The organism is Sphingobium chlorophenolicum (genome assembly GCF_000722875.1).
Taxonomy (GTDB): domain Bacteria; phylum Pseudomonadota; class Alphaproteobacteria; order Sphingomonadales; family Sphingomonadaceae; genus Sphingobium; species Sphingobium chlorophenolicum.
Genome location: NZ_JFHR01000016.1, coordinates 1 through 57,671, shown reverse-complemented (window position 1 = coordinate 57,671; position 57,671 = coordinate 1). Strand labels below are relative to the sequence as shown.

Below are 57,671 nucleotides of genomic sequence, written 5' to 3'. Positions count from 1 at the left end.
GCGCGACCGTCGGCGCGGCAGGACTGGAGAGCAGGGCGGCCTCCACCTCCCGGTCGATTTCCGCGGTGATCGCCTGACTGACCGCTTCTTTCCAGTTGATGACGCCGAAGACGAAATCGATCGTCTCGTCATCGGATGAAAAGGGCATCAATATGCCGCGATACAGGATTTCCGCCCCGCGCTGATTGACGAAGCCCGCCTCGAACCCGATGGGCGCGGCATTGGCGATGATCTGGAGATAATGGTCGGTCAGCCGCGACAACAGCGACCGCGCAGGCACATCATTGATATAACGGATCGACCCGTCGATCTCGCACTCTTCCCGCAACGCGCTGCCGAGATAGACGATGGCGGGATTTTCCAGCCCGGTGCTGAAATCAAGCAGGACGCTGTTGGGTCCGAAATCCTCCAGATCCTGGGGGGTCAGATCCTCGATGGAGGGCAGGCTGCGCTCTCCCAGCAGCGACGCCCAATAATTATAGGCGCGCACCTGCATCCGCCGCTCTTCAGAGCCGACGAGCGGCGGCGTTTCGATCGCCGCGTCGTCCGCGGACTCGAAATCGTCCGCTTCACTGGCGATTCCATATCCCCGCAGAATGTCCATTCAGTCGGTCCCTGGCCCAGGCAAAAGCTTATTCGAGACTCGACAATGCCATGGGATGGTAAACATGCCGTAAAGACGCGGACGAAAGATGGTCCGATGCGGTTTGACGCCGGATGGGACGGATGAATCGCATTTGCCCGCTTGTCCTGCGGCCAAAGCGCTGTTATCTGCCCGCCCCAACGCCGCTTTAGCTCAGTTGGTAGAGCACATCATTCGTAATGATGGGGTCACGTGTTCGAGTCACGTAAGCGGCACCAGGAATGCCCTTTTCGAGGGGGCTAAAGCCTCGAAAAACCACGGAAAATCTGGTATAATCGGGCATCGGCTTTCCGGTGAGGCCCCACCTGTCCACCTCCATCCAGGTGATTTGGGGGCCCTAAATTGGGGGCCTTACGGACGTTCAAGAGTCGAGGCCCCCAAATGCTGACCGCGATCCAGATAAAAGCGCTAAAACCCAAGGAAAAAGCCTACAAAGTCGCTGACGGTAAGGGGCTCTACCTGCTGGTCAATCCGAATGGTTCCATGCTCTGGCGGGTGAAGTTCCGTTTTCATGGCATCGAGAAGAAAATGGCGCTTGGTCGCTATCCTGATCTGAGCCTCAAGGCGGCCCGTGAAAAGAGGGACGAGGCCCGTGCGCATTTGGGGGAGGGCGTCGATCCTGTGGCGCTGCGGTAGCAGGAGAAGGTCAAGGCCGAGATGGCGGCCCGCATGACCTTCCGGGTCGTGGCGGATGAATTCATCGAGCGAATGGAGTTGGAAGGCAAGGCGCTGGCCACGCTCAAGAAGATGCGCTGGTTCCGCGATGTGCTGGAGCCAACCATAGGAAATCGGCCGATCGCCGACATCACTGCGCATGAATTGTTGAAGGCGCTCAAGCGATTCGAGCGGAAGGAGCATTATGAATCCGCGATCCGGGCGAGGTCATTCTCGGGTCGCGTGTTTCGTTACGCGGTGGCCACCCTGCGCGCGCAGCACAACCCGGCCGATATTCTCCGGGGCGCTCTCATCACGCCAAAGGTGAAGCATCATGCGGCCCTGCTGGAACCGGCGAAGGTCGGCGAACTGCTGCGCGCCATCGACGGCTATGGCGGAAGGATCGAAACACGGATCGCGTTGCAATTGGCCCCGCATGTTTATCTGCGTCCCGGAGAACTGAGAAAGACGCAGTGGAGCGAGATCGACTTCGAGGCGGCCGTATGGCGCGTACCTGCCGAACGCACGAAGATGCGCAAGCCGCATACCGTTCCGCTCTCGACCCAGGCTCTCGATCTGCTCCGGCAATTGCGGGCGATGGGTAACGCAGGGGATTATCTGTTCCCGGCGAACTCGACCTTCCGCAAGCCGATCTGCGAAAACACGCTCAATATTGCCCTCCGGCGCCTGGGCTTCACGAGCGATGAAATGACCTCGCACGGATTCCGATCCATTGCCAGCACGCTGCTCAATGAAAGCGGGCTTTGGCATCCTGATGCCATTGAGCGCTCCCTTGCTCACCGGGAGCGCGACAGCGTCCGCGCGGCCTACCATCGTGGCGCGCATTGGGAAGAACGAGTCCGCATGGCGCAGTGGTGGTCGGATTACCTGTGCAAGCTGCGGGATGGCGCAGAGGTTATCCGCCCCAAGTTCGGCACCTGACAAGCCTTGGCAGCGTTCCTGCCTGCTGGTTGGTTGACGAAGTTTAGTTTCATGCGCATATTTATACGCATCGACAGGGGCATCCATGGGCAGGCATGACCGTGAATTCGTAGGGAAAGGGCGCAAGCCCACCAATGTGTCGCTCGACATGGCGTTAGTGGCAGAGGCCAAGGAGTTGGGCATCAACATTTCGCGTGCGTGCGAGGCGGGATTGATTGAGCAGATTGCCAAGGAGCGGGGACGACTGTGGCAGCGGGAAAATGCTTCTGCGTTGGCGAGCTCAAACGACTATGTTGAGCAGCATGGGCTGCCTTTGAGCAGACATCGGCAGTTTTGATGGCCAAATTCGATGTGTACTGCCAAAAGAATGGCGGCGCTTTTGTACTTGATTGTCAAGCAGACCTGCTTGGCGATCTCAACACCCGCTTGGTTGTTCCATTACTGCCGTTGGGTGACGCCCCCGAGCCGGCGGCCCGACTGAATCCCATATTTGAGGTGGAGGGGGCACACTTTGTCATGGTGACGCAATTTGCCGCGAGCGTACCGATGGGGGAGCTGGGGGAAATCGTGCAATCGCTTGGTTCAGAGCGGGATGCCATCGGCGCGGCTTTGGACATGCTCATTATCGGTTTCTGAGCAAAGACGGCGCGCAGAATGTCCGCAACTGGCCGATTGCGGAATGTCGGCTTACTGGCGGGCTGGAGGCGATAGCCGCCGGTCCTCTTTAGGCCAGGCAACACGATCGTGGACGGAAATAGCTGTCTGTCGCCCATCGACCAAAAACGGGCATTGACTGGTTAAAGCGGCCTGCTCAGAACCAGACATGATGACGATCAAGGCCCTAACAATCTGGTTTACCGTAACGGCGGCGACGTTCGGCGTATGTTGCCTGATAATGGTCTGGTTCGGCTCCAGGATGAACGAACCGGCATTTGTGTATCCATTCGTCGCTATCTGGGGATTAAGCGCGCTGTTATGGCCCTTGTTTTTCATCAAGGTCATACGGGCAACATTCACGAATGCGTGCAATCACACCAGATGAAGGTGTTCAGCAGAAAACGACCATTTTTTGCCGTCACGGCAGGGGCCGCGACTCCCTTAAAGCTGTCATTGATCGAAGCGCAAGATCGTGGAACATGGCGCAATGAGCGATACGCCCACGATCACCGCAGATGGTGTCACCTATTACCATGAGAACGACGAAGCGGCCTTCTTCGGGTGGCTTGACCGGATGGAGGTCATATCTGACTACGAGGGCAGAGGGACCGTTCTTCTCATTCGGCTTGCCCGAACTCCAACCGACGATGATCTTTGGGAACTACTCGCATTCCATCAGCGATATGGAATCGACATGCGGCAGCTAGCCGCCTTCGAAACCACCGCAAACGCTGAATGGTTCTGTGCGCCAGATGCTTATTGGCATCAGGCTGTATTTAGCCCAGCCGTGCCGTAACCGACCATTTGTAGCCGTTTGCTCCAAGCTAACGGGACGCTTATAGGCGACGTTGCTGCTGCGCAATAAGCACGGAAGAAGAGGCAACACTTGGAGTTTCCATGAGCGCGACGAGAGAGATTTGGATCGCAGTCCTGTTATGCGCGCTCGCGGGTGGGATTTTCTGTTTTTTGCTCATAATGGCTATTTACAAGTTCGGGCGGCAAAGCCGTGGCTCGGCTACCCTGATGGGCGCGATTGCATTTGCTGCTTTGTTCGGAGCGGGCGGCTATTTTGCTATGATGGCGCAGCCGGAGCCGGGAGCGGCCTTCGTAATGATGCTCGGGGCATTTCTCACACTATTCTCAGGCCTTGCTATCGGCCCTCTAACTTTCGTCGCCCTGACGCGGGAGACAGTATCTAGCCGTGACTGACCGCCGTGACGGTGTCAGCTATGTGCTTGTCTAGCATCCTAAGCCGCCTTTCCGCAAACCACCCGGCCCTGACATAGCCGAGCAGATTTTCGGACGGAAGCTATGGCGTTCTCCATGTGGCGCGGCGCTGTGAAACCGCGTTGTTCGCAGATGTCGCATATACTTTAGCGGTCATCTCATATGGCCGGTCAGGCGAGGAAGCTGCGCTCCGCGGCGCGAAAGGCGCGGCGGGTCGATCCGAACAACAGGATCGCGACGACGCCCGACAGGACCGACAGGATGCCGATGGCATGACCGATGCCGGCGCTCTCGTCGCCCAACCGCCCGGCGATCATTGGAACCAGCACCGGCGCCAGGCCGAAGCTCATCAGATAGATGGTGAAGAACACCGCCGCAGAGCAACGCCCGCGCATATGGGCGGGCACGTAGAGCTGCACCATCAGCGTCGGCATTGTACCCGTCGCGCCGACCAGGAACATGAAGCCGCCGAAGCCGAGCAGCGTCACCGGCAGGCTGATGCCCATGCCGGCGACCGCCGCGCAGACCATCGCTCCGGCCATCGTGCCGAGCACCAGGGTGACGACGGCGTCGATTTGCCCGTTGCGGATGCGTGCGCGGATCATCCACGGCAGCAGCATCGTGCCCATGATCCCACCGAACAGCGACGCGCCGCCGATCCAGTAACCTGAGGTGATCTGATCCAGTTCGAAGCGGCGGACCAGGAAGGTGGGCGCCCAGATCGCGATGCTGGCCATGTTCATCATCATCGCCGCCAGGCCGATAAGCGCGCGCAGATAGAAGTTGCCGCGCCGGCGCAGATGCGCGTCCAGCGTCTCCTGCCCGGTTGCGTCCCCGGATCCATTGCTGGCGCCGCGCGGCGGTTCGCGGCCGATGATCAGCAGCAGCGCGGCGAGGATCAGGCCGGGCAGGCCGACCCCGATCATGGTGAGGCGCCACGGCTCCGGGCTGTCGACAACGGGCAGGTGCGGGGCGATGGGCGCATACTCCCTCAGTGCCAGCCGTCCATCGGCGTAGCGGCGCCGCACGGGGCGCGAATAGCCGCGCGCCGTGCAGACTCGTCATTGTTCGGACTTGGCTTCGATCTTGGCGAGCAAGGTTTCCGCGGAGCCTCCCCAGCGCATGTCGACTTCTCGTGACGCCAGCTTCCAGATCCCTGACCGGCGCACGAATATATCACGATAGGAGCCGACGAGCGCTTGTCCAATTCCCTGATGGTTGTGACCAATGCAACAGACGTTGCTGAGCGATCGGGCGCTATCGGCGTCTCCATCCTCAAATTTTACGGTGCAGTTGGTGATGATATGCATTGACCACTGCCACGTGGGCCACAATTGCTGCTCTACCAGATGAGCCAGGGCGGTGGCGCCGTGGATTGTGCGCAATGGCTCGGCGGCAATCAATGTGCAGTCATCATCCCATATGGATAGGAAAAGGTCCATGTCTCTATTGTCGAAGGCATGGGCATAATTGGCTATCAACGCCTCGATCTCCCGATGGCTTTCCAGCCGATCAATGCGGATATTTTCCATTGGTGCTCCTATCAATATTGGAGGAATGAAAAGTGAAGCTCATATGCAGGATAGGTGGGTTGATCATCGAGCATATCGCTATTTGACCAACGATGCGGACACTCAAAATGACGCCAGGTCCGGGCATTTTTGACGAGATCAGAAAGCTCTCTTTCCGCAGTTTTTGCTGCCGGGCAGGTCATGCCGTTATGCCGCCGTCGACGCGGAGGTCGACGCCTGTAATATAGGCGCTCTCCTCGCTAGCCAGGAACAGCGCGGCGTTCGCCACCTCATCGGGCTTGCCAAATCGGCCAAGCAGCGTCCGGCCAAGCATGTAGTCGGCCCATTCGCTATCGTTGAGCTGATCGCGCGTCTGGTTGGTTTCGATGATTCCCGGCGAGATCGTATTGGCCCGAATGCCGTATTCCCGGCCCTCCATGGCCAGGTGCCGTGTCATCGCTACAATGCCTGCCTTGGCAGTGCTGTGCGCGAGTGCGCCAAGATTGCGAAAGGTCGCCCATGCAACGACGGAGGCGATGTTTACGATGGCGCCGCGGCTGGCCTTTAGATGGGGCCAGGCTGCGCGGGTGAGGAGGAAGACCAGATTGACCTCTTCATTAAGATTGCGATGCCATTCCGCGTCCTGGATGTCCTCGATCCAATTGAAATAGGCCATCGCAGCATTGTTGTAGAGTATGTCGATCCGGCCGAACTGATTGATCGTAAAGTCGATCAACTGTCGGCACTGTTCCGGGTCCGTTAGATCGCAGGGGTGGCGCGAGATCATCGTGCCGCCGGCCGCGCGCACCGCCTCCTGGGTCTCTGCGGCGCTCTGTGCGTTCGCGTCGCAGCCCATGATTATGGCGCCTTCCCTGGCGAAAAGCAGTGCAGCGGCCCGCCCCATGCTCCCACCCGTGCCGGTGATCAGGCACACCTTCCCATTGAGTCTGCGCGTCATAGCCTTCCTTTGAGATATGGTCGAAATGGGAGCTCGTCGACTTCAAGGGCCCGCAATCGGTTCGGCCGATCGCGGCCCCGTGGTTTCAATGGGCGACGGCAAATCCGCTGACGCTGTGATTGGCGTGCTCCTGTTCGGGCAGGATGGCGGTGTGCATCACGGTGAAGCAGGACGGGCAGAGCATCTGTTCGAAATGCACCGGAGCGTCGATGTAGAAGTCCGGTTGGACCCGTATATTGGGTCCGGCAAGCGTGGAGCCGCCGGTGATCCGTGCGAGGTGGAGCCGGTTGTCTTCGCCGCTCACAATCTGGCCGCAATGACGGCAGCCGATCTTCGCCATTTCGCCATCCACATGCGCGACGAGATTGTCGTCGATGAGCATGGCATGTTCCGTATCCAGATGCCCCTCAAGCTTGCCGGGGATGCGCGCCAGTGCGCGCCGCTCATCGACGATCTGATGTCTGCGCTCTGCCGTAGCCGCCTCGTCGAGCTGACCAGTCGGGGTGAGAACGACGCCGTAGATCATATGCGCCGACGCAGCGCTGACGATCCCGTCGCGGACATCCTGCCCGACGACCTGCGGGTCCCGGTACAGAGGATCCCCGTAGCCGCCCCCACCCTGACAGTTCAGGTAGATAAGGTCGCCCGGTTCGATCACGGTCTGGGCGAAGCACTGCACCGGCTGCGCGTCGCCTTCCAGTTCGTCAAGGCTGGCAGGTATTCTGCCAGCCGCGAGGCTGTCCTGGATGCGGGCGCCGTGCACCACGACGTCATAGCCCAGATTTCCGGGATAGCCGCCGGCAAGGCCCGGATTTTGCGCTGTCGCCTTGCCCGATGACGACATCACGACATGGGCGGGGAGCGATGTTCCGTGCGGCGTGATCGCAACCGCGCTGCTTGTGCCGCCGCGCTGACGGCCCGGCCCGCCCGAATCCCGTTCCTCCCGCCGCCAAAGCATCAGCAGCGGATAGAGCATTTCGGTCACCTCCACGTCGGGCACACGGCCCATGGGGATGCAGAAGTTGCCGCCGGTCCCGATGCCATCGCGCGCGGGGCGGGCGCCATAGCCCCCAGCCACCGACTCCATCACCGTGTTGATAAAGGGCACGGGTTGTTCGGAACGCTCGTCGATGCCCGCAATGACCGCAAGGTCGTATGTGCCGCAACAGCTGGCCTGAACATTGCCGCGCAGCTTGATCGTCCGATCCAGCATTTGCGACAGGCATTGCGCGACCAGATTGCCGATCAGCCAACCCGTGCCGAGCGGCGCGCGCCCCAGTGCTGCGGGGAAGGTGGCGTTTGCGAGCGATCCTTCCGGCGCGATGATGTCGAAACATCGCATCAAACCGCCGGCTGACCATGGAATGTCCCCCGCGAGCATTGGCAGAAAGGCGAGCATGATGCCCCCGCGACAGCCGCCATAAGTGCAACTGATGACGCCTGCCTGGGGATCGGTGCCCGTGAAATCGAAGGTCAGATGTCCGTCCATCTTGGTCATCCTAAGCGCGACCCGATGCGTTTTGCGGTCTCCGACATGGGCCTGGTCCTGATAGCCCGTCGCCGTCCACTCGCCGTCCGGCGCTGCACGCAGCTTGTCGCGCAAGCGGTACTCGGCATCGTTCATCATCCGCTTCATGACAGCCTTCACGGTGTCGGCGCCATATTGTTCGATTACGGCAAGCAGGCGGTTGCGTCCGATATTGTTCGCTCCGACCTTTGCGCGCAGATCGAGCCCGATGATCATCGGCACGCGCGAACGGCGGACCCAGGCGTCAGCCACATCGCGCTGTATCTCCCCCTTGCGGACGATCTTGATCGGCGGCGTAGGTAGGGATTCATGGAAAACGTCGATATCGCCGATAGGCATCGACCCGATGGCAGAGCCGCCAAGGTCGGGCTCGTGGCAAATGGCGCTGGTCCAGCCGAACAACTTGCCGTCATAGAAAACGGGCTGGAAGACCAGGACATCCGCCTGATGCAGTCCGCCGCCGACCCACGGATCGTTGCAGAGGAACATGTCCCCTTCCTCGATTCCGGGGCTGTCGACCCGGTTCCGCAGCGTCCAGGACAACGCCATGTCGATCGCCCCGACCAGCATCGTGTTATAGAGCCCCACCTGAACCAGCTGTCCCATTTCGTCATTGATGGTGAAGTCGAAATCGTTCGCGTCGGTGACGATCGGCGAGCCGGACATGCGCTTTAGCGTCTCGCCCATTTCGTCTGTCACCGACCACAGGCGGTGCCGCACGACTTCGTAGGTGAGGGGGTCGAGATTGTCGATTACCTCCTGACTGACGCTATGGATCAGGAGCTTGTGACCGATCGTGCGGCGCAGCGCTTCGGGATCGACCGGGCGGCTAGCGAAATTTTCTGATCCGGCGATCATCAGGCGACACTCCTCTGGGCAGACAGATTGATAATGTTGGCGCGCGTCTGGATGCGCAGGTTGCCAAAGCCGTCGATCAAGCCACGCATCCCGTCGGGCACGACCACGGAGGTTGTCGGCACCTGAACGATGGCGGGACCCTGGATGGCGTGGCCGCTGCGCAGCAGGCGATAGTCGTAGACAGGCGTATCGACATAGCCGTCGCGGCCGAGGCAGACCGGCCGGCGGGTGAGGATAGCGGATGCGGGGTCGTGGCTCGGCGCATCGTCGAGCGTTTCGAACTTCGGCTCGACATTGAGCACGCCGACCCCCCTGACGCGGAAGGTGATGCCGTAGATGCCCGCTTCGCGGAAGCCCGATCCCTCACCATAGAGCTTGGCGTAACGGCGCTCGAAATCGGCGACGCTTTCTTCGAGCAAGGGGCCGGTCAGCGCGCCTCGTGCGACAGGTGACGTCACTTCGCTGAGTTGGAGGCCATAACGCATGTCAATCTCGCGGTGGATTTCGACATGGTCCAGCGGTACGCCCTGGCGCTGCATAGCCTCCAGGACGTCGGCTTCTAGCCGTTCGAAATTTTGCTGCGATCGCTGCGGGTCGAAGGGCACGGTCATCGGATCGCTATGTTCGCGCACGAGCACGATGTCCGACACGGCAAGGCCAAAGGCCGAGAAGGCGGAGGCGACGGGACCGAGCGGCACCACGACTTCCGCCACGCCAACTTCGGCGGCATAGGCCGCGCAATGCGCCGGACCAGCCCCGCCGAAGGCGTAGACCGTGAAGTCGCGTGGATCATGGCCGGTCTCGACCACGATCTTGCGCAGGAGGTCGCCGGTCTGGGCATTCTGGACCGCGTAGATCGCGGCGGCCGCCTCCTCGACGCTGAGGCCGAGCGGTTCGGCGATGCGCGTGCGGATCGCTTCTATGGCCAGATTCTTGCGGATGGGACGGAGGCCCCCCAGCAGGCCTGTTTCCGGCAATATGCCGAGGACGAGATTGGCGTCCGTGTTGGTCGGCTCCGCGCCGCCTGCTCCATAGCAGGCCGGACCCGGCGCCGCCTGGGCCGAAGTCGGTCCCACGTGAAGGTTGCCGCCGCTGTCGATCCAGGCGATGGCGCCGCCGCCTGATCCGATCGCCTCCACCCGCAGGGTCGGCACGTTGACCGGATGCTGGTTAACGATGGTATCGGACGCCCGGACCGGCTCCCCGTCGACGATTAGCCCGGCAAGGAAAGTCGTGCCGCCGACGTCCGTCGCGATGATGTTGCGATCGCCAAGTTGCTCAGCCATGCGCACGCATCCCACGACGCCGCCGGTAAGAACGCCGCCGATAGTCGTGATTGCAGACGCGGCCGCTTCGGACGCAGCGATTGATCCGCCCGAACTCTGCATGACCAGGAGTGAGCCGCGCAGGCCCCGGTCGCGAAGCTTCCCTTCCAGTTGGGAGAGGTACAATTCCAGGCCCGGACCGATTTGCGTGCTCATGATCGTTGTCGAGTTGCGTGCGAACTCCCGAATGCGGGGGCTTACCTCGGAGGACAGGGCGACAAAGACTTCGGGATCCTGCTCATGGATCAGGTCGCGCAGGCGCCGTTCATGCTCGGGGTTGCGGAAGGACCAGAGCAGCGACACGGCGATTGCCCGGACGCCTTCCGACAGGATTTCACGGATGACTTGTCGGGCTTCGCCTTCGTCAAGTTTCACGATGACCGTGCCGTCGCGGTCGATACGTTCCGTTACCTCCCGGGCGAGTTTGCGAGGCACGATGGTGCGCGGCTTGTCCTGCTGGATGATATCCTGCAATTCATGCTGCGGCCGGCCGAGATAGCGACCCTCGACATTCATGATGTAGATCGAGTCCCGGTGGCCCTTTGTGGTGATGAAGCCCACGTCGGGCACCTTGCCCATGACCAGGGCGTTGAGTGATGATGTCGTCCCGTGGGCTATATAGTCGGTATCGGCCAGAAGCGCCTCGACCCCGAGGTCCATCTCCTTCGCAAGCAATTCGACCGCGTCGAGCACGCCCACGCCATAATCGGGCGGCGTGGATGGCGTTTTCGCGGAAAACATGCGGCCGTCCCCGGCGATCAGAACTGCGTCCGTGAAAGTGCCCCCCACGTCGATGCCTATCACATGACCCATCTCTTCCTCACTTTCTCTCGTTGTGCAGAATGGAATGCCAGCCCGACGCCGATCTTATTTGGGGTCGGTCTCATTCCTTCATCCATTGGCCGTCGCATATTCGGAGAATTTCGAACCGCCGAGCAGCTGGATGCTTCCCATATCTGGAGGCGAAACACAGTCGCGGGGTCCAAGCACCCCAGCGTGCATTTCGGACTTTTGAACTGAATAGGACGACTCGTTCCGGCTGGTCTGTCTAGGGCGCCGACGCCGGCAGCAGCCGAAGCGTGTCCAGTCGGCAGGGTGCTTGCGGCGGCGTAATGATCAGGCCGGGCATGTGGATCAGCCTGGCGCCCACAATTTAAGCCGATCATCCGCTATCTGACGGGACATCCTGGCTTAGGGCGCATTTGATGCGGAAGCCGCCCATATTCGCTGGTGACCAGATGTCCTGTATATCAATTCACTGATATATAGGTCGTTTACCGCCGCGGCAGATGCTTACGGAGCAAGCGCCCTAAAGAGCGGTGCAAGCCTGAAGCGCCTTTTCATCGCTACATTCTCCCATGATATTTATTGAGCGGCTCAAGTTTGTAGGCGGTCGCCTGGCACTCGAAGACCGATCGCTTTTTGCAAGAAACAACAGTCCCAGCCGATCGAACTTGGCAGCGGGGTATAATGACTTACTGATGAGTCAAATGTATGACGATTTTTTCAGTTGTCAATCGCCTCCAAGCTGAGCGAGCATCCTGCCTCCCCACGGCGCTGAGCGGGCCTTCGGAATGGAGGAGCACTGGTTGACGTGGAAGGGCGTCAAAACGAGTCTTTTTCGCCATGATGTTCTCGCCTTATGACCGAACCGCTGCGATACAGTCTGAAAGTGTTGAACCTGGCTAGAAATTTCCGCAAAAACGCATATCGAGACTAACTGGATACGATGCGACGGAGCAGGGGATGCCGAGAAAGAAAGGCGCGGTCGGTGAAGGCCAAGGCGAGCAGGCCGTGAAAAAGGCGCGCCCGGCGGAAAAAGATACGGGCAAAACAAGTCGCAAGCGCGGCGCCCAGGTACGCAAGGAGATGCTTAACGCAGCAGCCCACCTCTTCGCCAAACATGGGTTTGCGGGGACCAATCTGCGGGATCTGGCCGATGTGCTGGGGATAACGCGTCCCGGCGTATATTACCACTTTCCGAACAAGGAGAAGATACTTGAAGCGCTGATCGAAGAGGTCACGCTTTCAAGCGTCGGCCAATCGGCTGAGATTGCCGAACAGGTGGACCGCGATCCTGAGGATGCGCTTCGGCTCGTGATGCGGTCGGCTACCAAATGGGTGCTCGAAAATCCGGTAATGTTCCGGGTACTCGATCGGTCCGAGGCCGACATGCCGGCAGAGCTGAAGGAACGGCACAATGTGTCGAAAAAAGCGATCCTGGAAAATTTCACGCACATAATTCAGCGCGGGATCGCAATCGGCAAGTTTCGTACAGTCGACCCGCACGTCGCCGCACTCACCATTATCGGGATGCGCAACTGGGCTGCATGGTGGTTCAATCCAAATGGGCGCATTCCAATGGAGGAGGTCGCCGATACGATCGCAGACATGGCGGTGCGCTCGTTGTTACGGCCTGACGCCCATCGCTCCCGCAGCGACAGGGTCGAGGACATTCTGCGTATCTTGAAAGAAGATGTCGCTCATCTGGAGCATGTCATCAAGGGCTGAGTTCAAGCTTTATAAGCGCTTGTCATTTCCGACATGGAGCAGGGGTGAAAATATTCAATGATCTCTGAATTGGAACGTACAGTAGAATTGCGGTTCGTGAAGTCAGCTAGGTGAAAAGGCTGATTCCAAACGGGTCGCTTGCAAGTTAGTGATCAAAATGCGCGACGATGACAGATGCTTGCAGGTTCGTCGCTGCGAAGTGGGATGATGTAGCATGCTGCTTCGTCCCATATGTGAATTCGGCAGGCAAATCTGTCGTGGGACGGAAGCCTTATTGCTTGCGCCAGCGGAAAACGCCCCAGCGATAGTCGCTGCGCGCGCGGATGACAGGATCCCATGAAGCTGGACGATTACCGTTCGATTCGCTGCGCAGCCGCGCCGTTCTGAACGGCCGACGACTTTCCTGGGCCCACTCGGTAGTATCGCGCGCGATGGGCGAGGCGGTTCGGCCTGTTCAGACACCCATGTCGGACTACATATTGACATTTGTGTCGTTTATTCGCCATAACTGTATATCAGCAAAAATTACCGGTGCCCGCTTGGCGCGGCGGTCCGGAGGGAGAGCGGAATGGTTGGTCGAGTAAGGCGCGAGGGTCGCCTGGTCGGTTTGTTGGAGGCGACTAGGCGCCGGCGACAAGTGTCGCAAGGGCGCGCAATCCGCGCAGGGCGATCTGTCCTGAGGGGCAGCCTTATGCTTGCTGGTAATTCATATGCATATCTCGATGCGGTCGCTCGGTTGGGATGGCCCCACTCCAAGGAAGATGGCCGATGCCGTGGAACATCTCTCCTCCGGCGAACCGCGCGATGCGCAGCTGCAAAGGGCGCCGTCCCCAGAAAATGCGTAAATAGCCGATGAATGCGTCACGCAGGCGCAATCGGTCATAACCGATGAAGAAGGAAGTCAGATGAGCGATTTGGACGTTACGGTCTTGGACAGGCCCGCGCAGAACTGGATCAACGGTGAATGGAGCGCGGATGGAGCCGTCCTGGAGTCCATCAGCCCGTCGACTGGCGAGGTGCTGGGCCACTATGTGGACGCTAGCGCAGAGGAATCGCAGCGTTCGATCAATGCGGCGCGCGAGGCCTTCAGCGCCACCGACTGGGCGAAGGACCGATCGCTGCGATCGCGCGCGCTTCTCGAAATGGCGGACCGCCTCCAGGGGATCGCGCCCGAGCTGGCCCTGATGCTCGCCCGCGAAGGCGGCAAGTTGCACATGCAGACGCAGTGGGAGGTCCGGCTGTCCATCGAATGGCTGCGTTATGCCGCCGCCAGCGCGCTACTGCAGACGGATGGCCGTGCGTTGGAAGTGTCTCCTGGCGTGCATTTCCATTCGGCTCGCGAGCCGATGGGAGTCGTAGGGGTTATCTCACCCTGGAATTCGCCGGTCATATTGTCGGTTCGCGCAATCGGTCCTGCGCTTGCGGCCGGCTGCACGGTGGTGTTGAAGCTCCCCCACCAGACCGCATTGACCAACGCCTTGTTCAGCAAGGCAATGGCGGAAACGAAGCTGCTTCCGCCGGGCGTGCTGAACATCATCACGGAAACCGGCAGCATCGGCGCATCCCTGCTCGTGGAATCTCCGGAGGTGAATGCGATCAGCTATACAGGTAGCACGAAGATCGGTCGTCTCATTGGCGCGAACGGAAGCCGGACGTTGAAGCGTATCAACCTGGAACTGGGCGGAAAGACGCCCCTGATCGTCTTTGACGATGCGGACCTTAACCTTGTCGTCCCGCAGATAATCATGGCGTGCGTTTTGATGAACGGGCAATATTGCTGCACCGGTTCGCGCATCCTCGTCCAGCGCGGCATTGCCGATAGGCTGCGGGCCGCGCTGATCGAGGCATATCAGAATATCCGCCTGGGCCACAGCGATGACCCAGACGCGCAGCTGGGGCCACTGGTCGACAAGGACAGTGTCCGTCGCCTCGACGAACAGGTCGCCGCAGCAGAAGGCTATGCGAAGATACTCGTTCGCGGCGGACCGGTCACAGAGGGTCCACTGGCCAGCGGCGCGTTTTTCAGGCCGGCGCTCATCGAGGTCCAGGATCTTGACACCTATGTGGTTCAGAACGAGCTTTTCGGCCCGGTCCAGACCTTCGAGCTGTTCGATGACGAGGCGGACGCGATCCATCGCGCCAATGCGACCGAGTTTGGCCTGGCGGCGTCGATCTATACTGCCGACGCTTCGCGGGCGCGGCGTGTCGGCAAGGGCGTGGAAGCGGGTCATATCTGGATCAACTGCTGGGCCGTGCTGTCGGAGCATTTCGAGCAGAGCGGCTACAAGCAGAGCGGCATCGGGGCGCTATGTGGTCCGCAGGCTATTCAGGAATTTCAGGAGCTCAAGATCTACGCAACGGTCGATGCGCCTTCGCCGGGGGCCTGAAGTCGGCGGGAGCAGTTGCTTTGGCCGGGGCCTTGATGATCAGTAGATAGCGAAAAGGCTTGGCCTGGCATTTTCATTGCCCAGGCCGAGCCTTTCCAGCGCGACGGCGTCTCATTGGAATAATTCGTCGGCATGAAGTCTGGGCGCACGGCGTCGCCGGGCCGACAAGGTGTCGATCCCCCCCTTTGACCCAGGCCAGCTATGTCTCCGCGCCAGCCTGCCGGCGGGTCCAGGGGTAATATCTGGCCTGCTATAGCGAGGGGTAGCGTAATTGGGCGCCCGTCGTCCGTCGCGAAGGTGATGATCGGCTGCGCAATCTCCCGCTCGGTCATCGCAGGGGTCTCCACTTTTGAAGGCGGATATGTATTCCATCGGGGTTTCGGCGACCCCCCAAACCCATTTGCTCGCCGCCCAGAGCACGCTGCGCCAAATCGGACGCAGCGTGCTCTAGATTTTTGTTTTTGCATCGTTTTCAGCGCAAAACCGGTTCCTACTTTTGCGCATGATACTCTAAGTCGTCGTCAAGGGGGGCGGGAACGCGGCCTTGCGGGAGGTTCGGCCGCGGCGCGACCGAAACCGGATGAGCCGCTGTTAGGAGAACGTGCAGGACGAAGGCCATATTCCCGCATCCAGAGAGCATTGCGGGCTCCCTTAGCCGGCGGTGGGGTCGATGAGCACTTTCTCGCCCGTGGACTTTCGTTGAACTGCTTGTATGAGTTCAGGCTCCAGCGCGTCGGCAAGGCCGACGGTGCGCGAATAATGGCTCGCGAAGGTGGTGGTCAATTCATCCACGACCCGCTGCCGCAGGCGTCTCTCCGTTTCCGGGCCGGCTTTCCGAAGGAAGTGGAACAGCAGCCATGAGGTCACGCTCCAGTCATTTCCCAGGTCCATTCGTCGCAGGGTAACAGGGGCGGTGTCCAGCACGCCTGTGAGAAACAGATGCCTGAACACATCTGACCCGTATCGGTTATAGGCCGGCATGTGTCGCACCGCCGCTTGCTCCATCGCCTGCAAGATATCGCTGCCCTGCGTGCCGCCGCCGATCGCGTCGAAGACAGCGGTTGCACTGGTCGCGTCAAGAAGGTCAGTGAGCTGATCTATGAAATCAGGGTCCGAGCTGTTGAGAACATATTCGGCGCCGATATCCCGAAGCAGACTTTCTTGCTCCTTCGATCGCACGATATTGATCAGGGCGATCCCGTCGCTATGACAGATTTTCTGCATCATCTGGCCAAGATTGGACGCCGCGGCAGTTTGCACGATGGCCCGGTGACCTTCGGCTTTGGCGGTTTCGATCAGGCCAAGTGCGGTTAACGGATTTATGAACATGGAAGCGCCATCGGCGGTGCTGGCGTGATCCGGGATCTCCAGCACTTCCGGGGCGCGGATCTTGCGGTAGTCGGCATACATGCCCCCGCCCATCATGCCGACGCGCTTGCCCAGCAGCGCCGTTGCCTCCGGGCCTGTGGCGACGACCGTTCCAGCCCCTTCGTTGCCGACCGGCAATGGCAGGCCCAGGCGACCGCGCAGGCCCTTCAGCGGGGCGGCCGGAACCTTGGCCGAAAGCTGTGGCCGCCCCTCCTCCACGGTGAGATTCAAAGTGGAGAGGTCGGCCGGCCCTATCATGGCGCTAAGGTCGCTCGGATTGATGGGGGTGGCCTCGATACGGACGATGATCTCGTCGTTCGCAGGCTCATCAATTGCGGTATCGTGAAGCGTTACCGTAAGGCCACCATCTTCGGCGATGGTCGAACGCATTTGCCGCCCATATATCATCTCATGACTCCATTGCTGATCGCAGAATGCCGCCGGTCGTCGCCACGCGCCAAATTTGTTGTCGATCGAGTATCTTATCTGACGATTATGTAAAGATGCTTTTTTCGTTGCATCCGGTGTCGCCTTTCGTCGCAGGTCTTGGCGGAATGAGCGACGGGCGAGAACTGTCCGAAACGCGATCAGACGAGGATATATCGTGACGAAAGACCGGATCATCGGGTGATGATCCGGTCCCAGGGAGCGTTCTTTCCAATCAGTTCTTGAAGCGCACCGTCGCGCCGAAAGTTCGCGGCATGTTGGAATAGCGCAGAACCGATTCCGCGTTGGCGTAGGCTAGGTTCCAATAATATTTATTGGTGATGTTCTTGCTCCATAGCATAAGCTCAAGTCCTGTCTTGAACGTCACGCCGAGGCGCACGTCCACGGTTGTCCATGGGTCGATCTTTGTCACTTCGCTGTGCGACAGGTCCGACCAGGTCACACTGTTATATGTGACCGACCCTCCCAAAAATGCATCTGCTTCGGTGGAAATCGGCAGGCGAAGCTCCGCGTCGCTAACCGATGTCCATTTCGGCGAAAGATTGAACGAATTGCCTCGAACATTGATGGGATTGAGAAACACGTCATAGTCCGGAAAATCGCCTACTTTCGAATCTGCATAGGTAACGGCCGATTTCAGGGTCAGCGCGTCAATGGGCCTGAAGGTGATGTCTGCGTCAAAGCCCTTGACCGATGATTTGGGAACATTGTTGTTCTGGGACACCAATCCTACCAGAGGATCAGTGGTGTAGGTGATCAGCTGCTTGTCCTTATAGTCATAATAATAGCCGGCTGCATTGATGGAAAGCTTGTCATCGAACAGGCGCGCCTTGATGCCCGCCTCATATGCGGTCAGTTCCTCCTGGGTGACAGGACGAAGTGTGAGGTAGGAAGCCGCAGCCTTCGACGGATAAGCCCCCGCCTTGAAGCCGCGGCTGATGGTGCCGTACACCGACAGGTCGCGGTTGAATTTATAGTTCGCATTCAGGCGCCACGGCACGTTGTTTTCTTTGAACGAATTCGGATCGGCGTAGGGAAGGAAGCCGTTCGATTCCGGCCCGATGGTAAAGCAGCCGCCTTGCTGAATGCCCGAAAAGGGCGCCAGGCCAATGGTGGAGCGTGCGAAGTTTATGGCTCCGGTGAAGAATGCCGCGGAATCGCCGTCCACATCGTAGGTACAGCTGGTGGCCGTGTGCTTGGCGTGGGTGTAACGTATGCCTGCCGACAGGGTCAGTTCGCTGGTGATGTCCCAGTCGACATTAGCAAAAACGGAATATGTGTCGTTCTTCTGATCGTTGATGGCGTCATAGACAAAGAATCCCGCTGCCTGCTGGGGCGAATTCAGATAGTCGTACCAGCGGTCGACCTGGTAAGATGTGTCATGCGCGTAGTTGGCGCCGATGATGTAGCTGATGCCAGAGCCGGGGATTTTGCCCGAGGCGCGGATTTCCTGGCTGAATGCCTTGATGTTGCCGGACCAGTGATAATCCTGGATAGCGAGCGCATAGCCTGAACCATTCGTCTTGATGTCGATATCCATCCGCGAATAGGTGCTGAGTGAAGTCAGCTGCAAATTCGGAGTGACGTCATAATCCACACGCAGTGCGGCTTGATAGAAGGTATTGTGGCGGTCACGGGGGAAGTTGGGATTCCATTCCGCCGCTCTTGCACTATAGGTGTTCACCAGCGGGTTCGGGCCGGTCGCAGGCGGTATGATGCGCGGATCCACGAAAGCAGGGACGCCGGGACGATATATGACAAGCTGCGGCTGTTGATTGTCAGAGTTGTCGACATAGCCATTGAGGTTCAGCGAAAACTTGAGTGCATCGGACGGTTCCCAGTCGAGCAGCAGTCGTCCCGAAAACTTGCGCTGACTGCCGTTCTTGTCATCCTGTTCATAGTTGGGCGAGGGGACCAGCGTGCCGCCGTAGAGCGTCGGATCGGCGCCGGGGTGGCGGGACCAGCTATACTGCCAGGGACCGGAGTTGATGACACTGACCGCAGCGCGCGCCTTCAACGTGTCGGTGAGCGGGCCGCTGACGAAACCCTGGACCTGAAGCGTATCAAACCGCCCGTAGCCGATCTCTCCGCCATACTGCAGGCTATCGGTAGGCTTGGCGGCGATCAGGTTGATTGCGCCGCCTGTGGCATTCTGGCCATATAAGGTGCCCTGGGGACCCTTTAGAACCTCGACCCGCTCAAGGTCCAGTATCGCGCCCTGCGACATGATCGAGAAGGGGATCGGCGCTTCGTCTATGGAAATGCTGACCGTAGGCGAATTGGCCCAGTTCTGGGCGTTGAAGTTGATGCCGCGCAAAGAATAGATCGGCGTGCCGTCACCATTTGTCTGAACACTGAAGCCTGGAACGACCTTCGCCAGGTCGGCGACACTGGTCACACCCTGACGTTGCAGCGTTTCAGCGGACGCGACGTTGATCGTTATCCCGACATCATTGAGCGACTGCGCGCGCCGCTGGGCTGTTACGATGATGTCGTCCGCGCCAACCCGGGCTGCTTGTCTGGACGTGGGTTCATCCGCTCCTGCTACCGCCGCATTCAAATCTTGAGCCCAAGCCGGACTACTCAGTAAGGAGAATGCAAGAGCTGCAGACGAACAAAATGATTTGTGGATTGCACGCATATCCTACCCCTTTATGAACTAGTCTTCCGATTTTTTCGGATTGAAAATGAATATTTATGTCTTCGAGACGTCGGGAACTTCAAAGCGCCCGTGTGCAAGTGTTGCAGATGATGAGGACGCCAGAAGTATCTTGATGTGTGTCTCGACCATAAATCTTATTGTCTCTGACGTATCTGTCAAGCATCTTGGCGATTATGTCATTTTTGGGCGATTACGGACGAAAATCAGGGCGTAGCGGACCTGGCTGGCGGGTCCTGGGCGCTCCCCTCGCCGTTGGCGCGCGCCGCCTTGCAGAGGGTCGCCCAGCATTTTCTGCAAAGGAACGAATCGTGAGTGACGGGCCAGTTCCGTGCACGCGCCCGGCAGCGGCGGCCTGACACGGGCCGGTCTGGCCCGGCTTTTTCGCTTCGATCACTCGCTGGCGAAAAGATGTCGCGCCATGAAGTCGACGAAGACCCGGATCTTCGGTGAGAGATGTCTACTGGACGGCCATACCAGGCTGAACTGATCGGTAACGTCGATAATGTCTGTAAGGAGTGGCACAAGCGTCCCGGAAGAGAGCTGGTCTTTTGCGAGAAACTCCGGCAGACAACCTATTCCAATTCCACGGATAACAGCTTCGCGCACGGCTTCCAGGCTGTTGCAGGTCATGAAATGATTGTGCCGGACGGGCAGTTCGCTCCGGCTCCGGCGCAGGGTGTGTTCATAAAGCCTGCCGCTATCGGGAAAGCGAAACCCAATGCCCCTGTGCGCCATGAGATCGGAGACTGCCTTGGGCTCGCCAAATTGCTGCAAATAGCTGGGCGATGCGCACAAAAGATGGCGGTATGGCTTTAGCCGACGAACCATGAATCGGTTGTCGGGAATCGGCCCCATCAGGAGAGCCACATCCGCTCCGTCGTCGATCAGATCGACGCCCCGGTCTGAAAAGTCGAGATCGAACTCGATCTCCGGATAGCGCGCGAGGAAGGCTGGCAGGGCTGGCATCAGGACATGTTGTCCGATGACTGGACTCGACAGTCGGATAAGCCCGCGCGGCATTTCACGCATGCGCTGGAGGCTCTCCTGCGCATCATCCAGTTCTTCAAGAACACGCCGGCATCGTTCGTGAAACATGCGACCTTCTTCGGTCAGGCTGAGCTTACGTGTCGATCGCTGAATCAGTCGGACACCAAGCTGATCTTCCAGCTTCGTGACAGCCTTTCCTACGGCGGAAGGAGATAGGCCCAGCGCCTTTCCCGCCGCCACGAAGCTGCCGAGGTCGGCGGTTCTGACGAATGCCGACAAGCCGGAGAGGCGGTCAGGAACATTATTCAAGAGTTTTTTTCCCGACTCATTGGAAAGAATGGCACCTTATCGCAGATGCAGGCGTCGTTAAAGTAGGCGTCCTCTGGTCGATGGGTTGTGGTGATTAAGGAAATCTGATGAAGGTGTTGATCGTAGTTGCGCATCCCGACCAGGCATCCTTAACTCACTCGTTCACCGGTGTCGCCAATCAGCAGCTTCAGCGGGATGGTCATGAAGTGCAGGTGACGGACCTTTATGCGATGAGGTGGAAGAGTGAGATCGACCGTGATGACTTCCCAGGCCTGACGGAAACGGAGCGATTGATTGTCAGCGCCGCGTCGGACAGGGCTTTCCATGCGGGATCGTTGACCGAAGACGTCAAGGCGGAACAAGCCAAACTGCTTTGGGCCGATGGGCTTATCCTCGCTTTTCCGCTCTGGTGGTTCACCATGCCCGCCATCATGAAGGGCTGGGTCGAGCGTACCCTTTCACATGGATTGGGATACGGCCTTGGCGCATATAATGACACGCATTGGGGTGATCGATATGGCGAGGGAGCCATGGCGGGAAAGCGCGGCATGCTGCTGGTCATGCTGGGCGGCGCGCAGCCACATTATGATCGTCGGGGCATCAATGGCCCCATTGACGATATCTTGTTTCCCATAACGCATGGCGTCCTTTTCTATCCTGGATTCAATGTGCTGCCTTCCTTTGTGTCCTATCGGGCGGACCGTATGACGCCGGAGAGGTTCGAAAATGAAGGCGAACATTTGCGCGAGCGGATGCGCAATTTCTTTACGGCCGAGCCAATTCCCTATCGAATGCAGAACGGCGGCGATTATCTTATTCCAAGTTTGCAGCTTCGCGCGGAACTCAGTCCGGGGATTGACGGCTTCGCCGCTCATTCCCGCTGAGGCCGTAAAGTCGATCGAGGCTTCAGCTTTATAAATATTTAAAGGCGGCGATGCGCGGGGAGCCATAGTATTACTTGTGTGAAGACTTTCTACATTAACTAATTATAAGATGGGAGGATTTTATGAACAGGCTCAAAGACAAGGTGGTGATAATTACCGGAGCAGGCAGCGGTCAAGGCGCCACGGAAGCCCGCTTGTTTGCAGCCGAAGGCGCCAAGCTGATCCTTACGGATATAAATGCCGAGGCCGGTGAACAGGTTGCGCGCGAAATCGGTGATCAGGCAATATTCGTCAAACATGACGTATCGCGGGAAGCGGATTGGCAACAGGTCGTTGCAGCGGCCCTTGACAAGTTCGGCCGGGTCGACGTGCTGATCAACAATGCCGGGATCTATGCGCAAGGGCGCTTTCAGGAAGCCGACGTCGAATCGTTCGATCGCTTCTTTGAGGTGAACGCTCGCGGGACATTCCTGGGCATGAAGGCGGTTCAGGAGCCGATGTTGAAGGCGGGAGGCGGCTCGATCGTCAACATATCTTCGCTGGTGGGTACGCGCGGCATGGCCAACGCATTTTCCTATTCAACATCGAAGTGGATGGTCCGCGGAATATCGAAATGCGCGGCCGTCGATTTGGCGGAGAGCAATATCCGGGTCAATGCTATTCTGCCAGGACTGATAGATACGCCGATGATCAGGGTCAACAAGCCGGAATTTCTTGAAGCTTTTACGCAATCCATCCCGGCCAAGCGGCTGGGGACAACTGAAGACATAGCGCATGCGGCGCTATACCTGGCTTCGGATGAATCTGCTTATATCATGGGCGCTGAGATCGCTGTCTGTGGCGCTGTTGGCGCTTGACTGCAAATAATCGAGGAACTGGGGGCTTCGTAAACGCTTCCGAAGCTGGCGGCATCGCAGCCCTCGTCGCACATTTCGGAGAACGGAGCGCAGGCGAAGCATGGTTCCCGGCGCTTTGAAACCATGCCCCTGGGTTTTCAGCCAATATTTGAGCCGATCTATACTTTTTCAGGAGAATGGAGATGGCGCTGTCATCGCAGGATAGACATGACATAGCGATCAACAACGCCTGCCTCTTCGATGGTCTAAACGTACGAACCGGGCGCTTCAATGTAGGCATACGGGATGGTGCGATAGTGACCGTATCGGAAGAAAGGCTGGCAGGTGACGAGGAGTTTAACGTTGCGGGCGCCTGGCTCAGCCCAGGTCTGATCGACAGCCATGTGCACCTGTTCGACCCGATCAGCTGCGTCGACGAACAGTCGATGAACACCTATCTGGACGATGTGCTTCCGCTGCATTTTCAGTCGTTTTTGCGTTATGGGGTCACGACGATCAAGTCGGTGGGCGACCCGGTGCCCGAATTGCTGACCATACGCGAACGCCTTCGGCTGGGCGTCTGCAGCGGCCCGCGATTTTTGATGACGGGATTCGGCCTGACCGCGCCTGGCGGTCATCCAACCAGAACGATCTACGGGCGAAATCCGTGGTATCAGAAGCGCGCAGCCGGAGAGGCCGACAGTCCCGAAGCGGCGCGGGAGCGCGTCGCCGAAATGGCGGAACTGGGCGTAGACGCGATCAAGCTGCTCTATCAGGGGGGATGCGCCTGCCACGGCGGCGAACCTGATTATCGCTGGCATGGGATGGTGCCCATCAACCGGTTGAAGCGGCCAGTCATGGAGGCTGCGATAGAGGAAGCGCATCGCAGGGGGCTGAAGGTCACGGTTCACACATATGAGCAGGACCGCGCCATCGAAGCGCTCGAGGCCGGAGCCGACGGCGTTGAGCACGGCATCGTCGGCGAGGACATATCCGACGATAGAGTTTTTGAACTTCTGCTGAGGAATGACGCGACCTACGTGCCGACTTTGTGGGTGTATCCCACGCCGGAAGCGCACCGCAATGTCGGCCGGGTCGCTGCGGCGGGGGTGCGCGTGGCGCTAGGCACGGACAGCTTCTCGCCGACTATAAAGGTGGAAGGGGTGGATGCCGGCCAATATGGTTCGAACTCCATCGTCGAGGCGCAGCGCATGGTGAAAGGCGGGCTTTCCCCCCTGGAGGTAATGCGCACGGCGACGGTTCAGGCCGCGAGGCATCTGGGTCGGGACGATATCGGCTCGGTGGCGGAAGGCTTGAAGGCCGACCTGGTCGTCTTTCGAGGCAATCCGGCCGCGGACATAGAAAATTTATGGAATCCTTCCCTCGTCATCGCAGACGGTAAAGTCGTTTCAAGGGGGGGCTCAGTCTGACATGACAGACGTCCTGCCTTCATCGGCGCATGCGGGAACGCTGGCATTATAGGGATCCGTCGGATCGGGCGCGTGCTCGATCCGGAGCTATGCTGGCGGCTTTATGGGGGTAACCAACGACTGGCTGACGCCGCAGTCGACGTCGATAACCTGTGCGGTAATGGCGGACGCGGCGTCCGACAGGAGGAAGCACACCATGGCGGCCACTTCATTAGGATCGACGAGCCGGCCGAGCGGCACTCTGCTTGCGCGCTCCGCCAGCGATTCAGGGGAATGGAGCCGGTGAACCAAGGGTGTGAGCGTCGTTGCGGGATTTACAACATTTACGCGGATACCCTCCGGCGCCCACTCGATCGCCAACTGTTGGGAAAGGGACACCAGTGCGGCCTTGCTGGGCCCGTAGCCGCCTCCGCCGGGGTAGGCCCCGCGCGCTGCAAGGGACGCGATGTTGACGACGCTGCCGACCGCGCTCGATGCAAGCTTGGGGTGGAATGCCTGGCACATGAGCAGGGCGCTATCGAGATTTATCTCGAAGCTGCGTCTCCATTTGTCGAGATCAATCGCCGCCAACGGTTCTCCGAGCACTGTGCCGACGCAATTTACCAGATAGTCGATATCGTTACGCCAGCTGACAACTTTCCCCAGCGCCGATTCTATCGAGGAACGGCTGGTGACGTCGCATCCCACCGCCAGAGCGTCGCCGCCGCGCGCCGCGATGCCTGCCAAGACATCGGCCGCGAGCGCAATGTCCAGATCGAGGATCGTCACGGCGCAGCCTGAATCCGCCAGCTGCTTCGCCACTGCCGCCCCGATGCCGCTGCCGCCACCGGTAACGATCGCGGTGCGACCGGTGAATGTCGTGTCGGAAAAAGGACTTAATTTGGCTGCATCGGCCACGATGGCAATCTCCCCTTTTTACGCCCCGTCCCGGAGCAGTCGCGCTCATGCTTGCGATCGGGAAGTCTCTTATCTACGTATAGGGCTAAATACAACCAAATGTGTCAGTGTATGGAGGCTCCGTGATGGCTGAAATCGCATCATCGACAGGAAGTCGGGGCCTTTCTGAAAAGGTGGCCATCGTGACGGGCGCGTCAGGCGGGATCGGGCATGCCATTGTCGAACGACTTGCGGCCGAAGGCGCTCGCGTCTTTGCGACCGACATCATGGAGTCGGCTTCACCCCTTCCCTCAGGCGCGATGTTCGAGCGTCTCGACGTCGGGAGCGAGCAGGATTGGCAAGCCCTGGCGGCCATCGTCGCTGAGCGGGCAGGGGGCGCGGACATTCTTGTCAATAATGCAGGAATTCGGGGGCCGACTGCCGATCTTCTGGACGTGCCGCTTGAGGAGTGGGACCATGTCGTACGCGCGAACCAGACATCGGTGTTTCTCGGCATGCGCGCCATTGCGCCTCAGATGATTGCCCGCGGCGGTGGATCAATCGTCAACATCGCGTCCATATTCGGCGTGATCTCGGTCGAACATATGGCTGGATATCATGCGACCAAGGCGGCCGTGCGGATGATGACGCGCAACGCGGCGGTTAGCTTGGGCGGGCGCGGCGTACGGGTCAACGCCATCCTGCCGGGTGTCATTGACACGCCCGCGACTGCCGGCCACTCCGCTCAGGTCCGCGCGGAGCGCAATGCCCGAACTGCGCTGGGACGGCGTGGGCGGCCTGAAGAGGTCGCAGCTGCCGTTCTATTCCTGGCCAGCGATGACGCGTCCTTCGTTACCGGGACGGATCTGGTGGTCGATGGCGGCTATCTGGCAAAATGATCCTACGCCATTCTGCATGAAATTCAGGTCCGCAGCGGCGCGCCACCCGCAATGGTCAGGGTCTCGCCGGTGATGAAACTGGCGGCGTCGGAACAGAAGAACAACACCGCACCGACGAGATCCCGCGGACTGCCCTGGCGTTGGATAAGCTGCTTCTTGTGGACGTCTTCCACAAAGCCAGGCGGCGCCTCGCTCATGACAGCCTCCGTATCCATCAGGCCTGGCACCAGTGCATATACGCGGATGCCATCGGCGGCGAGTTCATGGGCGAGGGCGGTGGTCAGACCGCGAACAGCCAGCTTCGATACGCCGTAGGCGTTCAGTGCGGGCATGCTGGCGATGGAGGACAGGTTTATGATCACCCCTCCGCCGCGTGCGCGCATCACGCCACGGCAGGCCTTGGCGCAGCGAACCGGGCCCAGAAGGTTGACGTCGAGAAGCAGGCTCCATGCATCCATCGGCAACTGGGTAGAGGGGATGTTGTATTCGATGCCATGCAGCGCGGCATTGTTGATCAGGATATCAATTCCGCCGAAGTGGCTGCTGACCTGCTGCGTGGCGGCTTCTATCGCTGTCATGTCGGTGACGTCGCATTTTATCGCGAGCGCTTGGCCGCCCGCTGCCTCGATGCTTTCGGCGACCGCGCGCGTTGCCGAAAGATCGATGTCGATGAGCGCCATCTTAGCCCCCTCGGCCGCCAAGGCTCGCGACAGCGTTTCGCCTATGCCGCGCGCGGCGCCTGTAACAAACGCGGTCTTGCCATGAAGCGACATCGCGCCTTCGTTCCTCTTCCGTGTTTCGTTTTAGGGCTTGGCGCCGAAGCTTGCGGGCATGATCGCCTGGCCATCGGGCGGGATTTCCCATGCGGCCGGCGCGCCGGCAATGCGGGCTGCTTCGGCTGTATCCAGGGACGTATCCCAACGCGCCGCAACAAAGCGTCTGCCCGTGACCTCTGCGGCGTCGGGAGACAGCAACCATAGCAACGGAGCCACCATGATGGTGGGGCGCAGCAATTCGGAGCGCGCGAGGCCGATCTCCTGCGGCACCATCCTGGTGTCGGTCGCGCCGCCTGGCACCAGGACGTTCACGGTTACGCCGGTCCCGGCGAGGTCCTGAGCCATGACCAGCGAGTGGGCTTCCGTTGCCGCCTTCGACCCCGCATAGGGGGCCATGCCCCTGCGTAGCATCGACTGCAGGCTGGTAGTGATGTTGACGATGCGCCCGCCGCCTGCGGCCATCATCGGGCCCGCCGCCGCCCGGGCGAGCAGGAAAGGGCCGATGGCGTTGACGTCGAAGATGCGCCGCCAGATGTCGGGTGGTACGCTCCAGAAGGGAGGCGGGTTGAAGATATAATCGTTCGATACCAGCTCTTGGCCGATGCCGGCATTGTTGATTATGCCGTCCAGCCGTCCGAAGGCGTCCAGCGCCAACGCCACTGCGGCGGCGGTTGCCTCCTCGCTGCAGACATCGAGGTGGATCAAACGCGCTTGCTCGCCATGTCCTAGCGTCGCCAGTTCGGTTTCCAGCGCGTCCAACCGATCCGTGCCCAGATCCCCCGCGACGACGCGCGCGCCAGCATGGAGCAGGCCAAGGGTCATAGCCCGGCCAAGTCCGCCGGCTGCGCCGGTCACGATATAGACGCCGTTTCGGGGCAAAGGCTCAGCCACGGCGGCATTCCCGGTTGCGAAGGATCGCCATCTACAGCCCACCGAAAAGGAATTTCGCGACACGGCGGGCGATCAGCCATTCGCCGTCAGCGCAGACCAGATGATCCTCATATTCGCCCATGGATCGCAGCGTCTCCGTGATGGGAATAGGTTCATCAGAGCCAATGTCCCGCCAGCCGCGGAAATGGGTGAAGTAGGATTTGACGACTATCCGGTCTGCTGAGACCCGGTAGGGCGCGATATTGCTGGCGATATGGCGACTGACCATATGTCGGTCGCGTTCGGCGATGGCTGCGTGCAGTTCCGCCCGGCCTCGAATTGCCACATCTGGGTAAGTGGACGGGCGGACGAACTCCAGGTCTTCGGTGAACAGCCGCACGAGCGCGTCGGCGTCGTTGGCGTCCATATGGAGGGAGGCGAGCGTAACGATACGGGCGCAAGCATCGAACGCTTTCATGTCGGCGGGATCAAGGGTCATGTCAGGGCCTGGCGGGGTTCGGTTTCGACGATCCGGGAGCGCGACGCGATCCGTTTGATCGCCGCGTCAGGATGAAGGAAGGCGAGGGTGATCAGCATGCCGCAGAGCAGAACCGCGGCGCAGAGCAGGATCGCCGGAACAAAGCCGGCAAAGCCCTGCCGGTCGATCAGCAGGCCGGTAAGATAGGGCGACGCCATCCCCGCCATGCTGGTCAGCGATAAAAGGACGACCAGCATTCGGTTCCGCAGTTCGAGCGGCGCGATCGCGCTGATAATGATGGGTACGGCGCTGGTGACGGGCTGCCCAGCCGCGATCGCGATCGCAAGCAGGCAGAACCTCATTGAATTTGTTGGCGCTGCGACTGCCGCCAGAAAGGCGGAGATGCCGATGACTAGGCAAGTGAGCATCGGCCAGACCACGGCCCGCCGGAAATTCAGTCCACGTTTCAGCAGGGCCTGCGATAGCGCGGACGCGGCTAGCAGGAGAACGGCGCCCAGTATGTATACGCCGGACCCTAACCAACTCGCAGTGACCCGGTCATAGCCGAGCCCAAGTTCCAACATGGGGAACAGCCACGCCACGGCGAAAGACATCACCCAGTAGGTCGAGAATCCGGCGGCGGTCACCGCGATTATGGCGGGGGCGCTCCAGAGCCTGTTGACCGTGCGCGGATGATCGCTCCGGGGCGACGCCGGCGTGGCGATAGCCATGCCCGGTCCGTCGCGCCCGAACGCCAGGAGCGTCGCCAGCATCAGGCCGCTGAAAAGGCCGCAGGTCACGAAACCCGCCTTCCATCCATAGGCGCCCATGACGGTTGTCAGTATCGGCGGCGCCACGATCGAACCGAGCAGGGGACCGATCATGATGAATGCCGTCGGGATACTGCGCCGATCGGCAGGAAACCATTCATGTGCGGCGGCAACCGACGTTGAAATGCTCGGACTCTCTGCAGCGCCGAGCAGCGCGCGACAGATCATGAGCATCATCAGCGATGGAGCGATCGCGATGGGAAACTGGGTGATCGTCCAGACCGCAATCATTACTGTCAGCAGCACCCGGGGCCGCACCCTATGCGATAGCGTCAGACCGACCACGACGCCTGAAAGGCCGTAAAGACCGAAAAAGGCGCCTGAAAGCAAGCCGTAGTCCGCTGTAGTGAGCGCAAGATCGCGCATGATGTCAGTCGCCGCTAGGCCAACGACCGAGCGGTCAAAGTAATTGAGCATTTGGCCCAAACAGAGAATCACAACCATCAATCTGGCGGTCGCTGCCGTACGATCAGGACTGACGGGGCGCGTTTTCGTAAATTTCATGACCCTGCTCACTGAGTAATAGTGTTCATTTCAACGTTCGCCATTCAACCGGGTAGCCGTAGGCGCCAGCTCCCCTGACCGGTCGCATAACTGAATGACGATTGTGCGCCTTTCCTGTTCGAAGGCCGGCATGCCGGGGCCAAATTTGAACGGAAATACCCCTCGGCGCGCATCATGCTCTCCTCGTCCCCGGCTTGAAAGCAGCTGTAAGGCAGTTCCGCCGGATCTCTCATTTTTACTGACGAATATGATAAGTAAATATTCCAATATGTAAAATGATATGTTGCAAAAGAGGCGATTGTTCCATTTTCTCTAAAAAAAATGACGAATGTGACGATAAACGGTCTTAATGATAAAATTTAGTTGACATGGCGCTCCTGCTGCGTTGAGTTGGGAACTGGCGCAGGTCGGTTCGAATCGACGCAATTTGGAAGTTGGGAGACAGAAAGCGGCTTTGGCCGCCTGTTTTCGTATGTCGGCAAGATCCGTCGACGTGCGGACGCTGTCTGAAATGCTGATCCTCCCGCCTTTCTGCGTTCAGCGACTGGCGCCTTACCCGGTGTGGACCGGCGATAATCGAGAATGAGAATGGGAGGGGAAAGATGAAAAATATCGCGCATTTCTATGCTGCTACAGTTCTGGGGTCGTGGCTTCTGGTCAGCGCCACCGCACATGCGCAGGGCGCAGGCGCGTCCGGCCCGCAGTCAGTTGAACCTCCCGTTACGGAGGGGGTGGCGGACATCGTCGTCTATGGTCAAAAGCGCGCCGCTGGGGAGGTCGCGCAGCGCGTGCCCATCGCCATCACGGCTGTTGACCAGCGATTGCTTCAGGCGACCAATAGCGTCAGCCTGCTGGACGTGGGTTCACTGGCTCCCAACGTGCAGACCAACACCACAGGGACCTTTCCCGGTTTTCCGAATTTCTCGATCCGTGGCATCGGCCTAAGTTCGTCCATCCGTAGCGTCGATCCGGCGGTCAATATCGTCCAGGATGGCCTGGTGCTCGCATATCAGGCGGGCGCCGTCCTCTCGACCTTCGATCTCGAAGGCATTGAAATCCTGCGCGGCCCGCAGGGTGTGCTGTTCGGCCGTAATGCGACCAGTGGCGCCTTTGTCCTGCGAACCCGGCGGCCCTCCGACGAATTTGGCGTTCGTTTCGACCTGTCCTATGGCAACTTCGATGCACTGGATGTCAATACAAGCGTCGAAGGCCCGCTCGGCAGCCCCAACGTGCTGGGTAAGGTCGCGGTGCTCTACCGTACCAATAGCGGTATGTTCAAAAACACCAATGAGGGTATTTTCGTCCCCGCCAGTGGCAACCCGACCGGAGCGGCCCCAAACCATAAGACGGGCCATATCGGTGATATTGACCAGCTGATCATCAAGCCGACCTTCCTGTTCAAGGCATCGGACGCAACGCGCTTGACGCTCTTCACCCAATATCAACGCTACAATGACGACGGCACGGTTCCACGCAACTTTCAAGCGCCCCCGGGCGCTGTGAGCACGCCGTCCCAAAGCGTCTTTGGCTACACGCCAACCACCAGCGGTTACGACACCAACATCACCGAAATCGGCTACGTCAAAATTCGCGCGGCCCATGTGATCGCGGAACTGGAAAATGAGATCGGTGCGGGCCTGTTAACCACTGTGGCGGGCTACCGCAAAGTATCCTACGATTCCACGACCAACAACGCGGGTACGCCATTCGACGGGTTCCTGGTTCCCGATAATCGTGAGGATAACGACCAATATAGCATCGAGTCCCGCTATAACGTGACGCTGACCGACGGCGTCGACCTTACCCTTGGCGTTTTCTATCTGCATTCGGACACCGAGGTGATCGAACGCCGTCGCGGCACCGGAGCCACGCTGTCGCCTCGCATCTATTCTCAGGGAAGCTTCGATCAGCGGACGAAGGCCTATGCCGGTTTCGCCAATGTCGACTGGGCGATAACGTCCGCCCTCAAGCTCTCTCTCGGCGGGCGCTACAGCAGCGAGAAGAAGTTCATCGACTATGTTCCGCTCGCGGCTTGTACCGACGACACATTCACGACCTGTATCCGCACACCGCTGACGGCGAAGAAGCGGTGGAACAACTTTTCGCCCCGTGCCGTGCTATCCTGGCAACCGGCCGAGCGCGTAACGGTGTTCGGCAGCTTCACCCGTGGCTTCCGTAGCGGTAACTTCAATCCGCGGACGACGGATACGACCGGCATTGGGGTCGGCCCGGCCGATCCCGAAACGGTGAGCGCTTATGAACTGGGCATCAAGAGCGACCTGTTCGACCGCAAGGCGCGCGTGAATGTCAGCGTTTTCCAATCCGACTATAACGCCATCCAGCAGGTGCTGACGGCGCCTGGCGCGGCTGTTGTCCAGTCCCTCCTGAATGCCGCGGACTCAAGGATCCGTGGTGTCGAGGGAGAGTTTACCCTCCGGCCGATCCCTGAACTCGAACTCAATACCAATGTCGGTTATCTCGATGGGCAATACCGCAAATTCGACATTCCCATTCCCGGTATCGCTGATCCCACGAACCTGAAGTTCATCAAGATCCCGAAATGGACAGTGTATCTCGCCGGTACTTATCGCACGGAAATCCCGTCACTCAACGGCGCCGCCAGCCTGCGCGTTTCGTACGACTGGCGCTCGGAATACCAGACCGACTTCCTCAATACCCCCGGTCTTGGCGAGGAAAGCTACGGATTGACGCACGTTGATCTGACATTTCGACGCGACAACTGGTCGGCTTCGATCTTTGGCCGCAATCTGTTCAATATCGAATATGCGGACACGAAGGCGCGTAACTTCGCATATATTGCCTATGGCGGCGCTCCCCGCACCTACGGCGTCCGCTTTACCTATCAGATGTAAGGCGAGAAGATCGAAGCGAAACCTGAAATTCGTTCACGTCACCTCGCGGCGCGACGAACTTCAGGTTCCGCAATCTTTGGGCTGGGAGCCGTGCAGGCGGTTCCTTGCCGCACGATCATGGACTTGGAATAAAGGCGCGGTTGGGTACATCCTACGACGACAGATGGCGGCCCGGCATCAGAATTTGACAAAGTTGATGCCGGGAAACGGCTCGCCGGGGAACTGGGCAAGGCTGCCGCCGACCGCCAGCGAACCCAGATCCACGGCATAGAAACCCATTTGCGCCATTAAGTCGCCGACCTGCCTTTTGGCTTCGGCATCGTTCCCGGAATAGAATAGTACACGGCGTCCTCCCGCGGGGGCGGGCTCGTTGAAGATCTCCGCCTCAATATCGATGAAGGCTTTTACCACGCGGGCGCCCGGCAGCATATCCGACACCACTTCGCTTGACAGCCGGCCGTTTAATTCGACGGGCTTCAACGACGGCACCTCGTCGGGGTTCGCCGCATCCACGACGATGCGGCTACCCCAGTGGGGGAGCCCTTGTAGCGCGTTGGCCAACTTCACCCAGGTCACAGCCAGGATGACGATATCGGCCCGAGCGGCCTCGTCGAAGGAAACCGCGCGGACATGGGGAGCCAATTCCTCCGCCAGCGCCGCCAGGGAAGCCGGTCCACGGCTGTTGGCGATGACGGCAGGAATTCCACGGGCTGAGAGATTGCGCGCAAGCTCCGTACCGAAGGCGCCTGCACCGAGAATACCGATCGACATGCTAAACTCCGTGTGTTGTGGGGACGGAAATGCGCGCGACGTGCGCGAGCGAACGGGCGGCGAGATGGCCTTCGCGGATCGCGGTCTGCAGGTAGCGCGGACCAAGGGCGTCGCCGACCACAGCCATATGTCCGGCAAAGTGGGAAAGCTCATCAGCGACCAGTCGATTGGGCAGATTGTGCTGGACGAGCACTACCGTATCGGCCGGCACGTCGAACGGGGTTCCGCCCAAGCGGTGCGCCATGCGGCAGCGACCTTCGTCGACGGCAACTAGTTGCGCATAGCAGTGGACATCCACACCGCGCGCGAGTAGCCGGCGTAGCGCCGGCTCTGTTGTCACGCTTGTCATGAGTCCTGGAGCGAAAGACGCGTGGCTGGTCGCGAAGGTGACGTGCACCTGCCGATCGGCCAGATATTCGGCCGCCGCGATAGCCTCATAATGGCCGGTATCGTCGAAGACCAGCGCGGTCGGCCCCCAATTCGGCCTGTGCCCCGCCATAAGCACGTCATGGCTCGACACTACGTGGGCGCTCGCGGTTCCGGGCACTGCGGCGCCCGGCACGAACATCTGATGCCCGTCGACGCGCGGCATGGAGCCGGTCGCCACGATCACCGCGTCGGGATTGAAGGCCGCAAGGTCCTCTGCCTGGAAATAGCTGCTCAGCCGCACATCGACGCCCAGACGATAGATTTCCCGCTCCAGCCAGTCTGCAATGTCTCCGATGCCGATGCGCCACGGCGCTCGCTTTGCGATGTTCACGCATCCACCCAGACGGTTGTTCGCCTCGACCAGCGTGACCCTGTGGCCGGACAGGGCATCCACCCCAGCCGCCTCCATGCCCGGGGGGCCACCGCCGACGACCAGCACCGAAAGAGGCGTCTCGGCGGCAACGATCAGGTCTTCCGATAATCTGGCTTCCTGCCCGACGGCTGGATTGACGGCGCATCCCAACCTTCCGGCGCTCAGCAGTCCGCCAACGCATCCATGATTGTAGTCGATGCAGGGGCGCACCTGATCCTCCTGTCCCTCCAGCGTCTTCCTTACCAGATCGGGATCGGCGATATGCGCGCGGGTGAGGACGACAAGATCGGCATGGCCAGCCGCGACAACCTGATCCGCCTCTTCCAGCGTCCGAAAACGTCCGATCAGGATGACAGGCGAAGACCGGCTTCGGCCAGCCGACAATCGGGCGAGGTTGATCGCCAGCGGCCTGAAATTGATTCAATCCGGCCGAGCCGCGCTATGTCCATGCCCGGAGAGGACGGCGTCGACTTGCGCATTTCCGCTTTGCGGCACGATGTCCCCTATGCGTGACGTGATGCTATCCCAATCGATCCGAACCTGATCAATGTTTATGGCCGTCTGCCGATATGTGACGCCCTGCGTCATCGCGATGTTGGCCGCGTAGATATGTCCGCCGCCCGCGCCGATGATCATGTTGCGGGGTGCGGCGTCGCTGACGAGATGTAGCGCCGCCGGCACGACGAGTTCAGGTTCGAATATCGGCATCACTTCATCTGGAAGGATGGATTCCGTCATGGCGGTCGCGGCGATCGGCGCGATGCAGTTGCAGATGATGCCGTATCTTTCGCCTTCCAGCGAAAGCGTTTTCGCCAGGCCCACGAGTCCGAGCTTGGCGGCCGCATAGTTGGACTGGCCGAAATTGCCGAAGAGTCCGCTTGAGGATGTCGTCATGAGAATGCGGCCATAGTTGCGATCGCGCATGCCGTCCCAGAAGGCCTTGGTGATGAGGAAAGCGCCGTTCAGATGGACCGTCAGCACATCCGTCCAGTCCTCAATCGTCATCTTGGAGAAAGTGCGGTCACGCAGGATGCCCGCATTGTTGATGATGATGTCGATGCCGCCCCATTCGCGGCCAATGCGGTCCGCCATGTCCGCGACACTGGCGGGATCGCTCACCGAGCAGCCCATCGCTATCGCCTTGCCCTGAGCGGCGAGGATTTCATCGGCCACGCTCTCGGTCGCGCGCTCGTCCACGTCGTTGACCACGACCTGGGCGCCCAGTCGCGCGAGGCCGATGGCATAGGCGCGCCCCAGTCCCTTGCCGGCCCCTGTCACCAGAGCCCGCCTACCCGCAAAACTATCCACCATTACGCCGTTCCTCTGAAAATCCTCGACCGGTCTGCGCGCGGTCACGCGGCCCCATGCAGGTTGACGAAATCTTCGCTCAATTTCGCCTTGAGCACCTTGCCGAGCGCATTGCGGGGCAGCTCGTCGGCCAGAGCGAGGGCGTGCAACCGCTGCATCCTGCCAAGCCGCGCGTTCGCCCAGTCGCGGAGCGCATCGGCATCGACATCCGGCGAGTTGGGAATGACAAAGGCCACCGGGGTCTCGCCCCATTGCGTGGAAGGTACGCCAACGACGGCGACATCGGCGACCTGGTCATGGCCGAGCAGCACGGCCTCCAGATCGGTTGGGTAGATGTTGAACCCGCCGGAAATGATCATATCCTTCTTGCGCCCGCAAATGATGAGAAAACCATCATCGTCGAAGCGCGCCAGATCGCCTGTTCGGAAGTAGGAAACGCCGTCCGGCGCGGTCCAGCGCGCGGCCTCCGTCAAGTCGGGACGGTTATGATAATGGGTCATCGACGATGCGGAGCGGCCAACGACTTCGCCCACCTTTCCTGGGCTGACTTCCGCCCCGTCCTCGCCGACCAACCGGATGTCATGACCGGCCACCGGGCGACCCACGGTGTGCAGTTTCGTCGGATTGTCATGCGCGAACAGGATGGTCGATCCACCCCCTTCGGTCAGTCCATAAAATTCGATCAGCCCGCCCGGCCAGCGGTCGAGGACCTCGCGCTTTTCCTCCGCCGACAGGTAGGAGGAAGTCACATATTTCATTCGGTAGGAACCGAGATCGAAACTGTCGAAATCCGGCCTCGCCAGAATTCGCCTGAACTGTACCGGCACGAGGACGGCATGCGTGACCCGGTGTCGCTCCGACAGATCGAGGAATGCCCCCGCGTCGAACTTTTCCATCAACAGCAATGTGCCGCCCGCCGCCAGGGTAGGGAAGAGGCCCGTCAGCGTCGTGTTGGAATAGAGCGGCGTGGATATCAGCATGACGGCGTCGCTGTCGAAACCGAGCAGTTGGGTCTGGGAATAGACGCCCGCGCGGAAACGGTGCGAATGAACGATCCCTTTGGGCGCGCCGGTCGTACCGGAGGAATAGATCAGGTTGAATTCCGTATCGGCGTCCATGCGCGGGAACGACAGTCCCGCCGGACTGCGAGGTGAGAGCCATCCTTCCCACGCATCACCTGGGAGTTGGGGCGACAAGGACACAACACGGATATCGGCGCCCGTCAGGCCTTCGGGAACTTCAGCAGGGCAGGGCGCGCCGATCAAGAGATGGGTGGGGCCGCTGTCCCGGATCATGCCGTGCAGTTGCTCGACCGACGCCGATGCCGGCAACGGCACGGCGGCCATCCCATTACGCAGGGCCCCGAGGAAGGCGACAAGATATTCCACGCTGCTGCCGGCGCAGATCGCGATCCGATCCCCGCGCCCGGCGCCGTCGCGCCGAAGAGCCGCCGCCGCCCTGTCAACGAGCGCGTCAAGTTCGGCATAGCCGATGCGGCGATCCCCCAGGATGACGGCGGGTCGATCCGGCGCGGAACGCGCATGTCCCGCGATCAGATCGGACAGGAAGACTATCTCATCGCTCATTTCAGATTCCCGTCTGCCGTGCCGCCCGGTCCCGGATATCGCCGCAGCATGCCGATCAGTTTCGATAGCTGATCGAGACGCCGACGGTGCGCGGCCTGTCCTGATAGCGGAAATAGTCGTCGATCGTGCGGAAGACCGTGTTCCAGCGTAGCACGTTGAAGACGTTGGAAACCCAGACGGTGCCCCGCCAGCGGCCATCGGCTGCCTGCAGGCCTGCCCGCAGGTCGATCACCGTATAGGGTTTGATCCGGAACTCGGTCGCCGGAACCGCCTTCGTGGCGAGACTGCCATTGTCGGCGCTGTGATAGACCAGCCCGCCGCCGATCAAAGCCTGCGTGTCTCCGCCAATGTCCCAGTCATATTCGGCGTCGCCGACGACCGTATATTTGGGCGCGAAGGGGATGCGCGCTCCCTTGGCGTCAAGCTGAACGCCATCCGAATTATAGGTTTCCGAAGTGCCCGGAATGGTCGAGATGCTGCTGGTGATCTTTGAGTCCAGGTAGGTGGCGCCCACCGAGGCGTTCAGGCCCCTGATTGGCCGCATCTGCACTTCAGCTTCCAGCCCGAAGACGCGCGATTTCGGCACGTTGATCTCCCGCTCCAGCTTGCCGAAGGCGTTGAGGACGGTGCCGCGGATCTGCTTGTCCTTATAATCATAATAAAAGGCGGATGCATTCACCTGAAGCGCGCGGCCGGCGATCGGGGCTTTTACACCCACTTCATAGGCGTCGAGCCGTTCGCGGACGGCGGGATCATATTGGGCGGATTGAACGGCCGCGACGTTCGGCAATATGCCCTGCTTGTAGCCGCGGCTGACCGCAGCGTAGAATAATGCGCCGCTGTCCAGCTTATAGTCCAGGCCGAAGCGCCAGGAAACATTGCCCTCCGATAACCGCATGGGGACTGGCCCCGGATTGGCGTTGTCATCGAGCGTGACGCAGTCGCCCGGAGCGATCGGGACAGCCGATCCCTTGATGCTCGTCTGGATGGCCTCAAACAGGAAGCCAAGCTCGTTCGAAGGAAGGTCGTCGAAGGTGCAGCCGACACCCGTCGTCTTGTTGTGCGTGTAGCGCAGGCCGACGCGCGCCGAAAGACGATCGGTCAGCCGGTAGTCGAGATTTCCGAAGAAAGCATAGGTCTCATTCTTCTGGGCGACCGATGCATGCGCGTCCTGATAGGCGGGCAGGCCGGGGATGATCACGCGGTTCGACACGATCCGCTGGTCATAGCGGATATGGTCGTCCGATTTCACATGTTCATAGCTTGCCCCGACGAGCCAGTTAAGGCTGCCGGCATCGCCGCTCAAGCGAAGTTCCTGGTTGAAGGATTTGACGAACCCGAAGTGCAGGATGTTCTGATAGGGGAAGGGCGTGCCGGAGAATGGAAGCTGTTCGTCGGCCGTGGCCTTCTGATAGGAGGAGATCGAGGTCAGTTTGGCGTTATCGCTCAGTTGAAGATCGCCGCGCAGCGCGAACTGATAGAAGCTGTTGTCGCGATCCGGATATCCTTCCGGCCAGTCGGCGTCACGCGGCCGGCGCGCTGGTTTCGACTGGTCGAAGCCGGGTGCGATCAGTTCCGGATTGGTCGGCGCAACCCTGATAAGCGACGGCGCAAGCGGGTCGCCCTTGTCGATGAAGCCATTGGCGTTGAAAGAGAATTTGAGCGTGTCGGAAGGCTGCCAGTCGAGCAGGAGCCTGCCGGTCAGGAAACGCGCGTCGCCCAACTTGTCGTCGCGCGATGTGCTCTTCTGCCATGCGCCGCCCTGCTGAGTCTTCACCGCCAGCCGCGCGCCCAGGGTGGGGGAGATCGGACCGCTGATGAATCCTTCGGCATCCACCTGGCCGAATTCGTTGAGCGATCCCTTGATGCCATATTGGAAGCTCGACGTGGGCTTGGCCGCGATGTAGTTGACCGCGCCGCCCGTGGAGCTTTGGCCGAACAATGTGCCCTGCGGGCCCTTGAGCACCTCAACCCGTTCCAGATCGAGAGTCCCGCCCAGCGTCATGATCGGATAGGCGAGGGGAACTTCGTCGATATAGACGCTGACAGACGGCGCGACGGCAAGGCCGGAATCGTACAGGCCGACGCCGCGTAAGGTGTAGACGGGGGTGGCGTAGGGCGATGGCGTGAAGGTAAAGCCGGGGACCGCCTTCACCAGATCGGCCGCGCTGTCGATCCGGCGCTTCTGCAGGTCAGCGCCGCTGAGCGCCTGAAGCGACAGGCCGACGCTGTTTATGCTCTGCTCACGCTTTTGCGCGGTAACGACGATATCGCCCAGTCGTCCGTCGTCCGTTCCGTTGCTCTGAGGCGCGGTTTGCGCCGACGCCATGGACACAAGGCTGGCGGAAGACGCCAGGAAAAGCGAAACGGTTGCGAAATTTCTCATTTGTCCCCTCCAACCGGCCCAGCCGCGCTGGCGCCCTTATTCTTAGCCAGGTTCCGCATGCTTCAAAACCGGGCGCCGAACCGTGAAAGAATGATAGGCGGAGGATAGTGCCGGAAAAACATAGTATGTTGTCCAGTTATTTCGACAAGGCATTTTTGCCCCGCGCTTACCCCTGGCACTCATGGAAGGCGGCCCGCCTGCGCTAAGGGCGGCGTGTCGAGACCGGCAATAATAACTATATATTACGTGGCTTTAGTCCGAAAAGAAACAGCCGCGCGCAAAGGTCGGCAATGTCCATGACGTGCTGACCTTGCGACATTGTGAAAAGCGTTGGGAAGTTGTTCCGTAGGCCCGCCCCAATCTCTTGCATAAAGTTTATGTCCAGTTTTCGGAACAAGCCGGAATCGATGCCGCGTACGTACCGCTCGCGATTTGCGCCCACCACTTCCTCGTGCAATCCGGACATCTGGCGGCGCTGTTCCTGGCTCAGGAAAGCCACATTCTGAAAATTGATTTTTGGGCCGATATCGCTCTCATGCAAGGCGACCATGGCGCGCATAATATAGACTTCTTCCGCGATGATCCGCCGGACGGGATCGGCTTCCGTCCCGACCTTTCGGAGGACGAGGTCGAGCAGTTCCCCCTCGCGTCGATAGGCGCGTTCCAGGCAGAGGCGCAGCAGCGTCATCTTGTCCGGCGCATGATGATAGACCGCGCCGCGGGTCAGGCCCGCGTCATTGGCTATCGCCTCCATGGACGATCCGACCACGCCATATTGATTGAAACTTTGCGAGGCCGCCCGCAATATCCTCTCGCGCCGGAGCGCACGGCTCGCGTGCGGAACGAGCCTGCTTATCGCCTCGTCCAGATCCCAAGGATCGCACAGCGAGAGAGGTTCCGGGACATGACGGGAAAGGACGCCATGGGTTAGCAGGTCGTCGATCGCGTCTGCCGCCTCCTGCCGCGTATAATAGCTGTTTTCGGAATACCAGAGCGGCATCCAGTCAAGCACGGCAAAGACCGCGAGACTGGACAGGTAGGGGTCTCTGGCCGCGACCGTGCCGTCGGCGACGCCGCTGGCGATCAGTCCGGCCAGCCGCTCGACATTTTCCATGCGGCCGCGATGCACGGCCTCGCGGTGGATTTTCGGCAGGGAATTGAGGTCAGAAAAGACGATCATGCGCGGTTCGCCGGGTCGAAGCCGGCCACGGATGAAGCGGCGGACCAGTTCCAGCCCGTCTATCCCTTGCTCCATCGCGCGCGCCAGTTCCTCGCGATAAAGCGCGATGCCACGGGAAAGGCATTCGAAGACGAGCAGCTCCTTGTTGGCGAAATGATGGTAGAGCGCGCCGCTCGTCACCCCGACTTCGGCGGCGACGGCATCGAGGGTGACTCCCGCAAAGCTTTTGCGATTGAAGAGGCGGGTCGCCGCAGCGAGTATCTCTTCGCGCCGGGCCTTTGATTTATCCAGCCGCACAGGCCATGTTTCGGTCATAAGAAAACTGTACAGTTTTCCATGTTGGGTTCAACCGGAAAGGCCGTGATCCTGCATATGGTCGATTAAATCTGGGATATCGCCAAGATATTAACTGAACAACGGACTATGTAGCTTAAGCCGCCGGGGGCATGATAGCCAAAAGCTGTTCCCGGCGTCGCATGGGAACCAAGCGAGCCGCGTCGCGGCAAGGCATAGCGACCCGCGCAGTGCGGGCGGCAGGATTGAGGAAGGCTTGTCATGGCGATCATTGAAAACAGCACGGGCATATCCGACGAGGCGGCGATCGCCGAATTGAACGCTGCTTTCGCCGCGCAGAAGAAAGCGTTCGCCGCCGATCGGACGCCGACGGCCGCGACGCGCAAAGCCCGTATCCAGACCGTGATGGAAATGGTCCGCGCCCATCGCCATCCTATTCACGATGCGCTTGCCGCGGATTTCGGCTCGCATCCCAAGGGGGCGTCGGACCTGATCGAAATGCTCGGCGTGCTGGGCCGCGCACAATATGCGCTCGACCATCTGGAAGAATGGATGCGTCCGCAGCCTCGTCACGCCGATCCGGCGCTGATGGGCCAGTCTGAAGTGTATATCCAGCCGCAAGCCAAGGGCGTGATCGGCAATATCGTGCCGTGGAACTTCCCCTTCGATATCGCCCTTGGGCCGATGATCGACATGTTGGGGGCGGGCAATCGCGTGATGATCAAGCCGTCGGACTACACGCCGGCCTCCGCCGAATTGCTTCGGACGATGATCGGCGAATATTTCCCCGCCGACCTGGCTTATGTGGCGGTGGGCGGATTGGAACTGGCGCGAGCCTTTTCAAAGCTTCCTCTCGATCATCTTCTATATACCGGTAGCCCCAATGTCGGACGGGAGATCATGGCTGCGGCAGCGCCCAACCTTACCCCGGTCACATTGGAACTGGGCGGAAAATGCCCCACGGTGATGACCGCAGGGTCCGTCACTCGGGAGAATGTGGGCACGGTGATCGGCACCAAGATCATCAAGAACGGCCAGATGTGTATTTCGGTCGACCATGTCTACGTGCCGCGCGAGGATGTCGCCGACTTCACCGATCATGCGCGCGCCTTCATGGCGGAGGCCGCGCCCGATTACGCCAAGACGAGCGAATGCACCGGCATCATATCCGACCGGCATCTTGCGCGCCTGTCCGGCATGCTGGAAGAAGTCGGCGCGGTCGCCCCGCTCATCGCGCTGGAAGAGAACGCTGCAACGGACCCGGAAACCCGCCGCATGCCGATGCATCTGGTGATCGATCCGCCGTCCGACACGGCCGTCATGAGGGACGAGATTTTCGGCCCGATCATGCCGATCATTCCCTACGACAGGTTGGAGGACGTGATCGACCGCATCAACGCGGGCGAGCGGCCGCTTGCCGTCTATGTGTTCAGCGAGGACGAAGAACAGATCGCCCGTGTGCTGGACCAGACGACCACGGGAGGCGCAGCGGTGAATCTCTGCGCAATTCAGGGCGGGCTTCCGTCACTGGGTTTTGGAGGGACCGGCAACAGCGGCATGGGGCGCCATCATGGCGAAGACGGGTTCCGGGAGTTTTCCAACCCGCGCGGCGTCGTCGTGAAGAAGGGCGACGTGAATCTAAACCTGTTTTGGTCGCCCTATGACAAGGCCGCCCGGCTGGTCGAAGATACCATGTCGGCAACGGTGCAGGGTTGAGGCGATGTCTGTCCTCACGTCTCTTTCCGATCTCTTCGGCCTCTACGGGCGGGTCGCGCTTATTACGGGCGGCTCGCGCGGCATCGGGCTGATGATCGCCAAGGCCTTCGCCCGGCATGGCGCGCGCGTCTACATCTCCTCACGTAAAGCCGACGCATGTCACCAGGCTGCGCGCGATATCACGGAGGAGGGCGGCGTCTGTCACGCTCTGCCGCAGGACGTGTCGAGCGTGGAGGGGAGCCGGGCGCTGGCCCAGGCCTTTCTGGAACGAGAGGAAAAACTCGACATCCTTGTGAACAATGCAGGCGCGGCCTGGGGCGCATCCCTGGACAGCTTTCCGGAGGAGGGGTGGGACAAGGTGCTGAACCTTAACCTGCGTAGCCCCTTCTTCCTGACGCAGGCGCTGTTGACGCCCCTCAGAGCCGCCGCCGATGAACGGCCTGCGAAGGTCATCAACATCGCATCGATCGATGGATTGCGGGTCAGCGTCAATGACACCTATTCCTATCAGGCCAGCAAGGCGGCTTTGATTCATCTGACGCGCAAGATGGGTTCGCGCCTGATCGCCGAGAACATCTGCGTCAATGCGATAGCGCCAGGCGCTTTCGCCTCCGAAATGAATCGGGCGGCCCGCGACGATGTGGAGGCGGTCCTTCCGATGATCCCCGCGCGACGCATCGGCAGCGATGAAGATATTCAGGCGGCGGCGCTCTATCTGGCGGCGCGTTCCGGCGATTATCTGGTGGGATCGACACTGGTGGTCGATGGCGGCGTTACCACCGCCGCAAGCTGACGATCGCTTCACTTTCGTCCGTCGCGCCGGATCGGCGCATCATTATCGAGAGGAATGCACCATGCGCGACGCCGTGATCGTATCGACGGCCCGTACGCCGATTGGCCGGGCCTATAAGGGAAGCTTCAACGCCACGCTGGCGCCCACACTGGCGGCGCATGCCATCCGTGCGGCAGTTGAGCGCGCGGGTATCGAGCCGGCGGAGGTGGACGACGTGGTCGTGGGCGCGGCGCTTCAGCAAGGGCATCAGGCAACGATCGGCAGGACTGCCGCGCTTCGCGCCGGTTTGCCGGCCAGCGTAGCGGGCATGTCGCTCGACCGGCAATGCGCGTCCGGACTGATGGCCATCGCGACCGCGGCCAAGCAGGTCATCGTCGATCGCATGGACGTGGTCGTCGCAGGCGGCGTCGAATCGATCTCACTGGTGCAGACCGACGAGCTGCGGATCACGGTTGACCCGGAACTGGAAGCCATCGTGCCGGACATGTACATGCCGATGCTTCACACGGCGGAGACCGTGGCGCGCCGCTACAATATCGCGCGGGACGTTCAGGACGCCTACGCCCTCCAGTCTCAGCAACGCACGGCCAAGGCGCAGCGCGAGGGCCGTTTCGATCGCGAGATCGTGGCGGTCGAGACCGAAATGGCGGTTCTGGATAAGGCAAACGGACAGACGTCGCGCCGGTTCGTCCGGATCGAACAGGATGAAGGCAACCGTCCCGAAACGACTGCGGAGGGACTGTCCTTGCTGCGTCCTGTGGTCGAGGGCGGCGTCGTCACCGCAGGCAATGCCAGCCAGCTTTCGGACGGCGCGGCGGCCGTCGTGGTGATGGATGCGGCTATGGCGGAACGGCGCGGTCTGGAACCGCTGGGACGTTATGTCGGCATGGCCGTCGCAGGGACGAAGCCGGATGAAATGGGCATAGGACCGGTTTTCGCCGTGCCAAAATTGCTGGATCGGTTTGGTCTGAAAATGACGGATATCGGCCTGTGGGAGCTGAACGAGGCGTTCGCGGTGCAGCTTCTGTATTGCCGCGACCAACTCGGCATTCCGGACGAGCTGCTCAACGTCAACGGCGGCGCGATTTCGATCGGCCATCCCTATGGCATGTCCGGCGCGCGTATGGTCGCCCATGCGCTGATCGAAGGAAAGCGCCGTGGGGCCCGCCATGTCGTCATCACCATGTGCGTCGGCGGCGGCATGGGGGCAGCAGGCCTCTTCGAGGTTATCTGACTATGCTACTTCTACTGGAGGCGTCATGAGCTTCAAAGACACTAATCTGGTCCTGCGCTCGGAGATCAGCGCTGACGGCATGCTGGACCTGTGGCTGGATGAAAGGCCGTTACCCGTCCTGAAATCAGGCGAGGTGCGTGTCCGAATGGAGGCCGCCCCGGTCAACCCGTCCGATATGGGGCTTATGCTTGCCTCGGCCGATCTGTCGACGGCAAATCGGACCGGCGCGGGCGTCGGGTCACGCATGCGGGCAGAATTGCTCGATCGGAAGGTGCGTCCCTTCGCCGGCCGCATCGGCATTCCCCTGCCGGTCGGCAATGAGGGCACGGGAACCGTCGTTGACGCTGCGCCCGATGTGGCCGACATGATCGGTCGACAGGTTTCCCTGTTCGGTGGCGGCATGTATGCGCGCTACCGCACGATTGCTGCTAAGGAATGCCTGATCCTGCCTGCCCATATAGCTGCGGAAAAGCGGGCGTCGCTGTTCGTCAATCCGATGACGGCGCTGGCCATGGTCGAAACGATGCGGATGGAGGGGCATGGCGCCATCATCCATACCGCCGCAGCATCGAGCCTGGGTCAGATGCTGATCAAGATTTGTAAGGCGGACGGCGTCGACCTGGTGAATATCGTGCGCGGGGAACAGCAGGTTGCGATGCTGAAAAATCTGGGCGCGCAATATGTCGTCGACGGCAATGCGCCGGACTTCCACGCGCAGCTCCGAACGGCGGTCGCCGAAACCAGAGCCACAATCGCATTCGATGCGATTGGAGGCGGTCGGATGACGAACATATTGCTGCAGGCGATGGAGGCATCGGAACTCCGCTTCAGTTCTTCCTACAGTCTCTATGGCAGCGATGTGGTCAAGCAGATATATATCTATGGATCGCTCGACCTGGGCGAGACCGGCCTTGATCGGAGCTATGGTTACGCCTGGTCGGTCAGCGCGTTTCTGGTGACGAATTTCCTCAAACGCGTCAGCGATGATGTCAGATTGCGTCTGCTTTCTCGGATCGCGAGCGAATATGATTCCACATTTGCAACCCAATTCGCGCGATGCATTCGTTTGACCGATTTGCTGGAACCCAATGTGCTCGCCGGTTTGACCCAGAAAAGGACCGGAGACAAATATCTTATCCTTTTTGACGATTTTTAGGCCCGGCAATATTTGTTCCGTCCGCGACATCGCGTCGCATGGTAAGCGCGTCTTTGCGCAGGGCTCTGCTTGACGCGGTGCATTAAATGAAATAGAAGCGGTAACACACTTTGGATTTTCGCTATGCCCGCCAGTACCCGTTTCGCTGTAGCCGTTCATGCGCTTGCCGTCCTGGCGGTCGGCGATGGACAGCCGGTGCGGTCGGAAGACCTGTCCTATTCCGCCAGTACGAGCGCGGTCGTAATCCGGAGCATTCTTGCTCGCCTGAACGATGCTGGCCTCACCCGATCCCAGTTAGGCGCAGGGGGCGGGGCTTTGTTGGCAAGGCCCGCGGAACGCATCCAGTTGCTCGATATATATCTGGCCGTGGAAGATGCCGAAATTTTTCCAATGCATCGCACCACGCCTTGCCCGACATGCCCGGTGGGCGGCAGCATTCAGCAAGTGTTGAAACCGCATTTCGAGCGGGCGCGCCAAGCACTTGAACAGGAGTTGGCGGGCGTCAGTCTTGCCGACGTTGCGCAGGAAGTGGCGAGTGTCGGGAATTTTGAGATGCCGCTCACCCTGCCGTCCTGATTTATCCAATAATGTAACTGTGACAGCAGCACATACATTTTTATTTAAGGCCCTGGCGGCCCCACGAACCATCGCAATGGAGGATAAGGTAATGACAATCGGAATCATTGGCGCCGGCGCGCTCGGAACGGGCGTCGCCCGGGTCTTCGCGGCTGCAGGCGTAGCGGCCGTCATTTCGAACAGCCGTGGCCCTGACAGCTTGGCCGGGTTGGTCGAAGAGCTTGGGCAAAGCATAAAGGCGGGCACGACCGAAGAGGCTGCCCAAGCCGACATCGTGGTGGTCGCCGTCCGCTGGGAGGATGTGGGGCGCGTGATCGGGGGCCTGCCGGCGTGGAGCGGACGGATCGTCATTGATACAACTAATCCCGTCACGTTCCTCGAACCGGGGTCCCCGGAGGATCCGACCAATCCATTGGCCGCTTACGGCATCAAGCCGATAGATCTGGGCGGTCGCCACTCCAGTGCGGTGTTCAGCGAGCATGTTCCTGGCGCGCGGGTCGTCAAGCTGTTCAATCACCTCGATGCGCGCACGCTGGCGCCGGCAAGCCCCGTAGGGGGGCAGACAGTGCTATTCTATTCCGGTGACGATGCGGATGCGAAGGCGCAGGTGCGGGCGCTTGTCGAAACACTGGGATTCTACCCGATAGACCTGGGCGCACTCGACGTCGGCGGGCCCCTCGCCTCACTGCCGTTCGGTCCGCTCGCCGCCAGTCATCTCGTCAAGATCTGAAGGCCAGTTCCGGCCGTGCGATGAGGCTCGGTCCGGCTGGGCGGATGGGTGGGCCGATGCTCATGCCAGCGTTGGATCGTGCTGCCGGAGGACCGCGTCCCCTGCAATTTGACCTTGCGAAACAATGTAGTCCAAGGGAACATTGTTTCCATCAGGAGGAAGCATCATGCAGACGCGGATCACTAACTGTTTGGTATTGAACATCCGATCATGCAGGGAGGCATGCATTTCGTCGGATTGGCGGAACTCGCGTCAGCCGTTTCCAATGCGGGCGGGTTGGGCGTTATTACCGGGCTGACCCAACGGACACCCGAACTTCTTGCGCGGGAAATTGCGCGCTGTCGGGAAATGACTGATAAGCCTTTTGGCGTGAACCTGACCTTCCTGCCCACTTTTAGCAAGCCGCCTATCCTGAATATATTCAGGCGATCGCCGAAGGCGGCGTGCGGATCGTGGAGACCGGGACGAAATCCTGAGGCATATATGCCTATGCTCCAGGCCGCCGGCATCAAGGTGATCCACAATGCACCTCTGTACGCCATGCGTTGAAGGCTGAAGCGATCGGTTGCGATGCTGTCAGTGTCGATGGCTTCGAATGTGGCGGTCATCCCGGCGAAGACGATATTCCGAACATGATCCTGCTTCCGACGGCAGCCGATCAGCTGACCATTCCGTTTCTAGCTTCGGGCGGAATGGCCGACGCCCGTAGTCTCGTTGCGTCGCTCTCGCTGGGGGCGGACGGCATCAATATGGGAACGCGTTTTCTTGCGACGCAAGAGGCTCCCGTACATGAGAATGTGAAAAATGCGCTTCTGGAAGCCAAGAGACCGATACCCGGCTGATCATGCGGCAGCTGCGTAACACGGAGCGCGTGCTCAATAATTCCAATGTCACGCGCCTGGTAGAGATCGAGCGGGAGAAGGGTGACAGTTTGACGATCGACGATATTCATGATTTGGTGGCCGGTGTATATCCCAAGGTGATGGTTGATGGTGACATGGATGCGGGCGCATGGAGTTGCGGCATGTCCGTTGGCCTGATTCACGATATTCCCACGGTCGCCGAGCTGATAGGCCGCATCATGTCCGATGCGGAAGCATTGATCCGGCATCGTCTGGGAGGACTGCTTGGCGCTGTTGATCCGGAGCCGGCCTTGGCATGACGCTGGCTCCAAATGGCGGGCGCCTGGGCGACGTTCGAGCGGTGCGCGCGGCGATGGAAACGGACATGCGCGCCGTCCTTCTCGGCGCGGCAGCGGTGCTGTTAAGCGAAGAGGGGCCGTCGGCGCTGACCGTCCGCCGCGTGGCGGATGCAGTCAATGCGTCGACGAAGATGATCTACACGCATTTCGGCGGCAAGGACGGATTGTTCGACGCCCTCTATCTGCACAGTTTTGCCGGCTTGATGCGCGCCTTCGAGGATCAATGCGACGAGAGCGATTAGTATTGTCGTCTTGAGAAGATGATCGTTGCCTGTCGCTCCTTCGCCATCAAGGAGCCCTCATTATATAATGTCATGTTCGGAGATCTGGGCCGGGCATGGCAAGCTCCTGTCGAAAGTCGGCGTCAAGCCTGGCGGAGTTTCGAGAATCTCCGCGATACTGTAGGGCTTTGCCTTCCTCCGGAAGGGGCGGCTGAGGCCCGTAAGGTCAGTCTGCGGTTATGGGCGGCCATGCACGGAGTGGTCAGTCTTGAACTTCGCAAGTTGCTTGGGAACGCCGAGGACTGTGGGAAGCTCTATCAGCTCGCGGTGGACTCTGTGCGCGACACTTACGGTTTGCGCCGCTGATCCTCAAACTACTTCGTTAAAGCGGCGAGTGGGTGGGCGACGCCCTCCCCGGTGACTCGTCATGCCTGGATCGTCCGAGAAAAGGGTGATGCAGTGGGAAAATGCTCTTGACCTTACTCATATGACGTTTATCAAACCTGTAAGTCAAAGGAGAGAGGGCATGTCTAATACTCACGCTGGACGCGTGGCGGTCGTCACTGGGGCGGGACGCGGCATTGGCCGCGCGATCGCGCGATTGCTGGGGGAGCGCGGCGCGTCGCTCGTGCTTGTCGACCGGGTTGAGCCTGCGGAGACCGCGGAGCTGATCGGGGGCGACTGCGTTTCGGTAGTTGCTGACGTGTCGTCCGACGAAGACTGGGGGAAGATCGCGAAGGCGGCCGTCGATAATTTCGGCCGGGGCGACATCGTGGTCAATAACGCGGGAATCCTGCCTCTTGTGCATATTGATGAGATGACGATTGATGATTGGCGCACGGTTTTCAAAATAAATCTCGAATCTCATTTTCTCAGCGCGAAGCACTTCATCCCGCTGATGCGACAGAATAAGTGGGGCCGTTTCGTCAACATCTCCTCAAACTCGATCGGTGTGCCGCAGCAGGGGTTGAGCCACTATATGGCCAGCAAGATGGGTGTGATCGGCTTCGTCCGGGGGCTTGCAAACGACCTCGGCGGGGACGGCATAACCGTAAACGCGGTGCTTCCGTCCATCACCAATACCCCCGCTACGGCTGTCGTGCCCGACGAGTTCAAGCGCGAAGTATGGATGCAGCAGGCGATCAAGCGTTTTGCCGATCCAGAGGATATTGCCGGACCGGTCGTGTTCCTCACAAGTGACGATGCCGCCTTCATGACGGGGCAAGCCGTCGTGGTCGATGGCGGTATGTACAAGATATCTTGAGGTCGGCCAGGCCCGATGGCGCAGCCGTGTATCATGTGGCAGGAGCGCACTGCACGCACCGGCCCTGGCAGTTCGCAGGCTGATCAGAGGGAACTGACATGCCGAAATTATATGTCATAGACGTGCCCGAATTTTCCGGTCTGGTGTGCTATGCGCGCAGCCAGGAAGGGGTAAGCGTCAGCGACTGCCGCAAGGGCTACATTACCATCTCCAGTGAACTGGATCTGCTGCTGGATCGGCGGGCGTGCGGATTCAAGCCAGCGGTCTGGTATACCTGCCTTAGTGGGGGCATTGAGGGGCGCATTGCGGAATATGGCCGCGACACGTTGCGTATCGAGAATGATGAGGTCGGCTGAACTGCTTCGTCCGTTTTCTGCACGCCGTCCTGCGGACAGATGTGCCTGGCCCATTCCGTACGGACCATTCTTATTACCGGCGCATGGAGCGATGCCAAGGGCAGGAAGGTGGTCGACATGATGTACGAGCAGCAACACCAGCAGAAAACCGTTGTCGCCCGGACGCGCGGGTCTGGTCATGGCGGCATAACCCGCCTGATGAGTCCTTCGGACTTCGGCCAGATCCTGAAGCCATTCGTTTTCCTGGACCTATTCGCGTTCAGTGCAAGGGCGGTCGGCACGATGCCGATCCATCCGCACAGCGGGATTGCAACAGTAACTATCCTCACCGAAGGCGATCTCCGCTTCGATGACGTTGATTCGGGCTCCGGTACCATTGAATATGGTGGCGTGGAGTGGATGAGGGCGGGGAGGGGCGTCTGGCACGGCCAGGAGATGTCCGCCGGCGCATCCGATGCGGTTCGGGGTTTCCAGCTCTGGGTCGCGCTGCCGCCTGAACTGGAAACCGCCGCTGCGGAAAGCCAGTATATCGAGGCGCAGGACATCCCAACGGTGCACCCAGCCACCATCATATTGGGGCAATATGCCGGATCGCGCAGCCCGGTGCGCTCGCCTGAGGGCATAACCTACCTTCTGGTGACGCTAAAACCGGGAGATAGTTGGGAGTTCGTGCCGCCCGACGGCCAGGAGGTTGGCTTTATCGCCATGAGCAGAGGCTCGGTTTCCATTCCCGAGGTCATTGAGGAGGGGGAACTGGCGGCGCTGGCGGCTGGACCGCAGCCTGTCACTATCGTGGCGCATGGGGAAGGGCCGGCAGTTTTCGTTATCGGTTCTGCCCGGCCGCACGATCATGAACTCCATCTGGGGTCCCATTCGGTCCACACGTCGGATGCGGCGCTGGCAATCGGTCAGCGCCATATCGCCGATCTCCACGGCCGGCTGATCAAAACGGGTGGGGGTCGGCAGGTTTCGGGCGCAACGCCCGTATTTCGATAAGAAACTGTCGATGAACAACGGCCTGTTCCAGCGGTGCGTGTCGACAAGGTCGGCGGATCGCCCGCTTGCGCGCTGCGCGTCGCGTACAATGGGGGAAGGACATGACTGGTGAAGACAAACTCAGCATGCTCTGGGATGAGCGGGTCGTCACGAAACGCCTTCTGCATTTTGGCCGCAGCCTCGACCTTGGCGATTGGCAGGGATGGCGGTCATGCTTCACTGATCGGATAGGCGTCGATTTCAAGCGCCTCCTGGGACAGGACGAAGTGCGTATCGACGCGGATCTGTGGGTCGAAATGGTGGAACGCGCCCTCTCGCCGGTGAGGCGTCATCATACTTATACCAATTTCAATATTACATTTGACGGCGATCGGGCCCACGCCGTGGTTTACATGACGGCGCGGCACTGGGCGGCCACAGATATCGGCGTGTCTCACAATACACAATATGGATGGTATGATTTCCACCTCATCCGGCGCGATCCGGATTGGCTGATCGACCGGTATAAGCATGATTTTCAATGGGTTGATGGCAATTCCGGCATCCTGGACGTGCATGATCCCGCGCTGTCGGAACTGAGCTCAAAGATATTCACAGAAGAAAATTTCGAGGCGGCGCGGCAGGCCAACCGAGGCTGAGCCCGGGCCAGGTGCGATATCCATTCCGCCGCCGCAGCGAAACATGCGGCCGTCGGCCCTCCAGCCCGAATTAAGGCGAGCCCCGTCGCCAGGTGATACAGGGTACCCAATTGACGCTGCATACGGTTTATTGACATATCAGTAAAAATCTTTACAACAATGATTGTTGGGCGAGCTGTTCACGCCTCTTCGTCAGCTGCGCTGGCGGGCCATGAGGACAGGCGGTTTGCCGCAGCATTTGAGCGAAAATCCCCGACGCGGAAAAAAGCGTGGGTGGTCAAGGGAGAGAGTGATGGGGCGCCATCTTGCAGGTATTTCGAAGGCACGGCTGGTCGCGGGCGTGGGCGTGATTGCCTTGGCGTTGCCGGCGACGATGGCGGTGGCGAGTGCTCAGAGCAGCCGTGACAATTCCGTCGGCGCACCGGCCGACACGCAGGAGTCTGCGGCGGCGGGGCGCGGCGGTGTAGCGGATATCGTCGTGACCGCGCAGAAGCGTGCGCAGAACCTCAATGACGTCGGGCTGTCGATCAGCGCGATCGGTGCGGACGAAATCGCGAATCGTGGCGTCACGCGGCCGGAAGATCTCGCCGGCGTTGTGCCGAGCCTTACTGTCACCAGGACCCAGTTCGACTCGCCGAGCTACACCTTGCGCGGCGTCGGCTTTTACGACAGCAGCCTTGCGGCTACGACGACGGTCAGCATGTATGTCGATCAGGTGCCACTGGTTTACCCGATCATGGCGCGTGGCGCGCCGATGGACCTTGAGCGGGTCGAAGTGCTGAAAGGACCGCAGGGCACGGTTTTCGGTCAGAACTCGACGGGCGGTCTGGTGAATTATATCGCCGCCAAGCCAACCAGCGATTTCAAGGCGGGCGTAAACGCTTCCTACGCGCGGTTCGGCAGGTTCGATGGCGACGCCTTCATTAGCGGCCCGATCGCCGAGGGTGTGACGGCGCGTCTGGCGCTGGCCACGACGCAAGGCGGCGCATGGCAGAAGAGTGCGACACGGCCGTCCGATCGTCTTGGCGATCAACGGTTTACCCGCGGGCGCCTCATTGTAGAGGCGGAACCAGCTGAAACCTTGCGCCTGAGCCTGATGGTGCACGGTTGGATCGACAAATCGGATACGCCGGCTGCGCAGTCAGTCGACGATGTCGAGCGCGTCAACGGCCAGCCGGTCGGTCCCCTCTTGGATATTTCGACCAATTTGCAGAAGGGCCTCTACAAGAATCCTCGCATCGCCGACTGGGATGAGGGCGCGAGATTGCGTCGCGACGATGACTTCATTCAGACGTCGCTGCGTGCGGAACTCGATATCACGCCGGACGTGACCCTTACGTCGATCAGCGCCTATTCGCATCTGCGTCGGGACAGTCTCAACGATGGCGACGGTACTGCCGCGCTCGATCTGCTCAACCATCTTTATGGAAATATAGACGATTTCTCGCAGGAGCTTCGTTTGTCGGGCACCGCGATCGACAAAAGGCTGAACTGGTCCTTTGGAGGAAATTACCAGCGGAGCAGCGTGGACGATATAGAATTTGCGCTGCTCAATGTCGATGGTGGCGGGTTCCTTATCCCCGGCTTCGGTACTTTCACCGACGACATCAATCAGGCTTTTACCAGGACTAGATCCATCGCCGCGTTCGCCAACGCAGAGTTCGAACTGACTCCCGCCCTGACGATCTATGGCGGGGTGCGCTATACTGATAACCGGATACGGTTTCGCGGGTGCACGGCGGATAGCGGCAAGGGCGATATCGCATCCCTCTTCGGCGCGATCCAACAGTTTGCGCTGGGCATCACGCCGACGACTGCGCCCGGCGAATGTGCGACATTGCTGAATACTCCGGAAACTCCGCCCAGCGAACTCTACACGAGCGGAGAATATGTCAACACGCTCAAGGAGAACAACGTGTCGTGGCGCTTTGGCGCCAACTGGAAGCCGTTTGGCGACGACACCATGCTTTATGCGAATGTAAGTCGCGGCTTCAAGGCAGGCAGCTTCCCGCGCACCGGCGCGAACCTGTCGAGCCAGCTTCTGCCGGTCACGCAGGAAAAGCTGACTGCATATGAGGCTGGCTTCAAGGCGTCGCTTGCCAATCGCACGCTGCAAATCAACGGCGCGGGCTTCTATTACGACTATCGCGACAAGCAAATCCGCGGCCGCGTCGTGACAATCTTCGGGCAGCTTGAGCAGTTGCTGAACATTCCCCGCTCCAGGATCTGGGGACTTGAACTTCAGACTTTCTGGCGGCCGATTTCAGGACTGACCATCAATGCAACGGGGACTTATATCAATTCCCGCATCCTCAAAAACCCGGATGGAACAGATTATGCGACTTATCCGGCCCGCGCGCATAATGACGATGCGCTCATCCCGATCACTGGAAGCCAGTTTCCGTTCACACCCAAATACTCAGCATCCATAGATGCCCAGTATGATTTTGCGGTATCCGGGAACCTCAATGCGTTCATCGGCGGCTCCACGACATATCAGAGCCGGACGAAGAGCACGCTCACTCCTGCCGACGTGAACCGGCCGGTAGACATCGCTCCTTCCGCATCGGTGACCTACAATGACCCGGCGTTCTCGCTTCGACCCTATACGCTGTTCAACGTGCGGCTTGGGCTCAAGTCCGCCGACGACAAGTGGAACCTGAGCGCTTGGGGACGCAATATCACCAATAAATATTATACACCTGCAATTACGCGCACGTTGGACACGATCATCCGCTTCACAGGAGAGCCGGCAACCTACGGCGTCACCGTCGGATATAATTTCTGATTCCCGTCGATTAAGGTCATGGTCCCGCCCGGTGGGCGGGGTCTTGCGATGTTCCAAACCAACTCGCGTCCGCAATCGCTTGCGGCCGCTTTAACGTCGAATTGTGAGGAGATATCTCGGATGCGCGATGCTGTAATCGTATCGACGGCTCGTACCGCCATCGGGCGCGCCTATCGGGGGGCGTTCAATAATCTACCCTCGCCGTCGCTGGCCGCCGCCGCGATCACGGCTGCGGTGGAACGCGCCGGCGTTGACCCTGGCGAGATCGAGGACTGCATTCTGGGCAGCGCCCTGCCGCAGGGTTTCCAGCAGACAATCGGTCGGACGGCGGCTTTGCGCGCGGGACTGCCGGTGTCAGTGGCCGGCGTCACGATCGACCGCCAATGCGGGTCCGGGCTGGTGGCGATCGCCACGGCCGCCAAGCAGGTCGTCACCGACCGCATGGATGTGATTGTCGCAGGCGGCGTCGAGTCCATTTCGCTGGTGCAGACAAAGGAATTGCGGGTCGACGAAGATCCCGCTTTGCTCGACATTGCGCCGGATGTGTACATGCCGATGCTTGACACGGCAGAGATCGTCGCCAGCCGCTACGGCATCGGCCGGGACCGGCAGGATGCCTATGCGCTGCAGTCGCAGCAGCGTACTGCCGCGGCACAGGTGGCGGGTCGCTTCGATCAGGAAGTCGTGCCGTTCACCGCGCGAATGCTGGTCAAGGACAAGGAGACGGGCGCTGTCTCCGAGCGCGAGATTACCCTCTCAAAGGACGAAGGAAATCGCGCCGACACAAGCCTTGAAGGGCTTTCCGGGCTCAAGCCGGTGCGCAACGATGGGGTCATCACTGCGGGTAACGCCAGCCAGCTGTCCGATGGCGCTTCGGCCTGCGTGGTCATGGAAGCTGCGCTCGCCGAAAAGCGGGGCCTGCAGCCGCTTGGTCGTTATATCGGGATGGCGGTCGCGGGCACCAAGCCCGATGAGATGGGCATCGGTCCGGTGTTCGCCGTGCCTCGGCTGCTTCAGCGATTCAACCTAAAGATGGACGATATCGGGCTTTGGGAGCTTAATGAGGCGTTTGCCGTGCAGGTGCTCTACTGTCGCGACAGGCTCGGCATCCCCGACGAACTCCTGAATGTGAACGGCGGCGCGATCTCCATCGGGCATCCTTATGGAATGTCGGGCTCTCGCATGGTCGGCCATGCGTTGATCGAGGGCAAAAGGCGCGGCGCGCGCCATGTCGTCGTCACCATGTGCGTCGGCGGCGGAATGGGCGCTGCCGGTCTGTTCGAAGTGCTGTAGCTGCCGTCGGGCGTCAGTCTCCTCCTCACCCGGGCGCAATAGTCTGCTAAAGGTGAGGGAGGCTGGCGGTTGGCTTATGAACACCTGGCCTTTGATCGGTTGATTGCCGCCGTCGGCGGGGTCAGGCAAGGAAAAAATCGAATGAGCGGGGTTCCGGATTCTTCAGCATCGCTTGATCAATTTATTGACGAGCGGCTTATATGCAGGGCCCCCGTCACCGTCCGGCGTCGGGTGCGATGGGGGGAGTGTGATCCCGCCCAGGTCGTCTATACACCCCGGTTTGCGGACTATCTGGCGGCGGCTTATTCCTGGTTCACGCGAATTTTATTGTCCGACAAGATGATTGCGAAGGATGGTACGCATCTGGCGACGCCGATGAAGGCGCTTTCGCTGGAATTCCATAACACACTTCGCCCCGACGACCTGTTCGATATGACCGTCTATGTGGAGGCCGTCCGCAACCGCACCTTCGATCTTGTGATCATTGCCCGGTCTCCATCCGAAGAATCGCGCTTTGTCGGTCGATTGTCGCCCATTCTGGTCGATAGCAGTTTCCGAAGCGTGCCGCTGCCCCACTCGATTGAGGAGGCGCTGTTGGCGTATCGCGAAAGCTGCGGGCCAGCTATATTGCCATAGAGCCTGTCAGTTCGTGCGAACGTCAGGATGGATTTGCGACCTGCGTGCATCCTGGCGCTGAAACATCTTCCGATCATGGTGATCGGAAGATGCCGTATTTTTTCGCGTTTTCTAAATAGGCAGATAATGCCATCTGCTTCGAAAACTACCAGCTGCGGCCCTCGCGGCCCCACCGGAAACGCGCCTCATCGTCGCCGACATAGTCCGGATCGAGATAGACGTGCACGCTCTTGATGAGGCCATCCTTGATCTGGAAGACGTTGCAGAAGCGGCCTCCCGGTGTCTCGCCGGCCTTCCAGGTCCTGCCGTCGGTCATTGCGCCGCTCGATGTGCCTTCGGCGACAACGTGGGAGCCATTCTCGATAAAAAGATAATTTTCAAAGTCATGGTTGATCGAGGCCATCTCACCCGCGAAGCCTGACGCCATCTCCATGAAGGCGCCCGGTCCGTGGGCGAATCCGAGCTTCGGGAAATACATTTCAAATTCCGGGTGGAAGAGCTCAAGAAGATCCGGCCTTTGCGCATCAGCACGAACGAAATATTCCTTCGCCAGCTTAACATTGGGGCTGTCAGTGCTTGTAGTCGTCATTCTTGCCTCTCCTGGTTGGTAGTTTAACGGCGGGATGGGGCCATCCCGCTGTGATGATGGGTTCCGCCCGCAAATCCGCTGAGGCTGGCATGTTCGCCTTTTCTCAGGCGGAATCCGACGTGCATTGTAGGGCGGCATCCGCTCAAAGCGCGCGCGCACCGATGCAGAAGCCCGACGCCGATGCGCCTCAAAGGACATTAATTGAATAATGTGTCGGTATTTCGACTAATGAGTCTTTTATACGGCCGTTTTGCCCTTTGTCAATTCTGCTGTCTTGGACGGGTGCAATGAATCTGATCATGCCGGCGTCGATATGGGTCAACTAAGACGTTAAAATTACTGATCTTTATGCCAGTTGCGTAAGTCTCGCTGTCGTTTGCGCAAAACCTGGTTGTTTCCGGATTATGCCGGAACCCGCTTAACGTCGTGGCGTTATAGCGCCCGGGTCTCGGGAATCGAACCCGCAGAGCAACCCTATGCGGGGCCGCCAAAGCGTAAATCGAAATGAAGTAGCAGGGTTTCAGCGGTGAAGGGCGCGACGCTTTGAAAGCGATGCCGGATTAAGCGGTGCAAGGTAGCCCTGTGCCGCTGGATCGTCAGGCGGCACGGCAGACGGGAACACATCTGGAGGGAAGCACGATGGTTACAGCAACCCGGCCGGAATCGGCCCAGCCTGTTCACCTTTCACAAGACCAGATCGACGAAACTCTCGACAAGCTTGCAAGGAGCTTCGTGGAGTGGCCGCGTGCTCCTGTCCTGCATTGGCCTAAGGCGTGTGGACATTTAAGGGATTCCTTTTTCCGCGCGGATCGGATTCAAGACTGGCGAAGGGAGCGCCATCTTGGATCGACACGGATTAAGCGACGAGCAGTGGGAGCGGGTTCGCCCCGTGCTTCCCGGTAAAGTTGGGGACCGAGGCCGTTCGGC

48 protein-coding genes, 1 tRNA gene and 2 pseudogenes (1 of these 51 running past the window's edge) are annotated in these 57,671 nt (G+C 60.0%); 29 read left to right on the top strand and 22 right to left on the bottom strand.

Annotation, left to right across the window (positions count from 1 at the left end; translation table 11 throughout):
• Positions 1 to 604: the 5' end (the start) of a PAS domain-containing protein gene (locus BV95_RS08910; protein WP_037450251.1), read on the bottom strand. The gene continues 668 nt to the left of window position 1, outside the view; 604 of the gene's 1,272 nt are visible here — the first part of the coding sequence; it begins with the start codon at positions 602 to 604; the stop codon falls past the left edge of the window.
• 181 nt (positions 605 to 785) lie between these two features.
• On the opposite strand from BV95_RS08910, the gene BV95_RS08905 reads away from it, so the two are divergent.
• From BV95_RS08905 to BV95_RS08890, 4 genes and pseudogenes are all read left to right on the top strand, one after another.
• A tRNA-Thr gene (locus tag BV95_RS08905) sits at positions 786 to 861 on the top strand.
• A gap of 163 nt (positions 862 to 1,024) precedes the next feature.
• Positions 1,025 to 2,239 (top strand): annotated as a pseudogene (locus tag BV95_RS08900) (tyrosine-type recombinase/integrase).
• Between the two features lie 85 nt (positions 2,240 to 2,324).
• Complete coding sequence (locus BV95_RS08895; protein ID WP_037450249.1) at positions 2,325 to 2,576, top strand: type II toxin-antitoxin system CcdA family antitoxin; 252 nt, start codon at positions 2,325 to 2,327, stop codon at positions 2,574 to 2,576.
• Positions 2,576 to 2,875 (top strand): CcdB family protein, encoded by a 300-nt coding sequence (locus tag BV95_RS08890; protein ID WP_037450246.1) that lies wholly within the window; start codon positions 2,576 to 2,578, stop codon positions 2,873 to 2,875. Before BV95_RS08895 ends, BV95_RS08890 begins: the two co-directional genes overlap by 1 nt.
• Before the next feature lie 51 nt (positions 2,876 to 2,926).
• Here BV95_RS08890 and BV95_RS08885 read toward each other — a convergent pair whose 3' ends face one another.
• Complete coding sequence (locus tag BV95_RS08885) at positions 2,927 to 3,232, bottom strand: hypothetical protein (protein ID WP_214442606.1); 306 nt, start codon at positions 3,230 to 3,232, stop codon at positions 2,927 to 2,929.
• 151 nt (positions 3,233 to 3,383) lie between these two features.
• On the opposite strand from BV95_RS08885, the gene BV95_RS08880 reads away from it, so the two are divergent.
• Both BV95_RS08880 and BV95_RS08875 read left to right on the top strand, forming a co-directional pair.
• A complete protein-coding gene (locus BV95_RS08880; RefSeq protein ID WP_037450239.1) occupies positions 3,384 to 3,692 on the top strand; it encodes a hypothetical protein in 309 nt (102 codons plus the stop codon).
• A gap of 101 nt (positions 3,693 to 3,793) precedes the next feature.
• The gene (locus tag BV95_RS08875) at positions 3,794 to 4,105 is read left to right on the top strand and encodes a hypothetical protein (protein WP_037450236.1); all 312 of its coding nucleotides are present in this window, start codon (positions 3,794 to 3,796) and stop codon (positions 4,103 to 4,105) included.
• Between the two features lie 188 nt (positions 4,106 to 4,293).
• Here BV95_RS08875 and BV95_RS08870 read toward each other — a convergent pair whose 3' ends face one another.
• The 5 genes from BV95_RS08870 to BV95_RS08850 all read right to left on the bottom strand — a co-directional run bounded on the left by BV95_RS08870 (position 4,294) and on the right by BV95_RS08850 (position 11,116).
• Complete coding sequence (locus BV95_RS08870) at positions 4,294 to 5,151, bottom strand: MFS transporter (protein ID WP_037450233.1); 858 nt, start codon at positions 5,149 to 5,151, stop codon at positions 4,294 to 4,296.
• Positions 5,152 to 5,184: 33 nt separating this feature from the next.
• Positions 5,185 to 5,655, bottom strand: a complete 471-nt coding sequence (locus BV95_RS08865; RefSeq protein ID WP_037450230.1) for a nuclear transport factor 2 family protein — start codon at positions 5,653 to 5,655, stop codon at positions 5,185 to 5,187.
• A 178-nt stretch (positions 5,656 to 5,833) separates the two neighbouring features.
• On the bottom strand, positions 5,834 to 6,592 hold the full coding sequence (locus BV95_RS08860) for an SDR family NAD(P)-dependent oxidoreductase (protein WP_037450228.1): 759 nt from the start codon (positions 6,590 to 6,592) through the stop codon (positions 5,834 to 5,836).
• Between the two features lie 85 nt (positions 6,593 to 6,677).
• A complete protein-coding gene (locus tag BV95_RS08855) occupies positions 6,678 to 8,978 on the bottom strand; it encodes a hydantoinase B/oxoprolinase family protein (protein ID WP_037450226.1) in 2,301 nt (766 codons plus the stop codon).
• On the bottom strand, positions 8,978 to 11,116 hold the full coding sequence (locus BV95_RS08850; RefSeq protein WP_037450223.1) for a hydantoinase/oxoprolinase family protein: 2,139 nt from the start codon (positions 11,114 to 11,116) through the stop codon (positions 8,978 to 8,980). Before BV95_RS08850 ends, BV95_RS08855 begins: the two co-directional genes overlap by 1 nt.
• A gap of 933 nt (positions 11,117 to 12,049) precedes the next feature.
• Here BV95_RS08850 and BV95_RS08845 point away from each other — a divergent pair.
• Together BV95_RS08845 and BV95_RS08840 are read left to right on the top strand one after the other, a co-directional pair.
• Positions 12,050 to 12,814 (top strand): TetR/AcrR family transcriptional regulator, encoded by a 765-nt coding sequence (locus BV95_RS08845; protein WP_081873322.1) that lies wholly within the window; start codon positions 12,050 to 12,052, stop codon positions 12,812 to 12,814.
• A gap of 905 nt (positions 12,815 to 13,719) precedes the next feature.
• Complete coding sequence (locus tag BV95_RS08840) at positions 13,720 to 15,201, top strand: aldehyde dehydrogenase family protein (protein ID WP_051749670.1); 1,482 nt, start codon at positions 13,720 to 13,722, stop codon at positions 15,199 to 15,201.
• Positions 15,202 to 15,852: 651 nt separating this feature from the next.
• Here the strand turns inward: BV95_RS08840 and BV95_RS08835 are convergent.
• The 3 genes from BV95_RS08835 to BV95_RS08825 form a co-directional block, all read right to left on the bottom strand.
• Positions 15,853 to 16,959, bottom strand: a complete 1,107-nt coding sequence (locus BV95_RS08835; protein ID WP_234703128.1) for a zinc-binding dehydrogenase — start codon at positions 16,957 to 16,959, stop codon at positions 15,853 to 15,855.
• A 271-nt stretch (positions 16,960 to 17,230) separates the two neighbouring features.
• A complete protein-coding gene (locus BV95_RS08830) occupies positions 17,231 to 19,657 on the bottom strand; it encodes a TonB-dependent receptor (protein ID WP_081873321.1) in 2,427 nt (808 codons plus the stop codon).
• Positions 19,658 to 20,068: 411 nt separating this feature from the next.
• Positions 20,069 to 20,944, bottom strand: a complete 876-nt coding sequence (locus BV95_RS08825; RefSeq protein ID WP_202901553.1) for a LysR family transcriptional regulator — start codon at positions 20,942 to 20,944, stop codon at positions 20,069 to 20,071.
• A 137-nt stretch (positions 20,945 to 21,081) separates the two neighbouring features.
• Between BV95_RS08825 and BV95_RS08820 the strand changes: the two genes are divergently transcribed.
• The 3 genes from BV95_RS08820 (at position 21,082) to BV95_RS08810 (ending at position 24,124) form a co-directional block, all read left to right on the top strand.
• Positions 21,082 to 21,858 carry an NAD(P)H-dependent oxidoreductase gene (locus BV95_RS08820; protein ID WP_037450215.1) on the top strand — a complete coding sequence of 259 codons (777 nt, stop codon included), beginning with the start codon at positions 21,082 to 21,084 and terminating at the stop codon, positions 21,856 to 21,858.
• 122 nt (positions 21,859 to 21,980) lie between these two features.
• Positions 21,981 to 22,715 carry an SDR family NAD(P)-dependent oxidoreductase gene (locus BV95_RS08815; RefSeq protein ID WP_037450212.1) on the top strand — a complete coding sequence of 245 codons (735 nt, stop codon included), beginning with the start codon at positions 21,981 to 21,983 and terminating at the stop codon, positions 22,713 to 22,715.
• 176 nt (positions 22,716 to 22,891) lie between these two features.
• On the top strand, positions 22,892 to 24,124 hold the full coding sequence (locus BV95_RS08810; protein ID WP_037450209.1) for an amidohydrolase family protein: 1,233 nt from the start codon (positions 22,892 to 22,894) through the stop codon (positions 24,122 to 24,124).
• Between the two features lie 87 nt (positions 24,125 to 24,211).
• Here the strand turns inward: BV95_RS08810 and BV95_RS08805 are convergent, their stop codons facing one another.
• On the bottom strand, positions 24,212 to 25,021 hold the full coding sequence (locus BV95_RS08805) for an SDR family NAD(P)-dependent oxidoreductase (RefSeq protein WP_051749667.1): 810 nt from the start codon (positions 25,019 to 25,021) through the stop codon (positions 24,212 to 24,214).
• 125 nt (positions 25,022 to 25,146) lie between these two features.
• Here BV95_RS08805 and BV95_RS08800 point away from each other — a divergent pair, with 125 nt between their 5' ends.
• On the top strand, positions 25,147 to 25,899 hold the full coding sequence (locus tag BV95_RS08800) for an SDR family NAD(P)-dependent oxidoreductase (RefSeq protein ID WP_051749666.1): 753 nt from the start codon (positions 25,147 to 25,149) through the stop codon (positions 25,897 to 25,899).
• A gap of 23 nt (positions 25,900 to 25,922) precedes the next feature.
• Here the strand turns inward: BV95_RS08800 and BV95_RS08795 are convergent, their stop codons facing one another.
• From BV95_RS08795 to BV95_RS08780, 4 genes are read right to left on the bottom strand one after another with little or no spacing between them, the layout of a single operon-like run.
• A complete protein-coding gene (locus BV95_RS08795) occupies positions 25,923 to 26,672 on the bottom strand; it encodes an SDR family NAD(P)-dependent oxidoreductase (protein WP_037450203.1) in 750 nt (249 codons plus the stop codon).
• Positions 26,673 to 26,702: 30 nt separating this feature from the next.
• Positions 26,703 to 27,566 carry an SDR family NAD(P)-dependent oxidoreductase gene (locus BV95_RS08790; RefSeq protein ID WP_234703127.1) on the bottom strand — a complete coding sequence of 288 codons (864 nt, stop codon included), beginning with the start codon at positions 27,564 to 27,566 and terminating at the stop codon, positions 26,703 to 26,705.
• Positions 27,567 to 27,597: 31 nt separating this feature from the next.
• On the bottom strand, positions 27,598 to 28,044 hold the full coding sequence (locus BV95_RS08785; protein WP_037450200.1) for a nuclear transport factor 2 family protein: 447 nt from the start codon (positions 28,042 to 28,044) through the stop codon (positions 27,598 to 27,600).
• Positions 28,041 to 29,357, bottom strand: a complete 1,317-nt coding sequence (locus tag BV95_RS08780) for an MFS transporter (protein WP_081873319.1) — start codon at positions 29,355 to 29,357, stop codon at positions 28,041 to 28,043. The genes BV95_RS08785 and BV95_RS08780 overlap by 4 nt, the downstream gene beginning before the upstream one ends.
• Positions 29,358 to 29,959: 602 nt before the next feature.
• On the opposite strand from BV95_RS08780, the gene BV95_RS08775 reads away from it, so the two are divergent.
• Entirely contained in the window at positions 29,960 to 32,230 is a 2,271-nt protein-coding gene (locus BV95_RS08775) for a TonB-dependent receptor (RefSeq protein ID WP_037450193.1), read from the top strand.
• Between the two features lie 177 nt (positions 32,231 to 32,407).
• On the opposite strand, the gene BV95_RS08770 is transcribed toward BV95_RS08775, so the two are convergent.
• From BV95_RS08770 to BV95_RS08745, 6 genes are all read right to left on the bottom strand, one after another.
• Positions 32,408 to 33,001: an NADPH-dependent F420 reductase gene (locus BV95_RS08770; protein ID WP_037450190.1), complete on the bottom strand. Its 594-nt coding sequence runs from the start codon at positions 32,999 to 33,001 to the stop codon at positions 32,408 to 32,410.
• A gap of 1 nt (position 33,002) precedes the next feature.
• Positions 33,003 to 34,187, bottom strand: a complete 1,185-nt coding sequence (locus tag BV95_RS08765; protein WP_051749665.1) for a beta/alpha barrel domain-containing protein — start codon at positions 34,185 to 34,187, stop codon at positions 33,003 to 33,005.
• A gap of 36 nt (positions 34,188 to 34,223) precedes the next feature.
• The gene (locus tag BV95_RS08760; protein WP_322788195.1) at positions 34,224 to 35,081 is read right to left on the bottom strand and encodes an SDR family NAD(P)-dependent oxidoreductase; all 858 of its coding nucleotides are present in this window, start codon (positions 35,079 to 35,081) and stop codon (positions 34,224 to 34,226) included.
• A gap of 74 nt (positions 35,082 to 35,155) precedes the next feature.
• On the bottom strand, positions 35,156 to 36,697 hold the full coding sequence (locus tag BV95_RS08755; RefSeq protein ID WP_037450186.1) for a class I adenylate-forming enzyme family protein: 1,542 nt from the start codon (positions 36,695 to 36,697) through the stop codon (positions 35,156 to 35,158).
• 55 nt (positions 36,698 to 36,752) lie between these two features.
• The gene (locus BV95_RS08750) at positions 36,753 to 39,083 is read right to left on the bottom strand and encodes a TonB-dependent receptor (RefSeq protein ID WP_037450183.1); all 2,331 of its coding nucleotides are present in this window, start codon (positions 39,081 to 39,083) and stop codon (positions 36,753 to 36,755) included.
• A gap of 235 nt (positions 39,084 to 39,318) precedes the next feature.
• Positions 39,319 to 40,578: a TetR/AcrR family transcriptional regulator gene (locus BV95_RS08745; protein ID WP_051749664.1), complete on the bottom strand. Its 1,260-nt coding sequence runs from the start codon at positions 40,576 to 40,578 to the stop codon at positions 39,319 to 39,321.
• Between the two features lie 240 nt (positions 40,579 to 40,818).
• Here BV95_RS08745 and BV95_RS08735 point away from each other — a divergent pair, with 240 nt between their 5' ends.
• From BV95_RS08735 to BV95_RS08665, 16 genes and pseudogenes are all read left to right on the top strand, one after another.
• The gene (locus BV95_RS08735) at positions 40,819 to 42,273 is read left to right on the top strand and encodes an aldehyde dehydrogenase family protein (protein ID WP_037450181.1); all 1,455 of its coding nucleotides are present in this window, start codon (positions 40,819 to 40,821) and stop codon (positions 42,271 to 42,273) included.
• Positions 42,274 to 42,277: 4 nt separating this feature from the next.
• On the top strand, positions 42,278 to 43,066 hold the full coding sequence (locus tag BV95_RS08730) for an SDR family oxidoreductase (RefSeq protein WP_037450179.1): 789 nt from the start codon (positions 42,278 to 42,280) through the stop codon (positions 43,064 to 43,066).
• A 61-nt stretch (positions 43,067 to 43,127) separates the two neighbouring features.
• Complete coding sequence (locus tag BV95_RS08725; RefSeq protein WP_037450176.1) at positions 43,128 to 44,300, top strand: acetyl-CoA C-acyltransferase; 1,173 nt, start codon at positions 43,128 to 43,130, stop codon at positions 44,298 to 44,300.
• A complete protein-coding gene (locus BV95_RS08720; RefSeq protein ID WP_156028622.1) occupies positions 44,224 to 45,456 on the top strand; it encodes a zinc-binding dehydrogenase in 1,233 nt (410 codons plus the stop codon). The genes BV95_RS08725 and BV95_RS08720 overlap by 77 nt, the downstream gene beginning before the upstream one ends.
• 123 nt (positions 45,457 to 45,579) lie before the next feature.
• Complete coding sequence (locus tag BV95_RS08715; protein ID WP_037450172.1) at positions 45,580 to 46,032, top strand: Rrf2 family transcriptional regulator; 453 nt, start codon at positions 45,580 to 45,582, stop codon at positions 46,030 to 46,032.
• Between the two features lie 91 nt (positions 46,033 to 46,123).
• Positions 46,124 to 46,762, top strand: coding sequence for an NADPH-dependent F420 reductase (locus BV95_RS08710; RefSeq protein ID WP_037450170.1), 639 nt, complete (start codon positions 46,124 to 46,126; stop codon positions 46,760 to 46,762).
• 166 nt (positions 46,763 to 46,928) lie between these two features.
• Positions 46,929 to 47,924 (top strand): annotated as a pseudogene (locus BV95_RS08705) (NAD(P)H-dependent flavin oxidoreductase).
• On the top strand, positions 47,921 to 48,205 hold the full coding sequence (locus tag BV95_RS23520; RefSeq protein WP_156028621.1) for a TetR/AcrR family transcriptional regulator: 285 nt from the start codon (positions 47,921 to 47,923) through the stop codon (positions 48,203 to 48,205). Before BV95_RS08705 ends, BV95_RS23520 begins: the two are co-directional and overlap by 4 nt.
• A gap of 18 nt (positions 48,206 to 48,223) precedes the next feature.
• The gene (locus BV95_RS24920; protein WP_156028620.1) at positions 48,224 to 48,550 is read left to right on the top strand and encodes a TetR-like C-terminal domain-containing protein; all 327 of its coding nucleotides are present in this window, start codon (positions 48,224 to 48,226) and stop codon (positions 48,548 to 48,550) included.
• A gap of 160 nt (positions 48,551 to 48,710) precedes the next feature.
• The gene (locus BV95_RS08695; protein ID WP_037450167.1) at positions 48,711 to 49,448 is read left to right on the top strand and encodes an SDR family NAD(P)-dependent oxidoreductase; all 738 of its coding nucleotides are present in this window, start codon (positions 48,711 to 48,713) and stop codon (positions 49,446 to 49,448) included.
• Positions 49,449 to 49,546: 98 nt separating this feature from the next.
• Entirely contained in the window at positions 49,547 to 49,804 is a 258-nt protein-coding gene (locus BV95_RS08690; protein ID WP_037450164.1) for a hypothetical protein, read from the top strand.
• A gap of 39 nt (positions 49,805 to 49,843) precedes the next feature.
• The gene (locus BV95_RS08685; RefSeq protein WP_202901552.1) at positions 49,844 to 50,800 is read left to right on the top strand and encodes a pirin family protein; all 957 of its coding nucleotides are present in this window, start codon (positions 49,844 to 49,846) and stop codon (positions 50,798 to 50,800) included.
• Positions 50,801 to 50,901: 101 nt separating this feature from the next.
• Complete coding sequence (locus BV95_RS22680) at positions 50,902 to 51,438, top strand: nuclear transport factor 2 family protein (RefSeq protein WP_051749663.1); 537 nt, start codon at positions 50,902 to 50,904, stop codon at positions 51,436 to 51,438.
• 166 nt (positions 51,439 to 51,604) lie between these two features.
• Positions 51,605 to 54,226: a TonB-dependent receptor gene (locus BV95_RS08675; protein WP_081873316.1), complete on the top strand. Its 2,622-nt coding sequence runs from the start codon at positions 51,605 to 51,607 to the stop codon at positions 54,224 to 54,226.
• A 120-nt stretch (positions 54,227 to 54,346) separates the two neighbouring features.
• A complete protein-coding gene (locus BV95_RS08670; RefSeq protein ID WP_037450161.1) occupies positions 54,347 to 55,519 on the top strand; it encodes an acetyl-CoA C-acyltransferase in 1,173 nt (390 codons plus the stop codon).
• Positions 55,520 to 55,588: 69 nt separating this feature from the next.
• Positions 55,589 to 56,155: an acyl-CoA thioesterase gene (locus tag BV95_RS08665; RefSeq protein ID WP_156028619.1), complete on the top strand. Its 567-nt coding sequence runs from the start codon at positions 55,589 to 55,591 to the stop codon at positions 56,153 to 56,155.
• Positions 56,156 to 56,300: 145 nt separating this feature from the next.
• On the opposite strand, the gene BV95_RS23020 is transcribed toward BV95_RS08665, so the two are convergent.
• Complete coding sequence (locus BV95_RS23020; protein ID WP_162179731.1) at positions 56,301 to 56,744, bottom strand: nuclear transport factor 2 family protein; 444 nt, start codon at positions 56,742 to 56,744, stop codon at positions 56,301 to 56,303.
• Between the last annotated feature and the right edge of the window lie 927 nt (positions 56,745 to 57,671).

Coding starts and splice junctions, on each gene's coding strand:
- BV95_RS08895 (WP_037450249.1), top strand. CDS start 2,325: ATGGGCAGGCATGACCGTGAATTCGTAGGGAAAGGGCGCAAGCCCACC.
- BV95_RS08890 (WP_037450246.1), top strand. CDS start 2,576: ATGGCCAAATTCGATGTGTACTGCCAAAAGAATGGCGGCGCTTTTGTA.
- BV95_RS08885 (WP_214442606.1), bottom strand. CDS start 3,232: ATGAAAAACAAGGGCCATAACAGCGCGCTTAATCCCCAGATAGCGACG.
- BV95_RS08880 (WP_037450239.1), top strand. CDS start 3,384: ATGAGCGATACGCCCACGATCACCGCAGATGGTGTCACCTATTACCAT.
- BV95_RS08875 (WP_037450236.1), top strand. CDS start 3,794: ATGAGCGCGACGAGAGAGATTTGGATCGCAGTCCTGTTATGCGCGCTC.
- BV95_RS08865 (WP_037450230.1), bottom strand. CDS start 5,655: ATGGAAAATATCCGCATTGATCGGCTGGAAAGCCATCGGGAGATCGAG.
- BV95_RS08860 (WP_037450228.1), bottom strand. CDS start 6,592: ATGACGCGCAGACTCAATGGGAAGGTGTGCCTGATCACCGGCACGGGT.
- BV95_RS08855 (WP_037450226.1), bottom strand. CDS start 8,978: ATGATCGCCGGATCAGAAAATTTCGCTAGCCGCCCGGTCGATCCCGAA.
- BV95_RS08850 (WP_037450223.1), bottom strand. CDS start 11,116: ATGGGTCATGTGATAGGCATCGACGTGGGGGGCACTTTCACGGACGCA.
- BV95_RS08845 (WP_081873322.1), top strand. CDS start 12,050: ATGCCGAGAAAGAAAGGCGCGGTCGGTGAAGGCCAAGGCGAGCAGGCC.
- BV95_RS08840 (WP_051749670.1), top strand. CDS start 13,720: ATGAGCGATTTGGACGTTACGGTCTTGGACAGGCCCGCGCAGAACTGG.
- BV95_RS08835 (WP_234703128.1), bottom strand. CDS start 16,959: ATGCGTTCGACCATCGCCGAAGATGGTGGCCTTACGGTAACGCTTCAC.
- BV95_RS08830 (WP_081873321.1), bottom strand. CDS start 19,657: ATGCGTGCAATCCACAAATCATTTTGTTCGTCTGCAGCTCTTGCATTC.
- BV95_RS08820 (WP_037450215.1), top strand. CDS start 21,082: ATGAAGGTGTTGATCGTAGTTGCGCATCCCGACCAGGCATCCTTAACT.
- BV95_RS08815 (WP_037450212.1), top strand. CDS start 21,981: ATGAACAGGCTCAAAGACAAGGTGGTGATAATTACCGGAGCAGGCAGC.
- BV95_RS08810 (WP_037450209.1), top strand. CDS start 22,892: ATGGAGATGGCGCTGTCATCGCAGGATAGACATGACATAGCGATCAAC.
- BV95_RS08800 (WP_051749666.1), top strand. CDS start 25,147: ATGGCTGAAATCGCATCATCGACAGGAAGTCGGGGCCTTTCTGAAAAG.
- BV95_RS08795 (WP_037450203.1), bottom strand. CDS start 26,672: ATGTCGCTTCATGGCAAGACCGCGTTTGTTACAGGCGCCGCGCGCGGC.
- BV95_RS08785 (WP_037450200.1), bottom strand. CDS start 28,044: ATGACCCTTGATCCCGCCGACATGAAAGCGTTCGATGCTTGCGCCCGT.
- BV95_RS08780 (WP_081873319.1), bottom strand. CDS start 29,357: ATGAAATTTACGAAAACGCGCCCCGTCAGTCCTGATCGTACGGCAGCG.
- BV95_RS08775 (WP_037450193.1), top strand. CDS start 29,960: ATGAAAAATATCGCGCATTTCTATGCTGCTACAGTTCTGGGGTCGTGG.
- BV95_RS08770 (WP_037450190.1), bottom strand. CDS start 33,001: ATGTCGATCGGTATTCTCGGTGCAGGCGCCTTCGGTACGGAGCTTGCG.
- BV95_RS08755 (WP_037450186.1), bottom strand. CDS start 36,697: ATGAGCGATGAGATAGTCTTCCTGTCCGATCTGATCGCGGGACATGCG.
- BV95_RS08750 (WP_037450183.1), bottom strand. CDS start 39,083: ATGAGAAATTTCGCAACCGTTTCGCTTTTCCTGGCGTCTTCCGCCAGC.
- BV95_RS08745 (WP_051749664.1), bottom strand. CDS start 40,578: ATGACCGAAACATGGCCTGTGCGGCTGGATAAATCAAAGGCCCGGCGC.
- BV95_RS08735 (WP_037450181.1), top strand. CDS start 40,819: ATGGCGATCATTGAAAACAGCACGGGCATATCCGACGAGGCGGCGATC.
- BV95_RS08730 (WP_037450179.1), top strand. CDS start 42,278: ATGTCTGTCCTCACGTCTCTTTCCGATCTCTTCGGCCTCTACGGGCGG.
- BV95_RS08725 (WP_037450176.1), top strand. CDS start 43,128: ATGCGCGACGCCGTGATCGTATCGACGGCCCGTACGCCGATTGGCCGG.
- BV95_RS08715 (WP_037450172.1), top strand. CDS start 45,580: ATGCCCGCCAGTACCCGTTTCGCTGTAGCCGTTCATGCGCTTGCCGTC.
- BV95_RS08710 (WP_037450170.1), top strand. CDS start 46,124: ATGACAATCGGAATCATTGGCGCCGGCGCGCTCGGAACGGGCGTCGCC.
- BV95_RS23520 (WP_156028621.1), top strand. CDS start 47,921: ATGACGCTGGCTCCAAATGGCGGGCGCCTGGGCGACGTTCGAGCGGTG.
- BV95_RS24920 (WP_156028620.1), top strand. CDS start 48,224: ATGATCGTTGCCTGTCGCTCCTTCGCCATCAAGGAGCCCTCATTATAT.
- BV95_RS08695 (WP_037450167.1), top strand. CDS start 48,711: ATGTCTAATACTCACGCTGGACGCGTGGCGGTCGTCACTGGGGCGGGA.
- BV95_RS08690 (WP_037450164.1), top strand. CDS start 49,547: ATGCCGAAATTATATGTCATAGACGTGCCCGAATTTTCCGGTCTGGTG.
- BV95_RS08685 (WP_202901552.1), top strand. CDS start 49,844: ATGTGCCTGGCCCATTCCGTACGGACCATTCTTATTACCGGCGCATGG.
- BV95_RS22680 (WP_051749663.1), top strand. CDS start 50,902: ATGACTGGTGAAGACAAACTCAGCATGCTCTGGGATGAGCGGGTCGTC.
- BV95_RS08670 (WP_037450161.1), top strand. CDS start 54,347: ATGCGCGATGCTGTAATCGTATCGACGGCTCGTACCGCCATCGGGCGC.
- BV95_RS23020 (WP_162179731.1), bottom strand. CDS start 56,744: ATGACGACTACAAGCACTGACAGCCCCAATGTTAAGCTGGCGAAGGAA.